The sequence below is a fragment of the Thermoactinomyces sp. CICC 10521 genome, from assembly GCF_016055135.1.
GTDB classification, from domain to species: domain Bacteria; phylum Bacillota; class Bacilli; order Thermoactinomycetales; family Thermoactinomycetaceae; genus Thermoactinomyces_A; species Thermoactinomyces_A daqus.
The window spans coordinates 1-57671 of record NZ_JAECVZ010000011.1 but is presented as its reverse complement, the minus strand read 5'-3'; the positions used below and the strand labels follow the sequence as shown (position 1 = coordinate 57671).

At 50.2% G+C, this 57671-nt stretch carries 61 protein-coding genes, 1 tRNA gene, 1 pseudogene and 1 other annotated feature (1 of these 64 running past the window's edge); of the genes and pseudogenes, 10 read left to right on the top strand and 53 right to left on the bottom strand.

The window, feature by feature from the left end; genetic code table 11:
- Positions 1-489, bottom strand: the 5' portion of a protein-coding gene (gene dapB, locus I8U17_RS09660) for a 4-hydroxy-tetrahydrodipicolinate reductase (protein ID WP_033101406.1). The gene continues 309 nt to the left of window position 1, outside the view; the window shows 489 of its 798 coding nt (coding positions 1-489); its start codon is at positions 487-489; its stop codon lies off the left edge, out of view.
- 25 nt (positions 490-514) lie between these two features.
- Positions 515-844 carry a nucleotide pyrophosphohydrolase gene (locus I8U17_RS09655; RefSeq protein ID WP_033101407.1) on the bottom strand — a complete coding sequence of 110 codons (330 nt, stop codon included), beginning with the start codon at positions 842-844 and terminating at the stop codon, positions 515-517.
- A gap of 153 nt (positions 845-997) precedes the next feature.
- Between I8U17_RS09655 and I8U17_RS09650 the strand changes: the two genes are divergently transcribed.
- On the top strand, positions 998-1879 hold the full coding sequence (locus I8U17_RS09650) for a YitT family protein (RefSeq protein ID WP_198054927.1): 882 nt from the start codon (positions 998-1000) through the stop codon (positions 1877-1879).
- A gap of 46 nt (positions 1880-1925) precedes the next feature.
- Here the strand turns inward: I8U17_RS09650 and I8U17_RS09645 are convergent, their stop codons facing one another.
- Entirely contained in the window at positions 1926-4619 is a 2694-nt protein-coding gene (locus tag I8U17_RS09645; protein WP_198059333.1) for a phosphoenolpyruvate synthase, read from the bottom strand.
- A 203-nt stretch (positions 4620-4822) separates the two neighbouring features.
- On the opposite strand from I8U17_RS09645, the gene rpiA reads away from it, so the two are divergent.
- Complete coding sequence (gene rpiA, locus I8U17_RS09640; protein WP_198054929.1) at positions 4823-5515, top strand: ribose-5-phosphate isomerase RpiA; 693 nt, start codon at positions 4823-4825, stop codon at positions 5513-5515.
- A 24-nt stretch (positions 5516-5539) separates the two neighbouring features.
- On the opposite strand, the gene I8U17_RS09635 is transcribed toward rpiA, so the two are convergent.
- The 35 genes from I8U17_RS09635 to I8U17_RS09465 all read right to left on the bottom strand — a co-directional run bounded on the left by I8U17_RS09635 (position 5540) and on the right by I8U17_RS09465 (position 34294).
- Positions 5540-6334 (bottom strand): sporulation protein YpjB, encoded by a 795-nt coding sequence (locus tag I8U17_RS09635; protein WP_198059332.1) that lies wholly within the window; start codon positions 6332-6334, stop codon positions 5540-5542.
- 90 nt (positions 6335-6424) lie between these two features.
- Entirely contained in the window at positions 6425-7066 is a 642-nt protein-coding gene (locus tag I8U17_RS09630; RefSeq protein WP_033101412.1) for a DUF1405 domain-containing protein, read from the bottom strand.
- 91 nt (positions 7067-7157) lie between these two features.
- Positions 7158-7946 carry a menaquinol-cytochrome c reductase cytochrome b/c subunit gene (locus I8U17_RS09625; RefSeq protein WP_198059331.1) on the bottom strand — a complete coding sequence of 263 codons (789 nt, stop codon included), beginning with the start codon at positions 7944-7946 and terminating at the stop codon, positions 7158-7160.
- Between the two features lie 25 nt (positions 7947-7971).
- Positions 7972-8643 (bottom strand): menaquinol-cytochrome c reductase cytochrome b subunit, encoded by a 672-nt coding sequence (gene qcrB / locus I8U17_RS09620; RefSeq protein WP_033101414.1) that lies wholly within the window; start codon positions 8641-8643, stop codon positions 7972-7974.
- A gap of 27 nt (positions 8644-8670) precedes the next feature.
- Positions 8671-9168, bottom strand: a complete 498-nt coding sequence (locus I8U17_RS09615) for a Rieske (2Fe-2S) protein (protein ID WP_033101415.1) — start codon at positions 9166-9168, stop codon at positions 8671-8673.
- A 173-nt stretch (positions 9169-9341) separates the two neighbouring features.
- Positions 9342-9809: a DUF2487 family protein gene (locus tag I8U17_RS09610; protein ID WP_198054930.1), complete on the bottom strand. Its 468-nt coding sequence runs from the start codon at positions 9807-9809 to the stop codon at positions 9342-9344.
- 70 nt (positions 9810-9879) lie between these two features.
- Positions 9880-10425, bottom strand: coding sequence for a ReoY family proteolytic degradation factor (locus I8U17_RS09605; protein WP_033101417.1), 546 nt, complete (start codon positions 10423-10425; stop codon positions 9880-9882).
- A gap of 102 nt (positions 10426-10527) precedes the next feature.
- Entirely contained in the window at positions 10528-11664 is a 1137-nt protein-coding gene (locus I8U17_RS09600) for a hypothetical protein (protein ID WP_033101418.1), read from the bottom strand.
- A 74-nt stretch (positions 11665-11738) separates the two neighbouring features.
- The gene (locus I8U17_RS09595) at positions 11739-12227 is read right to left on the bottom strand and encodes a hypothetical protein (RefSeq protein WP_033101419.1); all 489 of its coding nucleotides are present in this window, start codon (positions 12225-12227) and stop codon (positions 11739-11741) included.
- A 153-nt stretch (positions 12228-12380) separates the two neighbouring features.
- Positions 12381-13694 carry a 3-phosphoshikimate 1-carboxyvinyltransferase gene (gene aroA / locus I8U17_RS09590; protein ID WP_198059330.1) on the bottom strand — a complete coding sequence of 438 codons (1314 nt, stop codon included), beginning with the start codon at positions 13692-13694 and terminating at the stop codon, positions 12381-12383.
- Positions 13691-14818 carry a prephenate dehydrogenase gene (locus I8U17_RS09585; protein WP_198059329.1) on the bottom strand — a complete coding sequence of 376 codons (1128 nt, stop codon included), beginning with the start codon at positions 14816-14818 and terminating at the stop codon, positions 13691-13693. The genes aroA and I8U17_RS09585 overlap by 4 nt, the downstream gene beginning before the upstream one ends.
- The gene (gene hisC / locus I8U17_RS09580) at positions 14811-15920 is read right to left on the bottom strand and encodes a histidinol-phosphate transaminase (protein ID WP_198054933.1); all 1110 of its coding nucleotides are present in this window, start codon (positions 15918-15920) and stop codon (positions 14811-14813) included. Before hisC ends, I8U17_RS09585 begins: the two co-directional genes overlap by 8 nt.
- A 31-nt stretch (positions 15921-15951) precedes the next feature.
- Positions 15952-16749: a tryptophan synthase subunit alpha gene (gene trpA, locus I8U17_RS09575; protein WP_033101421.1), complete on the bottom strand. Its 798-nt coding sequence runs from the start codon at positions 16747-16749 to the stop codon at positions 15952-15954.
- Positions 16746-17963: a tryptophan synthase subunit beta gene (gene trpB / locus I8U17_RS09570; RefSeq protein ID WP_198059328.1), complete on the bottom strand. Its 1218-nt coding sequence runs from the start codon at positions 17961-17963 to the stop codon at positions 16746-16748. Before trpB ends, trpA begins: the two co-directional genes overlap by 4 nt.
- Entirely contained in the window at positions 17950-18603 is a 654-nt protein-coding gene (locus tag I8U17_RS09565; RefSeq protein ID WP_033101422.1) for a phosphoribosylanthranilate isomerase, read from the bottom strand. The genes trpB and I8U17_RS09565 overlap by 14 nt, the downstream gene beginning before the upstream one ends.
- Positions 18596-19381 carry an indole-3-glycerol phosphate synthase TrpC gene (gene trpC / locus I8U17_RS09560; protein ID WP_198054935.1) on the bottom strand — a complete coding sequence of 262 codons (786 nt, stop codon included), beginning with the start codon at positions 19379-19381 and terminating at the stop codon, positions 18596-18598. Before trpC ends, I8U17_RS09565 begins: the two co-directional genes overlap by 8 nt.
- Positions 19371-20396 carry an anthranilate phosphoribosyltransferase gene (gene trpD, locus I8U17_RS09555; protein WP_033101424.1) on the bottom strand — a complete coding sequence of 342 codons (1026 nt, stop codon included), beginning with the start codon at positions 20394-20396 and terminating at the stop codon, positions 19371-19373. The genes trpC and trpD overlap by 11 nt, the downstream gene beginning before the upstream one ends.
- Complete coding sequence (trpE, locus tag I8U17_RS09550) at positions 20390-21913, bottom strand: anthranilate synthase component I (protein ID WP_198059327.1); 1524 nt, start codon at positions 21911-21913, stop codon at positions 20390-20392. Before trpE ends, trpD begins: the two co-directional genes overlap by 7 nt.
- Before the next feature lie 313 nt (positions 21914-22226).
- Complete coding sequence (gene aroB, locus I8U17_RS09545) at positions 22227-23321, bottom strand: 3-dehydroquinate synthase (protein WP_198059326.1); 1095 nt, start codon at positions 23319-23321, stop codon at positions 22227-22229.
- The gene (aroC, locus tag I8U17_RS09540; protein WP_033101427.1) at positions 23321-24481 is read right to left on the bottom strand and encodes a chorismate synthase; all 1161 of its coding nucleotides are present in this window, start codon (positions 24479-24481) and stop codon (positions 23321-23323) included. Before aroC ends, aroB begins: the two co-directional genes overlap by 1 nt.
- A 152-nt stretch (positions 24482-24633) precedes the next feature.
- Positions 24634-24813, bottom strand: coding sequence for a hypothetical protein (locus tag I8U17_RS09535; protein ID WP_033101486.1), 180 nt, complete (start codon positions 24811-24813; stop codon positions 24634-24636).
- 184 nt (positions 24814-24997) lie between these two features.
- Positions 24998-25441, bottom strand: coding sequence for a nucleoside-diphosphate kinase (gene ndk / locus I8U17_RS09530; protein ID WP_198054937.1), 444 nt, complete (start codon positions 25439-25441; stop codon positions 24998-25000).
- Positions 25442-25682: 241 nt separating this feature from the next.
- The gene (locus I8U17_RS09525; RefSeq protein ID WP_198054938.1) at positions 25683-26654 is read right to left on the bottom strand and encodes a polyprenyl synthetase family protein; all 972 of its coding nucleotides are present in this window, start codon (positions 26652-26654) and stop codon (positions 25683-25685) included.
- 141 nt (positions 26655-26795) lie between these two features.
- On the bottom strand, positions 26796-27662 hold the full coding sequence (locus tag I8U17_RS09520) for a UbiA-like polyprenyltransferase (protein WP_198054939.1): 867 nt from the start codon (positions 27660-27662) through the stop codon (positions 26796-26798).
- A 21-nt stretch (positions 27663-27683) separates the two neighbouring features.
- Positions 27684-28409 carry a demethylmenaquinone methyltransferase gene (locus I8U17_RS09515; RefSeq protein ID WP_033101431.1) on the bottom strand — a complete coding sequence of 242 codons (726 nt, stop codon included), beginning with the start codon at positions 28407-28409 and terminating at the stop codon, positions 27684-27686.
- Entirely contained in the window at positions 28406-29161 is a 756-nt protein-coding gene (locus I8U17_RS09510; protein WP_052154284.1) for a heptaprenyl diphosphate synthase component 1, read from the bottom strand. The genes I8U17_RS09515 and I8U17_RS09510 overlap by 4 nt, the downstream gene beginning before the upstream one ends.
- A gap of 91 nt (positions 29162-29252) precedes the next feature.
- Positions 29253-29741 (bottom strand): hypothetical protein, encoded by a 489-nt coding sequence (locus I8U17_RS09505; protein ID WP_033101432.1) that lies wholly within the window; start codon positions 29739-29741, stop codon positions 29253-29255.
- A gap of 83 nt (positions 29742-29824) precedes the next feature.
- Positions 29825-30046, bottom strand: coding sequence for a trp RNA-binding attenuation protein MtrB (mtrB, locus tag I8U17_RS09500; protein ID WP_033101433.1), 222 nt, complete (start codon positions 30044-30046; stop codon positions 29825-29827).
- Positions 30047-30143: 97 nt separating this feature from the next.
- Positions 30144-30220, bottom strand: a tRNA-Pro gene (locus I8U17_RS09495).
- Positions 30221-30306: 86 nt separating this feature from the next.
- Entirely contained in the window at positions 30307-30873 is a 567-nt protein-coding gene (folE, locus tag I8U17_RS09490) for a GTP cyclohydrolase I FolE (protein WP_033101434.1), read from the bottom strand.
- Between the two features lie 163 nt (positions 30874-31036).
- Complete coding sequence (locus tag I8U17_RS09485) at positions 31037-31312, bottom strand: HU family DNA-binding protein (RefSeq protein WP_033101435.1); 276 nt, start codon at positions 31310-31312, stop codon at positions 31037-31039.
- Positions 31313-31489: 177 nt separating this feature from the next.
- A complete protein-coding gene (gene spoIVA, locus I8U17_RS09480; protein ID WP_198059325.1) occupies positions 31490-32968 on the bottom strand; it encodes a stage IV sporulation protein A in 1479 nt (492 codons plus the stop codon).
- Positions 32969-33119: 151 nt separating this feature from the next.
- Positions 33120-33272, bottom strand: coding sequence for a hypothetical protein (locus I8U17_RS09475; protein ID WP_160173867.1), 153 nt, complete (start codon positions 33270-33272; stop codon positions 33120-33122).
- Positions 33273-33388: 116 nt separating this feature from the next.
- The gene (locus I8U17_RS09470) at positions 33389-34111 is read right to left on the bottom strand and encodes a hypothetical protein (protein ID WP_033101437.1); all 723 of its coding nucleotides are present in this window, start codon (positions 34109-34111) and stop codon (positions 33389-33391) included.
- A 24-nt stretch (positions 34112-34135) separates the two neighbouring features.
- Positions 34136-34294, bottom strand: a complete 159-nt coding sequence (locus tag I8U17_RS09465) for a hypothetical protein (RefSeq protein ID WP_160173868.1) — start codon at positions 34292-34294, stop codon at positions 34136-34138.
- Positions 34295-34409: 115 nt separating this feature from the next.
- Between I8U17_RS09465 and I8U17_RS09460 the strand changes: the two genes are divergently transcribed.
- Positions 34410-34823 (top strand): hypothetical protein, encoded by a 414-nt coding sequence (locus I8U17_RS09460; RefSeq protein WP_198059324.1) that lies wholly within the window; start codon positions 34410-34412, stop codon positions 34821-34823.
- A 511-nt stretch (positions 34824-35334) separates the two neighbouring features.
- Here the strand turns inward: I8U17_RS09460 and I8U17_RS09455 are convergent.
- The 10 genes and pseudogenes from I8U17_RS09455 to I8U17_RS09410 all read right to left on the bottom strand — a co-directional run bounded on the left by I8U17_RS09455 (position 35335) and on the right by I8U17_RS09410 (position 44227).
- Positions 35335-36360: an NAD(P)H-dependent glycerol-3-phosphate dehydrogenase gene (locus tag I8U17_RS09455; RefSeq protein WP_033101488.1), complete on the bottom strand. Its 1026-nt coding sequence runs from the start codon at positions 36358-36360 to the stop codon at positions 35335-35337.
- A 16-nt stretch (positions 36361-36376) separates the two neighbouring features.
- Positions 36377-36967 carry a glycerol-3-phosphate 1-O-acyltransferase PlsY gene (gene plsY / locus I8U17_RS09450; protein WP_081943908.1) on the bottom strand — a complete coding sequence of 197 codons (591 nt, stop codon included), beginning with the start codon at positions 36965-36967 and terminating at the stop codon, positions 36377-36379.
- 34 nt (positions 36968-37001) lie between these two features.
- Positions 37002-38321, bottom strand: a complete 1320-nt coding sequence (der, locus tag I8U17_RS09445) for a ribosome biogenesis GTPase Der (protein WP_033101440.1) — start codon at positions 38319-38321, stop codon at positions 37002-37004.
- Between the two features lie 87 nt (positions 38322-38408).
- Entirely contained in the window at positions 38409-39032 is a 624-nt protein-coding gene (locus tag I8U17_RS09440) for a hypothetical protein (protein ID WP_198059323.1), read from the bottom strand.
- A 268-nt stretch (positions 39033-39300) separates the two neighbouring features.
- The gene (gene rpsA / locus I8U17_RS09435) at positions 39301-40449 is read right to left on the bottom strand and encodes a 30S ribosomal protein S1 (protein ID WP_033101442.1); all 1149 of its coding nucleotides are present in this window, start codon (positions 40447-40449) and stop codon (positions 39301-39303) included.
- A 99-nt stretch (positions 40450-40548) separates the two neighbouring features.
- Entirely contained in the window at positions 40549-41136 is a 588-nt protein-coding gene (locus I8U17_RS09430; protein ID WP_052154285.1) for a lysophospholipid acyltransferase family protein, read from the bottom strand.
- A 4-nt stretch (positions 41137-41140) separates the two neighbouring features.
- Positions 41141-41809, bottom strand: coding sequence for a (d)CMP kinase (gene cmk / locus I8U17_RS09425; RefSeq protein ID WP_033101443.1), 669 nt, complete (start codon positions 41807-41809; stop codon positions 41141-41143).
- 303 nt (positions 41810-42112) lie between these two features.
- The gene (ypeB, locus tag I8U17_RS09420) at positions 42113-43459 is read right to left on the bottom strand and encodes a germination protein YpeB (protein WP_198059322.1); all 1347 of its coding nucleotides are present in this window, start codon (positions 43457-43459) and stop codon (positions 42113-42115) included.
- Between the two features lie 14 nt (positions 43460-43473).
- Positions 43474-43878: pseudogene (locus I8U17_RS09415) on the bottom strand (cell wall hydrolase); the annotation flags it as partial.
- A gap of 181 nt (positions 43879-44059) precedes the next feature.
- Positions 44060-44227 (bottom strand): hypothetical protein, encoded by a 168-nt coding sequence (locus I8U17_RS09410; RefSeq protein WP_181735418.1) that lies wholly within the window; start codon positions 44225-44227, stop codon positions 44060-44062.
- A gap of 76 nt (positions 44228-44303) precedes the next feature.
- Here I8U17_RS09410 and I8U17_RS09405 point away from each other — a divergent pair, with 76 nt between their 5' ends.
- Positions 44304-45299, top strand: coding sequence for an asparaginase (locus I8U17_RS09405; protein ID WP_304650700.1), 996 nt, complete (start codon positions 44304-44306; stop codon positions 45297-45299).
- Positions 45300-45455: 156 nt separating this feature from the next.
- Here the strand turns inward: I8U17_RS09405 and I8U17_RS09400 are convergent, their stop codons facing one another.
- Together I8U17_RS09400 and I8U17_RS09395 are read right to left on the bottom strand one after the other, a co-directional pair.
- On the bottom strand, positions 45456-46415 hold the full coding sequence (locus I8U17_RS09400; protein ID WP_309485173.1) for a YpdA family putative bacillithiol disulfide reductase: 960 nt from the start codon (positions 46413-46415) through the stop codon (positions 45456-45458).
- Between the two features lie 86 nt (positions 46416-46501).
- A complete protein-coding gene (locus tag I8U17_RS09395; protein ID WP_198059321.1) occupies positions 46502-47785 on the bottom strand; it encodes a Glu/Leu/Phe/Val family dehydrogenase in 1284 nt (427 codons plus the stop codon).
- A 308-nt stretch (positions 47786-48093) separates the two neighbouring features.
- Between I8U17_RS09395 and I8U17_RS09390 the strand changes: the two genes are divergently transcribed.
- Positions 48094-48771, top strand: a complete 678-nt coding sequence (locus I8U17_RS09390) for a PIG-L deacetylase family protein (protein WP_198054944.1) — start codon at positions 48094-48096, stop codon at positions 48769-48771.
- A gap of 71 nt (positions 48772-48842) precedes the next feature.
- Here the strand turns inward: I8U17_RS09390 and I8U17_RS09385 are convergent, their stop codons facing one another.
- Positions 48843-49433 carry a genetic competence negative regulator gene (locus I8U17_RS09385; protein ID WP_198054945.1) on the bottom strand — a complete coding sequence of 197 codons (591 nt, stop codon included), beginning with the start codon at positions 49431-49433 and terminating at the stop codon, positions 48843-48845.
- Between the two features lie 513 nt (positions 49434-49946).
- Here I8U17_RS09385 and I8U17_RS09380 point away from each other — a divergent pair.
- Complete coding sequence (locus tag I8U17_RS09380) at positions 49947-50156, top strand: ferredoxin (protein WP_033101450.1); 210 nt, start codon at positions 49947-49949, stop codon at positions 50154-50156.
- 130 nt (positions 50157-50286) lie between these two features.
- Here I8U17_RS09380 and I8U17_RS09375 read toward each other — a convergent pair whose 3' ends face one another.
- Positions 50287-50628: a rhodanese-like domain-containing protein gene (locus tag I8U17_RS09375; protein ID WP_052154286.1), complete on the bottom strand. Its 342-nt coding sequence runs from the start codon at positions 50626-50628 to the stop codon at positions 50287-50289.
- A 154-nt stretch (positions 50629-50782) separates the two neighbouring features.
- Here I8U17_RS09375 and I8U17_RS09370 point away from each other — a divergent pair, with 154 nt between their 5' ends.
- Positions 50783-51277 (top strand): inorganic diphosphatase, encoded by a 495-nt coding sequence (locus I8U17_RS09370; protein WP_033101451.1) that lies wholly within the window; start codon positions 50783-50785, stop codon positions 51275-51277.
- Between the two features lie 36 nt (positions 51278-51313).
- Here the strand turns inward: I8U17_RS09370 and I8U17_RS09365 are convergent, their stop codons facing one another.
- Complete coding sequence (locus I8U17_RS09365) at positions 51314-53467, bottom strand: ATP-dependent helicase (RefSeq protein WP_198059320.1); 2154 nt, start codon at positions 53465-53467, stop codon at positions 51314-51316.
- 187 nt (positions 53468-53654) lie between these two features.
- Positions 53655-53882: a binding site (T-box leader), on the top strand.
- Positions 53883-53948: 66 nt separating this feature from the next.
- On the opposite strand from I8U17_RS09365, the gene I8U17_RS09360 reads away from it, so the two are divergent.
- From I8U17_RS09360 to I8U17_RS09350, 3 genes are all read left to right on the top strand, one after another.
- Positions 53949-55103, top strand: a complete 1155-nt coding sequence (locus tag I8U17_RS09360) for a pyridoxal-phosphate-dependent aminotransferase family protein (protein WP_033101453.1) — start codon at positions 53949-53951, stop codon at positions 55101-55103.
- The gene (gene serA, locus I8U17_RS09355; RefSeq protein WP_033101454.1) at positions 55096-56676 is read left to right on the top strand and encodes a phosphoglycerate dehydrogenase; all 1581 of its coding nucleotides are present in this window, start codon (positions 55096-55098) and stop codon (positions 56674-56676) included. Before I8U17_RS09360 ends, serA begins: the two co-directional genes overlap by 8 nt.
- A 176-nt stretch (positions 56677-56852) precedes the next feature.
- On the top strand, positions 56853-57551 hold the full coding sequence (locus I8U17_RS09350) for an SDR family oxidoreductase (RefSeq protein ID WP_033101455.1): 699 nt from the start codon (positions 56853-56855) through the stop codon (positions 57549-57551).
- The last annotated feature ends 120 nt before the right edge of the window (positions 57552-57671 follow it).

Here is a 57671-nt window from a genome sequence, read left to right as displayed (position 1 = left end):
CGACGGGGCATCCAGTTTGCGGTCATGGTGCGATTCGATAATCTCCACATGCGGCATGTATTTGGCCGCCTGCTTGGCGAAAATCATCATCAAAACTGCACCAATCGCAAAGTTGGGAGCAATAATCGCACCGATCCCCTTGTTTTGGCACAGGGACGACAGGCGCTCTATTTCTTTTTCCGGCAGGCCGCTAGTGCCCACGACAGGACGGACACCCGCCTGAATGGCCAGCTCCATATTCTCCGCCACCACATGGGGAGTGGTGAAATCAACGAGCACATCCGCTTTCGTCTGATTCAGCACCTCAGCAACAGAAGAGGTAAACGAAAGGCCATAGCGGCCCAGCCCCAATGTTTCCCCCACATCTTTTCCCGCTTCGGAACGGGATACGGCACCAACCAGTTGCAAATGCTCATGCTGGGACAGCATTTTTACGACTTCCCGGCCCATCCGGCCATTTGCGCCCGCAACGATGACTCGAATTCCCATGATGTCTGAACCTCTCTTCATGCTGTTATTCTTCGATCCGCGTCCACCGATTGGCATCGCGAACCCGATATTTTTCCATCACTTCATTAAAAGCCTGTTCCAGATCAATTCCAAGCGAATTGGCAAAACAGGTCACAATAAAGATGATATCTCCCAATTCATTGGCAATCGTATTTTCCTCTTCCCCCGGTTTTTTTGGCTTTTCCCCGTAAAGGTGGTTTACCTCCCGGGCCAATTCCCCCACTTCTTCGGTCATACGTGCCAACATCGACAGAGGTTTGAAATATCCCTCTTTAAACTGACTGATATATTCATGTACTTCTTGCTGAACTTCTTTCAGCGTTTTACTCTCCATCGGCCATCACCCTCCCGATTCTATCATGTTACCGAAGTCCTCGGATAAACTCAATGCTTTCACCCGGGATCATGCCAAATCGTGCATTGATGAAGCATTTTTGGAAATGTATAATATAGCAGAATCATGATTCCAGTTAAGGGCGGGTCAACCATGAAACACAAGCTGACTTACCATTTCAGAAACGTTTTGCTCATTTTTCTCGGTTCGCTCATCTTTTCATTCGCCATCAATTACTTTACCATTCCCAGCCATTTATCCGAAGGTGGTTTTACGGGAATCGGCCTGCTCACCTATTATTTGTTCCGTTGGTCACCCGGAATCGTCATTTTCGTCCTCAATATTCCCCTCTTGCTCATCGGTTATAAAGTGTTTGGCAAACAGACCTTTATCTATACGATCATCGGCATTGCGGCTGTCTCCTTGATGTTGGAAGTGACGACGGATCTCCCGAAAATCTGGGGTCCCCCGCCGCATGATACACTTCTGTGCGCCCTTTATACCGGAGTTTTGTCGGGAATCGGGCTGGGGCTGATCTTCCGGATTGGCGGTACCACCGGCGGGGCGGATATCATCGCCCGGCTCGGCAACAAGTATCTGGGATGGAGTGTCGGCCGCACCATGTTCCTGTTTGACTTTACCGTCATTTTTATCTCCATCTTCATCATCGGTCGGGAAAAAGCGATGTACACCCTGGTCGCGGTGTTTATCAGCGCCCGTGTGATCGACTTTGTCATCGAAGGCTTGAGCGCCTCAAAAGCGGCCACCATCATCTCCAACAAACCCCAGGAATTGGCCGGGTTTATCACCAAAAAAATGAACCGCGGAGTTACGATCCTCGAAGGCCGCGGCGGTTATACCGGCAAAACCCGGGAGGTTTTGTATGTCGTCGTCGCCCCGAATGAACTTCCCAAATTAAAGCAGATTGTCGACAAAATCGATCCGCAAGCCTTTGTGGTTGTCCATGATGCCCGGGATGTTCTGGGGGAAGGATTTACCTTTGGCAACGGCGGCATAAAAAACAACAACGGTTAAGAAAAAACCCGATCCTTCTGTCCAGGAACGGGTTTTTTCAGCTGGATTATATTTTTGCCGGCTGCTCCAATATCTCCACTACCCCCTGTGTACCATCCACACGAACAAACTGGCCGTCTTTCAATCGCTCCGTCGCACGATCAATACCGACAACAGCCGGAATCCCGTACTCCCTGGCCACGACGGAACCATGAGTCATCAATCCCCCGGCCTCCATGATCAGCGCTCTGGCGGAGTGGAACAAAGGGGTCCAGCCCGGATCGGTATAGGGAGCAACGAGAATATCCCCTTTTTCCAGATTCCCTTCTTCCAGGTTACGCACCACCTTGACATAGCCTTCAGCAAGGCCGGGGGATACCGGAATTCCGGACAAAGCGCCGGGAGGAACCTGCACACCGCTTCTCCTGCCGGTGATCACTTCGCCTTCGCTGGTCATCACCCGCGGCGGTGTCATTTTTTCATATCGGGCAAACTCCTGTTTGCGCATGGCGATCAACCGGGCGACATCCTCCAACCGGTTTTCCAGCAGAGCGATGATTTCATCCAAGGTCAGATAAAAAAGATCTTCTTCATGCTCGATTGTTCCCCTTTCACGCAAAAACCGCCCCTCTTCCAGAATCGCTTGCCGGTAATGATCAAAACATCGGATGATCATATACTTGGGAAGTTCACGAAGCCCCATCAGATTGCGATAGACCGCGATCAGGCGGGAAATCCACTTCCGTTTCAAATATCCGCCCCGTTTTTTCCTTAAGCAGGCCAGAATCTCCTGTGCCGCCTCCTCCGCTTCCTTTTTGCCACGGTTGAATTTCTTTCGATGTTCCCCCGGTTCATTGCTGCGCATATGGCTTAAAATAGAGGGAACGAGCATCGTCGGCGATTCGCGCCACCTCTTCCTCGTCAGATCGATTTCCCCCGGACAGCGCATACCGTACCGTTCCATAAACCGGTGCAACTCTTTCTTAAATTCGGAACCTCCCGGAAACAGATCCAGCCCTTCATAAAACGTGCGATCCTCCGCTCTGTCAAGATAAGCGGCCAGCTGGGGATACGGCCGCAGGAGATCAGCCAGATCACCGATCATCAATCCCATTTCGCTCGTCACATTGCCAGGCAGCGATTTGTTCAAAGCGGCGATCTTTTCTGCTTGATCCTCTCCCAGCCACTTTTTGCCGAGATGCAAAAGCATTCTTTGCGCAACGAACGCCGCCAGCAGTCCGGGAGCCAATTCACGTCCATAAAACGATATCCAGTTTGCGATCCTGGCTCGAATCCGCTTGATCCGTTCCGGTCCGTTGACGGAAAAAATCTCGTTTTGGCACCGGGCGACGGCTTTCTCGACTGCTGCTTCCGCCCTCCGTGCCACATCCTGCAGATTTTTGCTGAACATCGTTTTTATCAGCCTCGGATATCCTTTAAGCATGCTGAAATAAAAAATCCCGATCAGGGGAATCATCTTGCATTTGGAAGCACGGTACAATGCGGCCTCCTTTAAAAAATCTTCACGGGCAAGGAAACGGGAGAGCGCATCGCTCATCAATTCATCATTGCTCTTGAGCGACCGGGGCAAACCTTTCCGAAATACTTTCCAGTACATCAGTTCCGTTGGATCAAAATAAAGCCTGCCTCCTGCTTCCACCAACATCCTGCCACGCGAATCCCCGGATCTCCTGCCTAATGGCATCAACGTCCGCCAAACCGAAAGCGCCAGCGGTTTCATCGCGTCCGTCATCATCTGGGTGTGGCCAAACGAGCAAAACACACGCAAGCGCCCGTCAAGATGGGGAGGAAGAGGAAAAAGAGTGGTGATCGGCCGGCTTTGCAGGACAAAAAAGCGGTCACCGGACAATCCCCATTCGATATCCTGGGCTGCCCCGCAGTGACATTCAATCTTTTTGCCCAGCTCGGCCAGTTTCAAAATTTGCTCATCGGAAAGAGCCTGTTTCCTGCCCAGCTCGGGAGAGAGTTCGACGACCTCCATCCCTCCATTTCGCGCGGGAAGAATCACCTTGTTCTTTTCACTGATTTGCTTTTTCACAATTTCTCCGTTTCGGACCTGATAAAGATCGGCTGAGACAATACCGGAGACCAACGCTTCACCGAGTCCAAAACCGGCATCGATGGAGATCGTCCCACGATGACCGGAAACCGGATCAGCAGTAAATAAAATGCCGGAGACCTCAGACATGACCATCTTTTGCACCATTACAGACAAAAAGACAGTGCGGTGAGCAAAACCGTTCTTAATCCGATAGAGGATGGCCCTGTCTGTAAACAGCGATGCCCAGCACCTTTTTACAGCTTCGAGCAGTCGGGCAGCGCCTTGCACATTTAATATCGTATCCTGTTGTCCGGCAAATGAGGCTGTCGGAAGATCTTCAGCCGTAGCACTGGAGCGAACCGCATAAGCATGCTCCTGTCCCGATTGTTCCCATGCCCCGATGATTTCTGCCTCAAGATCGGCAGGGATGGGAAGCGATTGCAAGTGATCACGAATCTGCCGGCCCATAATCCGCACATCTTCAAGCTGACCGGGCCGAAGTCGATCAAGCGAATCAAAAAACCGCTTCATATCCTCGCTAGTTTCAATAAAGCGGCGGTATGCTTCAGTCGTAATGCAAAATCCCTCAGGCACCGGAAACCCCGCTCTGAGCAACTCACCCAAGTTGGCAGCTTTGCCTCCGACTTCAGGGAGATTTCTACGATCAATCTCATGCAAGTGCATCACAACTCCGGCCATCTTGGATCACTCCTCCTCCATCCAAAGAAAATTAAGACTATTCCATCCGCCCGTCTTTTGTTTTTACCACTGCATCATCACTTCAAATCCGCTCCGACCAAAATCCTGCACCTTGTCTGTCCTGAAACAATACACTAAATAAATCCATCTCCCCCGCCACATAATAAGATCATCATATTTTTCAGGGATTGGAGGGAAGGAGAATGAAGCACAGCAAATCGGAAAAACAGATTGCCGGGGAAAAAGCGACGGATTACATAAAAGACGGAATGGTGGTCGGGCTCGGAACCGGCTCCACTGTGTATTACACCATTAAACGGCTGGGTACCCTGGTGAAGAAAGGACTGAAGATTGAAGCGGTCTCCACTTCTTCCGCCACAACAAAACTGGCCAAATCTCTGGGCATTCCCCTGGTTTCGGCCAATGATGTCTCCCGGATCGATGTCACGATAGACGGAGCCGACGAAATCGATCCCCGTTTTTACGCCATTAAAGGGGGTGGCGGAGCCCTTCTGTATGAAAAAATTGTCGCATCGATCTCCCGGAAAGTAATTTGCGTCGTCGATTCAACCAAGCTGACAAACCAGATCGGCCGCTTTCCCCTCCCGGTGGAAGTAGTACCTTTTGCCTATAAACACGTTCTTAAAAAATTGGCAAAGAATGGACTCGAAGCAACCCTCCGTCTGAACGAAGATAAAAAGCCGTATCTCACGGATGAAAAAAACATGATTCTCGACCTCCGTCTCGGGCGGATTGAGTCTCCGACGGAATTGGCGGATTGGCTAAACGGAATCCCCGGGATTGTCGAACACGGACTGTTTATCGATTTAATCAACGAAGTCATGGTGGGAGAAAAAAATCTGTGCAAAATACTCAAACGAAAACAAGACCGTTAAGAGAAGCGCAGTTCCATGCTCTTCTCACGCATACGGAGAAGCCTCCCTGTTTTCCCTGTTCTTTCGCCAACTGACAAATCCGAGCACACTGGCGATCAACCCGCTCACCCACAAAATCACTTTGAAAAAATCACCTTCATTCCAGCGATATACGGTCGCCATCACATCCCGTTCCGATCCGAAAAAAAGGGGATTGAGCAAACTCTTAAGCTGTGTCACCCCGATTTTCAGTTTGTCCATTTCCGTTTGATTGCGCAAAAAAGTGACCAATGAATCGACTTTGCTGATCGTAAAAGGGCTTTTGGCCACGATCAACGCCGGCCGGATGATCTGATAATGTTCATAAAACTGGTCGACCCCCTCTTGCACGGCATGACGATCGTTCATCCTGATCGCTTCGTCAATCATATCCAGATCTTTTTTCAATGGCTGATAATATTGCTGCCACATCGGTTGATTGGGATGGGTGAGTGCATCAAAAGCCAGCTGTAGGCGGGCAGCCGCATCCGCGATTTCCTTGCTGTTTGGCTGTACCCGGTTTAACGCCCCCTCCATCTCCATGATCACTTCCGCCAAAGCATGAATTGACTCAATCCGCAAATTCAGTTTGGTAAAATCCGCTTTGGAAAAACGGCCCGACAACTTCAACAGTTGGTCTCTCGCCTTTATGTATTCACCGGCACCGGCCCATTTGGCCACTTGATTAGCAAGGCGCGACCACTCCTCAGTCTCCAAAGAACGCATGCCGGTTGCATGAACGGCAGGGACCATCATTTGAAACAGACAGGCAAAGATCACTGTCAGCCAAAATGTTCGCAAAGGTCCCACTCCTTTCTGAATCACCGATCACCTTACCTCATCCTATTCAGCTTGTTCATTCCGTTATGCCCGCAAAAATAAAAAAGCCGGTTATTTCCCGGCTGAAGACAAAAGGGATTCGTTTTTACGGCGCCGGCTGCTTTCCAGCATCGACAACGCGGAAAACAGCAATATCGAGGTGAAACTGAGAAGTACGGTAAACAGACCGACCCAGTCATCATATACTTCGAGGGCTGCGGTCAACCACGGATGAAGATCCAAACCATAATCCATCAGGTCGTTGAGCAATGTCCAGGCTGCCACAATTTGAATTTCCCGCCTCCTATAGGTATAAAACGGAACAAACAGCAACCCTTCCATCGCCATTCCGAAGTGGGAGAACATCAACATCCAATGCTGCCAGGACAGCGCCTCTGTAAACGGCAGCGGATCGAGCCATCCTTCCCAGATGATCATCACAACCGCCCAAATTCCGTATTTAAACAACGTAATTGAAGCGAATGCCTCCAGCAGGGGACTTCGCCGCGAACATAAATATCCCAACAGCACCAGGGTAAAAAAACCGCTCGCTGTCGGACTGTCCGGCACAAATATATCCAAAATCCGGGGACTCGTATCCATCAGTTGATTTTTGTACCAATAAAAACCGTAAATCGTCCCCAGAAAGTTGACAATGAATAAACTCCACAACACCCATCTCTGTTCCAAAAGACGTATGATCCAGTTTTTCATCCTGCTGCCACCTTTCTGCTTCCGACCCATGTTGCAAGCTGAGAAGAAAAAACCTGGCCACAGGAAAGGAATAGGCCAGGTTTGCTCTCCACTATTTCTGTTTTTGCTGCAACAGCCAGTTGATCAATACTTGTTTTTCTGCCGGAGATCCTTGGAACATCCCAGCAGGCATGGCACCGCGGCCATGATCGATAATGTGGTTAATCTGATCATGGGTAAGCCGATTGCCCACTCCGAGCAAGCTGGGACCGTTTAACCCCTGCAGATGATCCCCGTGACATTTGATACAAGCGTTTTTCTGGTAAATCCTGTATCCCTGTTCATTTAAACCTATAACCGTGGTATCATTTGGTTTGCGACCCGGTACGGATTCCGACTGCAGTTCGTGCTGGTATTCGGCCGCCCAGGTAAGAGCACAAATAGCGATCAGGGTGACGATCATGATCCCTGTAGCCATTGGCCGTTTGAGTGGTCGCCGCTCTTTGCTGCGGTCAAGCCACGGTACCAGCATCAATGCCAAAAAAGCAATGCCAGGCAAGAGCACGGTACCGATGACGACAAACGGACCCGATGCCCATTTATACTTGAGCAACTGGTATAAAAACAAGAAGTACCAGTCAGGCACCGGCAAAAAGCTGGTATTGGTGGGATCGGCCAGTTCTCCGAGCGGAGGTTCTTCCGACATGACCAACGTCATAAACCCGACGAGGAAAACAGCCGCCACCATCCACTCTTTCAGAAGGAAGTCAGGAAAGAAGGCTTCCGTTTTACCTGGAAACTCAGCATAATCCTTTGGATACAATTTCTTGCGGTCTGCACGAACGCGCGAGTCTCCCACATAGTGGACTTGTTTATCATTTCCATCGGAATGGTGTGCCAAGTGGATCCCTCCTCACGCGTAGACCTTATAGTGGTCCGGATATGCCCTGACGACGAATCAGGATAAAGTGAACGCCCAACAGTGCGAGCAATGCGGCCGGCAGGAAAAACACGTGCAATGCGAAGAAACGTGCCAGCGTTTGCGCACCAACGATATCGCCCCCTTGCAGAAAAGAAGCGATATAGGGACCAAGCACCGGAACGGATGCGGCGATCTGCACCCCTACCTTGGTCGCAAAATAAGCTTTATTGTCCCAAGGCAGCAGGTAACCGGTGAAACCAAGCCCCAACATCACGCCAAAAATCAACATGCCCACAAGCCAGTTGAATTCGCGGGGATGTTTGTACGATCCGGTAAAAAACACGCGCAGGGTATGTAAGAAAAGCATGACGATCGCCACACTCGCTCCCCAGTGGTGCATTCCCCTTACAATCGCCCCCATCGCCACTTCACTTTGCAAATAAGCGACACTGGCGTGAGCGTTTACAATGTCAGGTACATAGTACATGGCCAAGAACATACCGGAAAGGATCTGGATGACGACGACAAAAAAAGTCAAACCCCCGAAGCAGTAGATAAATGCTGAAAAATGATGGGCAGGGTTGACGTGTTCCGGTACTTCGTGGTCAGCGACATCGCGCCATAGCGGCGTAATATCCAATCGTTCATCCACCCAGTCGTAAATGGCGCGCAGCATTCGCTACACCTCCGTTTCACAGAGCGATTAAGTTTTTTGCAGTGGTCCAATCAACACTCTTCCATTTTCCACTTTTACTTCATAGCGGTCTAACGGCTTTGGCGGAGGAGTACCGGGTACGTTCGTCCCATCCTTGTAGTACCGGCCAAAGTGGCATGGACAGAAAAATTCATTTTTGTACATCGGGTTGCTGTTCCAGTTGACGGTACAGCCCAAATGTTTGCAAATCGGTGACAGGGCGATGATCTCACCCTTGACCCGAACCACCCATGCCGTCAACGTTTCCCCTTTTGGCGGATTATACCAGCCATCTTTCCGGTGCTCCGTAAACTTGACTTGTTTGGGTATGTCAGTCACTTCTGACTCTTTCAGGTTCACGTCATGAAAATTGCCTTTTTCCCCTTTTCTAAGAATTGGGTCAATGGCGAAGCGAACCATCGGAAAGAGCATTCCCGAAGCCAGAAACCCGGCTGTCCCACCCAGCGTGTAGGTCAAAAACTGACGGCGGGAAACTTTTTTGCTCACGTGTCCGACCTCCTTCTATACGGCTTTCGAACCGTCCACTCGGACCGGAATCTTATTATGCTAGAACACCTATCTTTTACTAGGACATATACCATGATAGCGAATTAATTCCTTAAAAGTCAAGAAACTGTCATGACTTTAAGCCGACAATATTAATACTTTTTTTTGAAAATTTATGAATGATTTTGCCACATATTTAGTACTTTTTCAAAGAGTTCCCCGTGTTCCGACTCCAATGCCTCTTCAGCGGGCTGTCCTTCGGAACGGTTTACGACATGACAGACGGTGGAAATGAAGCCGCCCGGCGGTTCATCTTCCAGCCAGTCGGTCAAAAAACCCTGATTCGGGCCGGCGATCAGCACCAGATAATAGAATCCTGATTGATTCATCTCTCTTATTATTTCACTGATGTAGGCTTTAAATACATCAGGATTTTGACCAATATATGAAATTGAAGGGAGCAGCAGAATCCGCCCCGTCAAACTTTTTTCCAGCTCTTCCGCCACCGCTTCGACCAGACGGCTGTCCCCCGCTTCGACCGCCTTCTCCCTCAGGGTCAGGGAATGAACCGGGATCAGGAGCGTATCAACAAAAGCTGCAACTTCTTTCCACTCGTTCTCATTCATTCGTTTCCATCTCATATTTTGCCCTCTTTTCCGGAAAAATAAAAATGCCCAGCAACTTCTGCTGAGCATTATATCGAATCTGACATCAGGACTCCAGTATTTTAATCCATTGTTCGCTGAGCTGTAAAAACGCTTGTTCGTCCCGTTCTTCAAGGGCATGATCAATCTTTTTATACAATTCACGCCGCTGGAAATCTTTTACCGCCTGGTCAAGAAGCATCTCCGCGAACAGACTTAGCAAGTGATCTTGCACCAAGTCATGTTTCTCCATGGGATTAACCTCCAATACCGCGGCATATTCGGGTGATTTCGCCCGATCTTTAAAATAGAGGCCGATATATAAATCTTCATGCGGATAGGTCCGAATATCGTAAAAGGCGGTTTCCACATCAGCGCCTACTCGCTTGTTCTTCGTAAACCGAAAAGAAACCATCTTGCTGCACTTGGTCGAAATCATCATCGATTTCGGCAGATGGCGAACATGGTCAACAAAATGAACGCGTTTGAGAAGTTCGTCGCTTGAGGACAGGTAGCTGAGAAGCCATGCTGCTTCTTTTTTTTGCAGTTCGTATTTCTGCAAAAACCAGTGGATGAATTCCTTTTTCTCAGCCACCGAGACCTTGCTCTTCATCCTTCCCAACCCCTTAAGACACAAGCAAAGTTGAAGTTGATTCACTGTATGTTCCCAGAAGGGTGAAGTTTCTGTTTCCGTAATAATTGATTCGACCCATTTTTACTGATTTCCTGCTTCGGAACCCTCTTTTATGAATCCGTCCTCGATCGCCTGTTCGCGAAACGCAACGATTCCCCTCAACCATTTGATTCCCGAAGCAGTCAAGGAAACATAGGAAGTTTCCTCATCCCATCCCAGCGCGAGAACACCGAGATGAACCAGCATCTGCACTATTTTCTGAAACAGGCTCTCTTTCGTCTCGTAGAAATAAGGGGATAACCAAGGCTCCACCGCCTGATAAACCGCTTCAGTGCGAATCCAGCCCGGGTAACCGAGCAGAGTGATCCAGCGGACCACCATGGGCAGATGCGGAATCGGTTTGCGATAGAGCCGAAGCCAAAAACGCAACATTTGTTTTCCTTGGTCTTCTTTGCTTCTTAATTTCCCGGAACCAGCATCTGTTAAACATAAATATCCTTCTTCACTTTCGATAAAATACCCCTGATAAAAGGCATAATCGTACAGAAAGGCGAAGCGATCAGGATAGAGGTGATAACATCTGCCGAAACCGAAGCGGGGGCCTTTATGTTCCAAAGGTTTTTCTTCAATATAAAAAGTTTTGAATAACTGTTTTTGCTGTTGTTTATACATTGAACCACTGGCAGTAACCCGCACGATCTCTTTCGCCAAAAAATCAAGAAAATGATACAGATCTGCAACGATTTGCCCGCTCTCGTCCCGGTAAAAGGAAGGAGGCGTTTTCCGCACATCCCTGCTGTTTCTGTAAGGTTCAGCCAAAATATCCAACACCCGGTCTCTCATGTCGGAAGGCACATGATAGAGATATTGCGTTTGGTGTGAATAACCGGGAAACAACCAACCTCGTTTCAATGCGCTTACGATGAGCTTCCGCGGTTCTCCCTCTTCTCCCCTCAGGGCCGCCCTCCCTTTGGCAAGCAATTCCTCCATTGTAAAACTGGGACTTTGATCCAGAACCACCTGTTCCAAAAAAAGCTTTTCCGCCGTCGTGAGCTTCAAAATCATTTCCTTTATGTAGTTCTTTTTTCCCATCATCTGCAGCAGCGAACAGATTAAATCCCGTTTGGAATGAGACCCACGGCTTTGGCAGCCGTAATAGCGGTTCATTTGTTTCAAATGTTCAATGTCGGTATATGTAAGCCAGTCCGCCATCCGCATAGTCTGATCTTCCCTTCTGTCGCTAGTTATCCTTATTGTGGACGAAACGAAAGGAAGATAGACTCAGGTGGAAGTCAAAAAGTCGATTGATGAAGCCGTTCCTCTTTCATTCCTGCTCTCTCCTCGTCCAAATCGGTAATTTTAATCACGCGGCCAAACAGAAAGAGGAGCAGGTAAACCATAAAAATCTCGAGAGAACTAAAAAAATGCCAAGGAAAAAATAATACGAGCAGGTCTCCGAGCAAATTTTTCCAATCGCGACAAAAGGATTGAACAAGCGGCGCATTTTCCAACAATAAGGGTAAATGGAAGATGACGAATCCCAAAATCGACTGTCGCATCGGCAAATGATGGACGTGTTTTGCGGAAGATCCAAGCCCCAGATAGATAAAAAAAGTAAACGCTCCGACGATCAGAACCGTCCATTCTGTGACCATATCAGCAATAAGGGAATCATGAAACCACAAGGATATCAGAAAAGGAAAAAACCATTGCTTTAAGCTGATCACCACCGCCACAGTCAAAAAAATTTCTGCCCCGATGCGCCGATAGCGCTTCATCATAGACAACCACCACCTCATCACACCATTATGACAAAACGCATAAAAAAAGAACCGCCCCTGATCAAGGGCGGTGTGCACAGGACGTACAATATTGGATAGGAGTGGAGAGAAACCATACTGTATTTCCCATTATACGAAGCAGGTCGGACAAGGTCAATATGTTTTTCCTAATTTTCTGATTTGATTTAATTCCATCTCATGGATTTTATTGACAAATCCGGGAAACGATACATCGATGGCCTCCGTATGCTCGACAATCACTTCCTGTTCTGCCGCCAGCCCGGCAATAGCCATCGCCATGCCAATCCGGTGGTCGCCGTGGCTGTCACATCTTCCCCCGGATAAAACGACCGGCCCTTCAATGATCATTCCGTCTTCTGTCTCCTCGATTTTGGCCCCCAATTTTCGGAGTTCGTTCACCGTCGTCGCAATCCGATTGGTTTCCTTCACTTTCAGTTCTTCAGCGTCCTTAATGACGGTGGTTCCCTTCGCCTGGGTGGCGACCACGGCCAAGATCGGGATTTCATCGATGAGCCGTGGAATCAGTTCGCCACCGATCGTCGCACCTTGTAACTCACCGGCGGTCACCGTCACGCGTCCCACCGGCTCATTGCACCAGCTGCCCGTTTCTTCAATTTGAATTTTAGCCCCCATCATGGCCAGGGCATCTAAAATTCCCGTCCGCGTCGGATTGAGTCCCACATCCTCAATCGTCACCTCCGCCCCGGGAACGACCAGCGCTGCAGCCAGCAGAAAAGCGGCTGAAGAAATATCACCGGGAACTTGTACCCTTGCTGCGGACAAATGCTGTCCGCCGGCGAGGGAGACTTCCCGGTCGCGCACCTCCACCTGGCAACCGAACGCCGGCAACATCCGTTCCGTATGGTCACGCGAACGGCTTGGCTCGATGACGGTTGTCATCCCTTCTGCTTTTAAACCGGCCAGCAACAGACACGATTTCACCTGTGCGCTGGCCACCGGACTTTCATAACGAATCCCCGTCAGTTTGCTTCCCCGGACTGCCAGCGGTGTATAGCTTCCATCTCTCCGTCCGTCAATCACGGCTCCCATCCGGCGCAATGGTTTTACCACTCGTCCCATCGGACGGCGGCCAATTGATTCGTCCCCGACCAGCGTGGCAAAAATCGAACTGCCGGCGAGAATGCCGAGCAGAAGCCGGATCGTGGTTCCTGAATTCCCGACATCCAGCGGCACACGAGGCTCGGCCAGACCTGCAAAACCTTTTCCTTTGACTCGTACGGAAGTGGGAGATGTCCGCTCAATCTCCACCCCCATCTGACGGAAACAGTGAATGGTACTCAAGCAATCCGCACCCAGTAAAAATCCTTCGATTTCCGTGACTCCTTCGGCGATCGAGCCAAACATGACGGAACGGTGGGAAATCGATTTATCGCCGGGAACCTTCGTCGTCAATCGAAACGGCCCAAGACGCGATGTACGAATCATACGCTGACTTCCTCCAATCGTTCTTCCTCTGCAAATACGACATAGTTTGCCTCGCGCAATGCCATGATCGCGTTTTGATAATGTTTTTCCTGTTTAAAGGTCAATTTCAGCACACCGGGGATCTCTTCGCGGTTTTCCATCACTTCCAGGTTGCTGATATTGATCTCTTTTTCACCGAGCAGGGTAGCCACCTTTCCGATGATCCCCGGCCGGTCGGGAACGTCGACATAGAGGGTGTAACGACGTTCCAGTATTCCTTTTTTCCGGTCGGGAAGCTTGCTGCGAATGGCCCGGGAACGGGTGAAAAAATGTTCGATGCACTCCGGATCCGTTTCCATGATCGCTGAACGCACCCTTGCCATTCTCTCGATCCAGTCATCCATCAATTTGATCAGTTCTTCACGGTTGGTGAGCAACACATCCCGCCACATGATCGGATGGCTGGCCCCAATCCGGGTCAAATCGCGAAACCCGCCCGCCGCCAGACGATGAAACCATTCGTTATCCTCATTGTAATCCCCCACCATATTGACCAGCCCGGCGGCGATAATATGAGGCAAATGGCTGATTGCACCGACAATGCGGTCATGGTGCACAGGATCCATAATCACCAGTTCCGCTTTCGTCGCAAGCGCGAGCAAACGGCTCAATTTCTGGACGGCGGCGAGGGATGTGTGCGGTTCCGGAGTCAAGACGTAATAGGCATTTTCAAACAATAAAGATCGGGCGGCCTTGATGCCCGATTGATGTGAACCCGCCATCGGATGGCCGCCGATAAAAGTGATTCCGCGGCCGCTCAGCTTCCGGCCGCTGCGCACTATTTCCGCTTTTGTACTGCCGACATCGGTCACGATGCAGTTTTCTTTCAAAGGCAACAAGTTCAGCTCTTCAATTGTCTGTTTGATTTTCCCGACAGGAAGGGCGATGATGACCACATCCGCATCCCGGACAGCTTTGTCCAACTTCGTGGTGCCTTCATCGATGGCCCCGATGGCTTTGGCAAACTGCAAATCCTGCTCGTTTCTGTCAAAGCCAATCACAGTGACATTTGTTCGCTCTTTCAGTCCCAACGCCAATGAACCGCCAATCAGCCCGATTCCGAGTACGGCTATTTTTTCAGGCATTGCTTGGAATCGTTCCTTTCTTTTTCAGAAATTCGGCCAAGCTGTGCAAAAAGCGTTCGTTCTCTTCCTGTGTTCCGATGCTTACCCGAATGTGTCTCGGGAAGTCAAGCGCTTCTCCCGACCGCACGATCACCCCTTGACGCAGGAGAGCCTCAAACACTTCGCCCGCCGGGAAACCGGTATCGATCAACAGGAAGTTCCCGTGTGCCGGGTAATAGCCCAGCCCCCATTCCTCCAGTTTCTCCGTTATTTTTTTCAGTCCGAGCCTGTTCTGGTTGCGGCAGTAAACGACAAACGACTGATCTTCCAGTGCGGCGATCGCTGCAGTTTGTGCCAGACGGCTGACATTAAACGGCTCGCGAACGCGGTTGAGCTCGGTAATCACATCGGGATGGCCCACACCGTAGCCGATGCGAAATGCCGCCAACCCATAAATTTTGGAGAACGTGCGCAAGACCACGATCTGCGGATTGTAATCAAGCAAGGATAAGGAATCAGGATAGGACGGATCAGTCACGTACTCATAATAAGCTTCATCAATGACAACCAGCACGTGCTCCGGGACCCGGTCTAGAAAATCGCTCAGATCATCACCGGAGACAATGGTCCCTGTCGGATTGTTGGGATTGCAAATCCAGACGACCCGCGTTTTCTCAGTGATCGCCTCCAACATTCCCTCCAGGTCATGCACCCCGTTTTTAAGCGGCACTTTCACCGGAGTCGCCCCTTCGATCCGCACCACCGTCTCATAGCGCGGGAATGTGCGGTCGGCCATCACCGACTCCGTTCCCGGTTCCAGATAAGCGCGGGCAATCATTTGCACTACTTCATCCGAACCATTCCCGAAGATAATCCTGCGGGGGTCCGTTTCCAGATGCTCGGCCAGCTTCTCCCGCAGTTCCGGAGCCAGGCCCTCGGGATAAAGGTGAAAGCGTCCTTGCTCCCCGGCCAGCGCAGGCCAAACTTTTGGTGAACAACCAAACGGGTTTTCATTGGAGGCCAGTTTGATCACTTCCTCCAATCCCAATTCTCTCTTTACTTCTTCCAGGGGCTTACCCGGTTGGTAAACAGGCAATCCCCGGACGGTCGCCTTCGGTTGCATCTCATGATCCCTCTCTTTTTTTCCCTCTATCTTACTCCGTTTTCAGCTGTCTGACAAATGCTTTCACTTCGCTTAGTGCCCGCTTTCGGCTGTTCTCGGAAACAAGTGACGATTGAAGCTCTCCAATCCGTTTAACCAAAGCGCTTCCCACGACAACGCCATCGGTCCGTTTCCGGAAATGAGCCACGTGCTTCGATTCCGAAATCCCAAACCCAATCGCGATCGGAACCGGGCTCAATGAGCGCACCGTCTGCAAAAATTCATCGACTTCCCCGGAAAATCCGTGTCGCATCCCGGTTGTGCCGAGCGACGACACACAATAAACAAACCCTTGTGCCGAAGCGACAATATCGGCAATCCGCTGTCTGGAAGTCGGAGCGACCAACGGGATGACAGCCAGTCCCGCTTTTTGCCCGTACTGCCTTAATTCCTCACTTTCCTCAAACGGAAGATCAGGTACGATGATCCCGTCAAATCCGGCAGCGACCGCATCGCGAACCAACGCTGCCAGCCCGTATTGAAAAACGGGATTTGCATAAGTAAAGAGAATAAGCGGAACTTCCACTCCGTCTTCTCTTACTTTTTTGCCCATTTCCAGGGCATCGACCAGCGTTACCCCATTTTCGAGCGCCCGTTCGGAAGCCGCTTGAATCACCGGGCCATCCGCTATCGGATCTGAGAAAGGAACCCCCAGTTCAATCGCCAGCACGCCTTCTTCAGCCAGGCAGTGAATCAGTTCACGGGTAACGTCCAAACTCGGATCCCCGCAAGAGATAAATGGAATGAGGACTTCTTCTTTGCGCTGAAATGCTTCTGTCAGGCGATTCATTCTCCGCTCCTCCTTCCTGCGCTGCTGATGGTTTCCACATCTTTATCGCCGCGGCCGGATAAACAGATGACCACTATTTCATTTTTGCTCCGCTTACGGGCGATTTTGACCGCTTCCGCCACGGCATGCGCCGATTCGAGCGCAGGCAGGATTCCTTCCGTCCGGCAGAGAAGCCCCACGGCATCAAGCGCCTCTTCATCGGTGGCATAGGTATAGCGAACGCGGCCCGTTTCCTTCAAAAAAGCATGTTCAGGACCCACACCGGGATAATCGAGACCGGCGGATATCGAGTGGGCTGGTGTCACTTGTCCGTGCTGATCCTGGAGGAAATAGCTGTACATCCCGTGCAAAACTCCGGGGCGGCCTTTACTTAAAGAAGCAGCATGGAAGGAAGTATCAACACCTTTTCCCGCCGCTTCGACTCCGTGCAGGCGAACCGTCTCGTCCTCCACAAATGCGGTAAACATCCCAATCGCATTGCTTCCACCCCCGACACAAGCGACTACATCATCGGGCAGCCTTCCTTCGGCAGCCAAAAGTTGCGCCCGCGTCTCATCCCCGATCACCCGCTGAAACATTTTGACCAGCAACGGATAAGGATGGGGTCCAACGGAAGAACCGATCAGATAGTAGGCGCGATCCACCTGGGCAACCCATTGCCTTAGCGCCTCATTGGTCGCATCCTTTAATGTCCGGGTACCGGAAGTTACCGGAACCACCCTGGCCCCCAGCAATTCCATGCGAAACACGTTTAACTGCTGCCTTTTCACATCTTCTTCGCCCATATAGATTTCGCAATCAAGTCCGAGCAGGGCAGCGACGGTCGCTGTAGCCACCCCGTGCTGCCCGGCACCGGTTTCCGCAATCAGTTTCTTTTTGCCCATCCGTTTGGCCAATAACGCCTGGCCCAGGGCATTATTAATCTTATGGGCGCCCGTATGGTTCAGGTCTTCGCGTTTCAGGTAGATGCGGGCTCCTCCGGCATAATCGGTCAGCCGCTCTGCAAATGTGAGCGGGGTGGGGCGGCCGGAATATTCCTCAAGCCTCTCTCTCCAATTGTTCATAAACTCGCGATCTGCCAAGGCTTCGCGAAATCCCTGCTCCAATTCGATCAGCGCATTCATCGTCGTTTCCGGCACAAAACGGCCGCCGAAAGGGCCAAATCTCCACGTCGTCGCCTTCCCCTGACCGCCCAGTTTTTCATCTGTCTTCATTCCGCTTCACCCTTTCCGCAAACTTTGCCATCAATTCGGCCTTTTTTCCTCCATCTGCTTCGATCCCGCTGGAAACATCAACGCCATCCAACGGATAACGCGTGATGAGCGACCTGACATTCCGAACATTCAAACCGCCTGCCACCCACAGCGGGACTCCCGCCCTCCGGCACTCCTCATAAAAAGGCGGAATCTGATTCCAGTCAAAAGCCTGACCGCTTCCTCCCGACGTTCCGGTATCAAGGAGCGCCGCATCAATCCACGGCGCATATTGGGCAATTCGCTCTTCGCCGGCAATGCGGCCGGTAACATGAAACGTTTTAATCACCCGCACGCCAAATGCTTTTTTCACCGTGCGGCAAAACTCCGGCGTTTCTTCACCGTGCAGTTGAATGGCGCTTAAGGGAGCCACGGAAAGCCATTCTTCCATCTCCCTGAGAGACGGGTTTTGCAGCACACCAACCGTCCAGATTCCGGCCGGAACCTTGCGCACCAGTTTCGGCAGCATTTCCCGTTCAACCGAACGCTTTCGGCCGCGGACAAGGATGAATCCGATCGCATCAATGTCAAATTGAACGGCCTTTTCCACATCCGGTTCAGCAAAAAAACCGCAAAATTTAAGAGAAATGTTTTTATTCATACCGTGTACCCTCGATCAATTCCTTAACTGCTGCCCCCGGATCAGTTTGCCGCATCAAATATTCACCGATGAGCAATCCGTCCACGCCGGCGGCCAGCATGCGCTTCGCGTCTCCGATGGAGAAAACGCCGCTTTCCCCGATCACCGGAACCGAAGCGGATATCAGCGGCCGCAAACGTTCAGTGGTGGCAAGGTCAGTGACAAACGTATGCAAATTGCGGTTATTAATGCCGATCACATCCGCCCCGCACCGGGTCGCAGCCGGGATCTCCTTTTCTGCGTGCACCTCGACCAGCACTTCCATCTCCAGACGGTGAGCAATCGAGCTTAATTCCTGCAACCGGTCTTCCTCCAGCAGAGCCACGATCAATAAAATCGCATCGGCTCCCAGCAATTTACTCTCCAGCACCTGAAGCGGATCGAGAATAAAATCTTTGCGAAGCACCGGAATTTGCACTGCTTCTTTTACCGCTCGGAGCGATTCCGGATTTCCGTAAAAAAAGGAAACGTCCGTCAACACGGAAACAGCGGCCGCTCCTCCATTTTCATACCCTTTGGCCACCTGAACCGGATTCACCTCCGACCGGATCACTCCTTTTGAAGGAGAAGCCGGTTTCACCTCGGCAATCAGGGAAAGTCCGGTTTGCTTGCTCAGGGCCGCCTGCAAAGAACGACCTGGCGGCATCCGCCGCGCACGATCCCAATCCTCTTTGCCGAATCGTTCCCGCAGTTTGGCGATTTCCGCCCTTTTACACTCTTCGATTTTTTCAAGAAACATAGCGTACCTCCCGTGACATCCGAATCACTTGTTGCAGTTTTTTTGCCGCCATACCTGAATCGATGGTTTCCCGGGCCATCTGAACCCCTTCTGTCAAAGTGGACACCTTGCCGCCCACGACCAGGGCCGCACCCGCATTCAAGAGGACGATATCGCGCGGAGCTCCCCGTCTCCCGCTGAAAATATCCGCAATCAGCGCCGCGTTCTGCTGTGCCGTCCCCCCCTTGACTGCGGTGATCGGCGACCTGGATATCCCGAAGTCTTCCGGAATTACTTCAAAAGTCACCACCTTGTCTCCGTCAAGAGCGCTGATTCGGGTGGGAGCCGAAACAGAAATTTCATCCAATCTGTCCAGTCCGGCCACGACAAGCGCCTTTTTCGTCCCCAGTTCCTGCAGGACACAGGCCACTTTCTCCGTTAATTCCGGATCGTACACACCGAGCAGCTGATATTGCACACCAGCCGGATTGGCAAGGGGACCGAGCAGATTAAAAATCGTGCGAAATCCCAGTTCCGTACGAGTGGGCATCACATTTTTCATCGCCTGATGGTACAGCGGGGCAAACAGGAAGCAAACTCCCGTTTCCTGCAACATCAACTCCGCTTCTTTAGCACTGTGATGAATCTCGATCCCCAGCGCTTCCAATACATCGGCACTTCCGCTCTTGCTGGAAACAGCGCGATTTCCGTGTTTCACGATCGGAACGCCGGCCGCAGCGGCAACAAAAGCGACTGCGGTGGAGATATTAAATGTCTGTCCTCCGTCCCCGCCGGTTCCGCACGTATCGACCGCATGGGAAATTTCCCCTTCAAATCCGGTCATCCGGGCCCTCAGTCCCTGGGCAAACCCGATGATTTCTTCTGCCGTTTCCCCTTTCATGCGCAGGGAGGTTAAAAAGCTGCCCATCTGAGCGGGAGTAGCCTCTCCGTTCATCATTTCCTCCATCGCCTGACGGGCTTCTTGTCTGCTTAAATGCTTTCCTTCCACCATCTTTCTGAGCAAATCCCTCAACACGACAGCCCCACCGTCCTTTTTGCGGCAAGTTCCAGTGCTTTGAGCATCCCCATCGCTTTATTTACCGATTCCTGCAATTCCAGCTCCGGATCGGAATCCGCCACGATGCCGCCTCCGGATTGCACCGTCGCCTGTCCCTTGTGAAAATAAATCGTACGAATGGCGATGCATGTATCCAAATTTCCGGTGAAACTGAGATAACCGATGGCTCCGCCGTAAACCCCCCGCAAATCGGGTTCCAACTCGCTGATTATCTCCATAGCCCGGATCTTGGGAGCCCCGGATAAGGTTCCGGCCGGAAAGCAGGCGCGAAACGCGTCGGCAGGGACTTTCCCTTCCTTCAGCTTTGCCTCCACATGGGAGACCAAGTGCATAATGTGAGAATACTTTTCGATTGTCATAAAATCCGTTACCGTCACACTGCCGATGTCAGCAACCCGGCCCAAATCATTCCGTCCCAGGTCGACCAGCATCACGTGTTCCGCCCGTTCCTTCTCATCGGCCAGCAAATTTTCCAACAATCGATTCTCTTCCTCCGCCGTTTTGCCCCGGGGCCTTGAGCCGGCGATCGGTCGGGTCTCTGCGCGCCCGCCGGTTACCCGCACCAGCAATTCCGGAGAGGTCCCGACAATCGTTTCCTCGCCAAGCCGCAAATAATACATGTACGGAGAAGGATTGAGCACCCGCAATACACGGTATACTTCAAACGGGTCGGGAGCCGGCGCCCACGTCAGTTTCCGCGATAAAACCACTTGAAACAAATCCCCGGCGCGAATATATTCCTTCGCTTTTTCCACCATCTTCACATACGCTTCTTTACTGAGATTGGCCGTGACGCTGCTTAAATCCACCGGTTCACGGTCGATGGTGACACCGCTGAAGGTGGCGGAAACGGGCTTACTGAGAAGCTCGTTTGCCCAGCGTTCCAAGTCTTTGACCGTCTCTTCGTATCGCTCCCTTAATTCGGCCTGCGAGCCGTTCTTTGGCACCTGCAAGTGCTGGATAAAAATCACTTCTTGTTTGAGATGATCAAACACCAGCAAGCGATCCATCACCATAAAATGAAGATCATAAGCGGAATTCTCCAGACCGGCCTGCTTTGCCACTGGACGGGCCGGTTCAAAAAAGCGGACGATTTCATAGCCGAAATATCCGACCGCCCCTCCCAAAAACGGCGGATACCCGTCATATACCGGGGAACGATACGCGGCCAGTTGTTCGTTCAAGTCGGAAAGCGGATCGGAAGTGACCGCTGTTCGTTCCCCTCTCTGGTCGCGAATCGCCATTCGCCCTTCCCGGCTCTTAATCACCCGGCACGGGGATGAGCCGACAAACGAATAGCGCGACCATCTTTCTCCACCTTCAACACTTTCAAGCAAAAAAGAGTACGGCTGATCTTTTACACGATCATATAATCGAATCGGGGTTTCCGTATCGGCAAGAACCGTTTTGCAAACAGGGATGACCGAAAAATCTCTGGCAAGTTTCACGGCCTCCTGCAAATCGGGGTAAATCAATGAACTCCCTCCTCTTCTGTCGGCAAGAAGAGAGAAAGGATATAGGGGAAGAATGGAGGAAAAATAAAAACCAAAGCAGAGCTGCTTTGGTTCTGGCGAAAATATATGTGAACAGCCTCCACTCAGCTCAAACTACGCTATATCCATTCTCTGCTCAGCTAAACTAAACCCTCTGAAATGTACAAAACAAGGTAAAATAAAAACACTCTCTCACAAACTGAATGATTTTCTTTTTCTCGTCTCATCTAAAACTGTATCGAACTTGTGTTTTTCTGTCAATAACCCAATTTCACTGCCGTCCGGATAATCATCCTTATGCCCGGCGAAGCTCCTTCAACACCTCGCGAATCGGTTCTTCGGCGACTCCGCGCACCAATTCGACACGTCCGATCTGCGGGGAAAGCACAAATGTATATTCTCCGCTCTGCACTTTTTTATCGCGTTTCATCGCTTCAAGCAAATCTTCTGCCGGCCAGGTGGTTTCCATGCGCACCGGCAGGGAAAATGCCTGGAGCAGCGCTTCCGTGCGTTCCACCAGCGCGGGAGAGGCTCCGACGACCTTTACACTCAGGCGCGCCGCACCGGCTATTCCGATGGCGACCGCTTCTCCGTGCGTGAAGGTGCGATAACCGGATACCGCTTCGAGTGCATGGCCGATTGTATGCCCGTAATTTAAAATCGCCCGGATTCCTGCCTCCCGCTCATCCTGGGACACAACCGCCGTTTTCACCTGACAGCCGCGGTAAATCGCTTCGATCAACGGTTCGGTTTCCAAGCCAAGCAGTTCCCCGGCACGATCTTCCAGCCAGGAAACAAAAGATTCATCCCAGATCAGGCCGTGTTTTAGCACCTCCGCGAAGCCGGAAACGACCTCTTTTTGGGGCAGGGTTTTTAATGTATCCACATCAAAGACGACCATGAGCGGCTGATGAAAAGCACCGATATAATTTTTTCCCAATGGATGGTTTACCGCCACTTTTCCTCCGACACTGCTGTCATGAGCCAACAGCGAAGTGGGGAGCTGAACGAAGGGAATCCCGCGCATATAGCTGGCCGCGACGAATCCCGCCAAATCGCCGACCACACCGCCGCCCAAAGCCAAGATCACGCTTCGCCGGGTCAACCCGAATCGAAGGCAATCTCCAATCACCCGTTCAAATTCTTTCAGGTTTTTGTTCTCTTCTCCCGCGGGAATCAGACTGAGACCGACCCGGTAACCAGCCTGCTGCAATATTTCCTGGATTTTCCCGGTATAAAGCGGACCAACATGGGTGTCGCTGACCAGCATGATGGTGCGATCCCGGCTCACGCCATGTTTCTTGAGCAAAGCAGGCAATTGCTGGTACGTGCCCGAGCCAATGTAGATGGGATAAGATGTCCGTTCCAAGGAAACCGTCAACGTTTTCATCAGAATTGGGCCGTCCTTTCCCGATAGCGCTTCACCTGTTCTGTCAATTCCATCATCGTGTCAGCCGGGAACTTTTCCAAAAGGGCATTGGCGATTTCCCATGCGACCACATTTTCCATCACGACACAGGCTGCGGGAACGGCGCAGCTGTCAGAGCGCTCAATGCTGGCCTCAAATGGTTCTTTGGAATCGATATCCACACTTTTCAGCGGTTTGTACAGGGTGGGAATCGGCTTCATCACCCCGCGCACGATAATCGGTTCGCCGGTCGTCATCCCGCCTTCAAATCCGCCGAGGCGATTCGTTGCGCGGTAAAAACCTTTCCCCTCCTCCCACATAATTTCGTCATGAACTTCTGATCCCGGAAGGGAAGCCATGGAGAATCCGAGCCCAAATTCGACGCCTTTAAACGCATTAATGCTGACAACCGCCTGAGCGATGCGGGCATCGAGCTTGCGATCCCAGTGGACATGACTGCCCAAACCGACCGGAGCCCCCTCGACCACCACTTCAACGATCCCTCCCAGGGAATCTCCTTCTTTTTTGGCACGGTCAATCGCTTCCATCATCGCCTGCTCCCCTTTTTTATCAAGGCAACGCACCGGCGAATCCTCAGCCACCCGTCTCATTTCCTCCAGCGGCAGATCGACCGGTTCCGCCGCAACATCCCCGATCCGCAGAACATGACCGGCAAGTTTGATGCCGCATTCCTCCAAAATCAGGCGGGCAACCGCACCGACAGCCACGCGCGCCGCCGTTTCCCTCGCGCTGGAACGCTCCAGAACATCCCGCAGATCGCGGTGGCCGTATTTGATCGCGCCATTGAGATCGGCATGCCCGGGACGAGGCCGCGAAATCCGCCTTTTTTCCGCTTCTTCCGGAATCGGATCAACCCCCATCACTTTTTGCCAATGCGTAAAATCGCGATTCTCAATCACCAGGGTAACCGGAGCGCCTGTCGTTTGCTGAAAACGCACGCCCGACATGATTTTCACCTGGTCTTTTTCAATCTGCATCCGCCGTCCCCGGCCATACCCCTTTTGTCTCCTGGCCAGTTCAAAATCGATTTTTTCCTTGGCAAAAGGCAAATGGCTCGGCAATCCCTCAATGATCACGGTCAGCTGTGGCCCGTGTGATTCTCCAGCGGTCAAATATCTCATCTCAAATCTTCCTCTCTGTCTCAACTCTTTTGACCTGAAATTTGATAGTTATCATAACACAGAAAAAAAGGGGATGGGAGATGAAATTGAAAAAAGTTCGCGGTCAATAATAAAAAACCGGCAAAAAAGCCGGCTGAAGGAGATTACAGGTCTTACTGTTTGATATTTAAACTGCTGGTGACGGCGTGGTCCCAGCTGGGATAATAATACAGGGCGCTTTGCATCAATTCCGGGTCCATTTGTTTTACTTTTTTCTTGCTGAGGGAAACTCCCTGCTGTTTTAAATGTTTGATTCGCTTGGTCACTTCGTCGGGGCTCATCGGAATATCCATATTGCCTTCCGCCTGCTTGAACCGAAAAATCACCCGCACACTTGCAGGTTGACAGCAGGCAGAGGATGTCCACCTCCTTCTTAAGCAACGATCCTTTTTTCTGTTACCAATATGGTCAAAGAAATCAAAAAATAATCCTGCCAACCAAAAAAAGCACGATTCGTGTGAACCGTGCTTTTTATTTTCAAATCCAGCGGTTAATCGTTTTTTCGTAGGACAGGAGTTCTGCTTCGTCAAACCAAAGGGCGATTTCCCTTTCTGCACTCGCCTGGGAATCCGACCCATGGATAATATTCATGCCCACATTGACCCCGAAGTCGCCGCGAATCGTCCCAGGCAGTGCCTCAGACGGATTGGTTTTGCCCATCATTTGACGGGCGGTGGCGATCACATTCGGTCCTTGCCACACCATGGCAAAGACAGGACCCGAGGTAATAAAATCAACCAATTCTCCAAAAAACGGCTTTTCTTTGTGTTCAGCATAATGCTGTTCCGCCAATTCGCTTGATACGGACATCAACTTTGCTGCCACCAGCTGGAATCCTTTTTTTTCAAAACGGGCAACCACTTCCCCGATCAGCCCGCGTTGAACTCCATCCGGTTTAACCATGATAAACGTTTTTTCCATAAATGAATCCCCCATACTGCTATGTATCGATGCATGCACCTGAATCCAGGTAACCACACCAAATTGTAACAGAGATCGAAATGAAAACGCAACCAATTCCCTTATTTTTGTGAAAATATGTTGCAGGTGGTGTCTGATGCCCCTAAACCTCCCTGCTATTTCAAACGGATGGTCAGCGGGGCATCACCCCTCCCGGTTCTGCCAAAACTTTCACCCTCGGGCAGCACCCGAATATCACTTTTCAGTATGAGCGGCTGACGATAAATTCCCCGATCAGTCGCAATGATTCACGCTCATGCGATTCGGGCAAAAGCGACAGACATTGCATCGCTTTCTTCATATACCGCCGGGACAAATCCAGCGTATACTCAATTCCGCCCAGCCGTTTGATCAGATCCAAAATCGCGGGCAAGTTGCCTTCTCCCCCGCCGGAACGGAGATAATCCGTGATTTTTTGCTTATCTGAAGTTCCTGCTTTGGCCAGCGCATAAATAACCGGGAGGGTCACATTGCCCTGGCGCAAATCGCTTCCGGCCGGTTTGCCCAGGACTTTTTCGTTTCCGACAAAATCGAGCACATCGTCGGTTAACTGAAACGCCATCCCCACGTAATAGCCATACGCCTGAAGGGAACGAATATAGCGCGGCTCCGCTCCGCTCACATACGCGCCCAAGTAACAGCTGGTGGCCATCAGGAGCGCCGTTTTTCTTTTGATCCGGCGCAGGTAACGCCTGAAAGAGAGCGACTCGCTGAACAAATCGGCCATTTGGTCAATCTCCCCCAGGCACATGCGGTTGATCGCCGTCGCCAAAATTGCCTGCACTTCATGCGGCCTGCACTCCGTAATTTTCTGCAAAGCGCGGGCGAAGATATAATCACCGGTATACATGGCGACGCGATTATCCCATTCCGCTTTGACCGTTCGTCTCCCCCTGCGGGTATCGGCATCATCGATCACATCATCATGTACCAGTGTGGCCATATGAATCAGTTCCAAGGCCACGGCCACTTTTGTCAATCTCTCAATGTCATATCGCCCGAAATGACCGGCCAGCAGAACAAAAACAGGGCGCATCCTCTTTCCGCCCGCTGTAAGCAAATGGCTTGACGAATCATATAACATTTGCTCGCTGGTCTGAATGGCCTCAGTCAGCGTTTTTTCGATCAGCTCTAAGTCATTCTTCAGATTGAGATAAATTTCTTGCAAGTTCATCCGTTTCACCCTGTTAACGCATGCTAAAGGACAATCACCATTCAAAAACTGACAAGACCAACCCCTGCATCCCTTAACATTACGGTAATCGCAATTGCTCAGCAACGTTCTTGAAATAACCGGCTCCAAACACCAGATGCCTTATCTGATTAACACATCGAGCATGGTAAAGACGAAAACAATCACGCTGAGAACCCCGTTCATCGTGAAAAAGGCAGTATTCAATCGGGACAAATCATCAGCGGAAACAATGGAATGCTCATAAAAGAGGATAATCAGGGCAATCACCACACCGATGCCATACCACAAGCCCAAATCACCCAGCAGCAAAAGGGCAATCAGTCCGGCAGCGGTACCGACATGCATCAATGCGGAAATAAAAAGCGACCGCTTGATTCCAAACCGGGCAGGAAGCGAGTAAAGCCGCTCCTGTCTGTCAAACTCCAAATCCTGGCAGGCATAGATCACATCAAAGCCACCGATCCATAATGCCACGGAGGCAAACAGAATGAGTGAGAGCATATCGATTTCTCCCGTGGTCGCCACCCATCCGCCGAGCGACCCCAACGCCGACGAAATTCCGCAGAAAAAATGGCATGTCCAGGTAAAACGCTTGGTGTAGGAGTAAAAAACCAGGAAAAAGACAGCAACCGGCAACAATTCCACCGCAAGCATATTCAACTGGAATGCAGCCAGAAACAAGAGTGCAAACGAAACGATGACAAACCCCCACACAAACGGAACCGAAACCAGTCCGGCCGGAATGGCCCGGTTTGCGGTGCGCGGATTTTTGGCATCAATATGGCGGTCGATCAAGCGGTTCAAAGCCATCGCCGCACTTCTTGCTCCTGCCATCGCCAATGTAACCCAGCCGATTTCCGCCCAGGTCGGAAGATGACCGCGCACTTCGAGACTGCCCAGAACCGCCCCCATGTAGGCAAACGGCAGTGCAAAAATGGTGTGTTCAAACTTAATCATTTCAAGTACGATCCTAATTTTTTTCAGCACCTTAACCACCTTGCTTTCCTTCTATTCCACCTCTGGTTTGCGCCCGATGTGAAGCGCCGCAATTCCGCCGGAGAGGGGATAGACCTGAACATCCTGCAATCCTACATCCTCAGCCATGATCCTGGCCAGCTCATGATATCCGGGAAATTGCATCAGCGATTCCGGCAGCCAGCGATACTGTTCATAGCTGCCCGCAAACCATTTTCCGAGCAGCGGCAAAATCCGCTCAAAATACAGGTAATATACGGCGCGAAAAGGAGGCCAGGACGGTTTGGAAAGCTCCAGGGAAACCACTTGCCCTCCCGGTTTTACCACCCGTTTCATCTCGTTCAATACCTGGACGATGTCGGGAACATTGCGAAGGGCAAACCCGATCGTGGCATGATCAAAGGTATGATCGGGAAAAGGAAGTTGCATCGCATCGCCCTGAATCAGTTCCACCTGTCCGTCCAATCCGGCCTTTTCCACTTTCCCTTTCCCGACCTTCAGCATGTTTGCGCTGAAGTCAAGGCCGACGATTCGTCCGGTTCCGGATGACTTCGCCAAGGAGATGGTCCAGTCGCAGGTGCCGCAACAAACATCCAATGCGGTATCCCCTGGCTTCACCGCCATTTTTTTCATCGCAAATCTTCGCCAAAGCTTATGCATGCGGAAGCTTAGCAATGTATTCATCCAGTCATAATTTTTGGCGATGCTTTCGAAAACCTCATGAACAAATTTCGTCTTTTCTTCCCCGCGAACATTCATGCTTGACCACTCTCTTTCAGACAGGCTCCCCTGTCGACGCTATCGTACACCTCTTTGGCCAGTTCTTCCAATTGGCCTTTGCTTTCCGAATCCGGCCAGCCGTTCAACAGGTTGGTCAAGGACGAACGGCTCTGTTCCAAGTAAAAAAGTTTTTCCGTTGAGCTGAGTCCGGGAAAGCGCAGGAGTTCTTCATACAGGAGCAGTTCTTCTGCAACCGGCCGCCATGAAAAGGCAAACCCTTTCCGAACATGAAAAAAATCGGCCAATGCCGCAATCAGTTCACTCGAAATCGATTTGATCCGCTTGACCATTTCCGCGGTAAGGGGAGCCCCTGCTTTTCGCATCTGATGCAATGACATTTTCCACTCATTGATGCGACAGATGGCCCCGGCCAAACAATGGATCACATCCGTTTCCTTCTCTTTGGCCAGCAAATAGTAAAACAAGCTGCTGTAATAATCCCCCGCCAATACCGTCACCTGCTGTTTTCGCTGTCCGGGCAGCGCTTCGGGAGCACTGGTCTCCACCGTTTCGTGCAAGTCGATTCCCATTTTAAGCAAAGTCGTCGCAATCGTGTACAGCGCAATTTTCTCTTTTTCCAGCTGGTACGCATGTAACATCAAATACAAAACGCGCACAAAAAAAACAGGGATATCTGGCCTCCCGATTTGTTGCCGAACATATGAATTTTCTGCATGTTTTTCAATTTGCTCTAATATTTCTCTCAGCTCTTTTTTATGTACGCATGCCATAAAAACGTTCCCCCATGAGGACTTAAGATCAAACACTGCGATTAGTATATCATACTTTTGGGGGAGATAGGCATTCTTCCGCTGTTTTCCATCACTCAGGGGATGTGATCACGTGAAACATCGATTTGAGATATTTCTCCGGCGGCTGTTTTTCAGCTCTTTTCTGTCCCGGATCTCTGTTAAATTCTTCCCTGGTGGCGGTTAGCAAAAAGTCCGCCCCGTCATTCCGATGCACGAACAAGCGGACTTGATCAATATTTTCTGTTTCTGTAAACGCCGCCTTCAGCAACGCCAAAATCTCCTGGTACATCAATGGTTCTTTCACTCTTTCCTGAGAAAGCTCCAAAAAGAGGAAATTCCTTTGCAAATCAACTTTCTTCACTGTTAATTGAAAATGCCTGTCCCTAATAAAATCAACCAGATTCTCGGCTCGCAGCTGCTTACTTGAGGATTTGAAAACAGGAATTTCCCTCTTTTTATTCTCTTTCTTCTGGTAGAAGAGCGGGAAAACGGACACGCTGGCGGCCAGAAAAGCGGCGGCAAAGACAGCCATCATCATCCGGATTGCGAACGTTTTCACGCATATCTCCCCTTACACCGATCTCTTGTCACCATTGTATCGGTGCGAGCCGGAAAACATGCACGACCGGCGGGGACATTTTTTCAGTTGTCTGTTTCCACTTGGCCAAAAGGAGTGATAATCACCGCTTTGCCCCGAATCTTGATGGCTGAGGTGTGCTCTGTAAACTGCGCGACCATGACCTCACCCTTGTCCAGTTTTTCGGAATGGTGGAAGCGCGTATCCTTCCCCCTGGTCAATCCGATTACATTGACGCCATTTTCCTTGGCTTTAATCACAATATAATCAGCATGAGATCCTTGCAAAGAAATCCCTCCCAAATTCAATTCAGACATAGTTTAACATAGAATAAATACACAGATGCATAGAAAAAGACCCTTCCATGAGGAAGAGTCTTTCCTTTGGTCGGGCTAGCCAGATTTGAACTGACGACCTCTTGCGCCCCATGCAAGCGCGCTACCAAGCTGCGCCATAGCCCGTCAAGTATCAACTTTTTGCCATCGCCTGATGACAATTATGAGTATATAACGGGTAAGGGAAAGTGTCAAGAGGTTTATTAAAAATTTTATTTTAATCCGATAAGGCTAAGCGCTTCCGCCCGAGCAGCCGCGTCTTCGGCAAATACACCTCTGACAGCGGAGGTGATTGTTTTGGAGCCCGGTTTTTTCACCCCGCGCATCGTCATGCACATATGTTCAGCTTCCACCACGACAATTACACCATGCGGATCCAACTTCTCCACGATGCAGTCAGCCACAGTCGAGGTGATGCGTTCTTGAAGTTGCGGACGCCTGGTGACGGTTTCAACGGCACGGGCCAGTTTGCTCAATCCGGTTACACGGCCTCCACGGGGAATGTATCCAACATGCGCCTTGCCAAAGAAAGGAACCAAATGGTGTTCGCAGGTGGAGAAGAACGGGATATCCTTCACCAGGACAAGCTCTTCATGATCTTCACTGAAAATGACAGAAAAATGTTTCTTCGGGTCCTCTTTCAGTCCGGAAAAAATTTCTTCATACATACGGGCTACACGTGCCGGTGTATCGATTAGACCTTCGCGGTTCGGATCTTCGCCAATCGCTTCCAAAATCATGCGCACTGCTTCTTCAATTTTTCGATGATCAACCATCATTGTTCCTCCATCCTCATCTGCAGTAAAGCAAGAAATCAATTTTTATCTCGAATCATTATACCACAAATAATCACGGCTCAATCGCAAAAACGAAAAAGACCCCTTCGTAAAGAGGCCTTTTTCTGCAGGTATTTATGTAGTCCCGAGATCCATTCAATCCTGCTTACTTGTTTACTTCTTCTTTAAGTTGTTTACCGGCTTTGAAAGAAGGTACTTTGGATGCAGGAATCGTGATTTCTTCACCCGTTTGCGGATTGCGGCCTTTACGCTCGGCACGCTCTTTCACTTCAAAATTGCCAAAGCCGATGAGTTGGACTTTGTCACCCTCACGAAGAGCTGCGGTAATCGCATCTAAAACTGCTTCAACGGATTTTGCAGCGTCTTTTTTGGTCATTTGAGTAGCTTCCGCTACTTTATTGATCAGTTCCGTTTTGTTCATCATCACACCTCCGTAAACAAATCCACGGCTCTTTCCCTATTATAAAAGGGGAGAAAGCAGGTTTCAATGCGTGGGACACTCCTATACTAATATAGACTTATGGGAAGTTCAAGTGAATCTTTGCGATTTTCCGCATTTCAAATAAAAAAAGCGCCGGGGACGCGCTTTTGCAAATCTTTACAATATAATCGCGATTAATCCTCCAGACCCCTCATTGATGATTCTCTCCAATGTTTCTTGCAGCTTATATCGCGCATTTTCCGGCATCATCGACAATTTGGCCTGAATTCCCTCACGCACGATTTGATTCAACGAACGGCCAAAAATATCGGATTCCCAAATTTTCAGCGGATTCACTTCAAAGTCACGCATCAGATAATTAACGAGTTCTTCGCTCTGTTTTTCAGAACCGATGATCGGTGCAAATTCGGAGGTCACATTTACTTTGATCATGTGAATGGAAGGGGCCGTCGCCTTCAAACGCACACCAAACCGGCTTCCCTGTTTGATCAATTCCGGTTCGTCCAACGACATTTCCTCCAATGCCGGAGCAGCAACACCGTAGCCGGTCGTACGCACCATTTTCAGCGCTTCGGACACTTTGTCATATTCCCGCTTCGCAATGCTGAACTCCTGCATCAACTCGAGCAAGTGATCTTTTCCCCGAATTTCGACCCCGACGACTTCTGTCAGCACCTGATCATACAGTTCATCCGGCGCATACAGGTCGATCTCCGCAATTCCCTGCCCCATATCCATCCCGGCCAAAGCTGCTTTTTCAATAAAATCATATTGATAAAATTGCCCGACAACCCGGTCAACATCGCGCAATCGCTTGATGTCTTTCACCGTTTCCCGGACGGAATTTTCAAATTCCTGACGCAGCCAGTGATCTTCGTTCAGCACCATTACCCAGCTCGGCAGATTCACATTCACCTCGTGAACCGGGAATTCATACAGGACTTCTTTCATAATGCCCAGGATTTCTTCTTCGGTCATGCTGGCGACGCTGACCGGAAGAACCGGGATATCGTATTTCTCGATCAGCTCACTTTGCAATTCCCGTACGGAATCACTGTAGGGCTGGGTAGTATTGAGCAGCAGAATAAACGGTTTACCCACTTCTTTCAGCTCATTGACAACCCGCTCTTCAATCTCCTCATAAGATGCCCGCGAGATGTCGGTAATGCTTCCATCAGTGGTGATCACAATTCCGACGGTGGAATGCTCCTGAATCACTTTTCTCGTTCCCACTTCAGCCGCTTCCTGAAACGGGATCGGTTCTTCAAACCAGGGTGTGGTGATCATGCGCGGGCCGTTTTCATCTTCATATCCCTTTGCCCCCTCAATCGCGTAACCGACACAATCAACGAGGCGGATATTTACCTCCAGCCCTTCGTCCACATGGATTTTCACTGCCTGGTTGGGGACGAATTTCGGTTCGATGGTGGTAATCGTCTTCCCGGCACCACTGTGCGGAAGTTCATCGACAGCCCGGGTCCGATCCGCTTCATTTTCGATATTGGGTATCACAACCTGTTCCATGAAGCGCTTGATAAATGTTGATTTACCGGTGCGCACCGCACCGACCACACCCAGATAGATGTCTCCTCCTGTTCGCTCTGCAATATCTCGCAAGATATCTACTTTCTCCACGAAATTCCCTCCTTCAAGATCTCCCTCAGCTGGATCTGTCGCCGGTGCGAAGGCTACCCCTCCCTCCCGGACCTTACCTTGGACACTACTAATATATGAATGCACCTTCCCAATATGAGTCTTTATGAAAAAAAACAGGGTGAAAACCACCCTACACAGTCTCTTTTTCGTTAGTTGTCACGTTTTTCATGCGGGAGGGCACCTTTTTCGCACGAAACCCGGCGATTTTCACAGTGGCAGACAATCTGCCCAGCAAAAAAATCCCGGGGATTACCACGAGATGAAACCAAATACTTTGCAGCATCGATTTCACCCCTTTTCCAGTTCGGGAGAGAGCAAACCGGGCTTCTTCTCCACGTGACCTGGATCATGAAGCCCGTTCCCGTCTCTTCATTTTATGTAAGTACTTTTCCTTGTATGCTAGGAGGATTGCCGAACAAATACCGGTTCATTATTTCTCATCTTCATCACTGGTGAAAAAGCAGGAACATAGAATGAATCCTCCGCGATCCACAGGCGCAGATCCTGGTTTGCATCCGGTTTATTTTTCGACATTTGCCATTTTTGCATCACATCTGTCCGGTAATCGACATAAACTTTGCCCTGATCATCCATGATGAGCGGCAGTGTCGTGCTGGAATAGGGACTGGGAACCATCACCGGGCTGATGCCCAACTTTTCATAATCAATCGTAAAAAAGTGAGGAGAAATCTTTTGTCCCAGCGGCCACTTTTTGTACTTGGAATGATAGCCGGTCACATAGGGCTGAACTTTTTCCACTTCATCATTGACGCGCAGATCAAACAGCCGAACCGTCGGTTTCTTTTCCACATCGATCAGTACATAGATAAAAGGTCCTCCCTCTTCAAATGCCGACGGGGGGATCGCCGCCAAATACCCGCCCTGCAACTCCTGAAAATTCACTTTATATTTTGTTGTCAGTTTGTATTCATCCTCTGTATAACGATAAGGCAACCAGCGATGCTCCCGTTGATACGCCAATACTGCCGACTGGACAGTGGCAATCTGCTCCCCCAGTTTATCGAGCTGCTGTTGGCGCTCTTGCGGATACATACACCCGGAAAGCAAAAAAGTCATCATCAGCAGACTGATCCATTTTAGCCTGCGCAACAAAACGTCCACATCCATCTCCTCCTGCTTCTTGGATCACAAAAACATGCGAAGAACAAACAAGAGAGATACAAACAGCAATACAAAGGACACGGAATTCAAACTGACCCTGAGCCATTTTTTTGACGATGTCCTGGCGATGGCAATCAACAGATTGATCAGGACGAGCAGAAACAAAATGATCATCAGATCCAACGGGCATCCCTCCTTCTCATCTCCACCAGTATAGCAAATCCACAATCGCCTACCCAAGAGCCGGGACACCTGACTCAGTTCGGGGGCGTTATTCATGCATAGGATAAATGGACTAATGCCTGAATGGAGGAAGCCAAGTGAGCACGAAAATACCAAAAACCGCTTCCCGGAAAAAACCGAGCAGCATAAAGAAAGGAACCGGCTCAAAATTACCGGCGAAATCCCCGGGCACTCCGGGCAAAACAAAATCCTCTGCCACAACATCACCCTCTCTTTTATCCCAGCTTTCGTCCATCAACATCGCCAAAATATTGAACGGGTTTATGACCTTTCGCTCCACCATCAAGGAGTTGAATACATCGTTACAAAAGATGGAGAATATGATGGATTCAGCTTATCAGATCTTAGCGATGACTTCCCGGATGATGGCCCCCGGAAGAAGGGGAGGAGGCCGCTTCTCCCTGTTGCCGCCCTTCGGCAGGAATCCGGGCGCACCGACCGGCCGGCGGGGAATGTTACCACCGTTTAGAAGAAATCCCGATCCCCCTCCTGGGTGGCAGACAAATCAAAGCAGTCCTTTCCCGGCCGACCCTGATGAAAACATTCCCGTCATCCAGCCGCCATTTGATGAGAACCGGCGGTCACAGGAAGCGCCGGGAATCCCGTTTGCCCCTTTATTGCAAAACATGAGTATCGGGCAGATCATGAATATCATTCGTTCGCCCCTTTTCCAAAAAATGATGTCCAACTTGTTTCGGTCAAAAAAATAAAGGTAATGCCTCGTTTTGGGCATTACCTTTATTTTTGGCAAATGGGAACCGCCGGAACGTTTGCTCAGGGACGTCCTGGCTGCTCCCGAAAATCCGTTAAGAAACCCCCGCCCTTTCAGGCGGAGGAAAGGCTGGGTCATTATCCTTTACTTAAGCCACAACTGATTCCCCTGTCCTTGTTTTCAGTGCTCAAGTTTATGGATAATGATTGAAGCTATTATAGAGTATGAAGCTGACAAACGGCTTGCAACAGGCAAAAAAGCCCAAACGCTACCAACCTTGCACGATCTCTTCCAACTCTTTTGTCCGTCCCCGCCCCATCAGCTCTTTCACCGCCAATGCTGGTTCCTTTCCGGCAAACAGAACCTCATATAACTGTGCCGCGATCGGCATCTCCACATCATAGCGCCGGGCCAGAGCATGAGCAGCCTTGGTGGTTTTGATGCCCTCAACGACCATCCCCATCTCGGCCAAAACTTCCGGCAATTTTTTTCCCTGGCTGATTTTATGGCCGGCCCGCCAGTTACGGCTGTGCCTGCTTGTACAAGTCACAACCAAATCGCCGACGCCTGCCAATCCGACAAACGTGATCGGCTTCGCTCCCATCGCGGACCCCAGGCGGGCGATTTCCGCCAATCCCCGGGTCATCAGCGCTGCTTTGGCATTATCCCCAAAACCCAAACCATCCACCAGACCCGAAGCCAGAGCAATAATATTTTTGAGCGCCCCGCCAACCTCAACCCCGATCACATCGGGATTGGTGTAGACGCGAAAATACCGGTTCATAAACATCATCTGCACTTGCTCCGCCGTTTCTTGGCCGGGAGAGGCGACCACAACGGTCGTCGGGCACTTTTTGATCACTTCCTCCGCATGACTGGGCCCGGACAAAACCGTGATCCGCTCCGCAAATGATTCCCCCAGCTCTTCCAGCAAAACCTCCGACATCCGTTTCCAAGTATCGATCTCAAATCCTTTGACGGCATGAACAACCAAGGCGCCGGGAGCGATCAATCCGCCAACCTCGCGGGCAATCTCCCTCATGGAATGGGAAGGAACAACAAAAACGACCACTTCTTTGCCGGAAAGCGCTTCTGCGAGCGAAGAAGTAGCCGTAAGCTCAGCAGGCAGCTTGATTCCGGGCAGATATTTTTCATTGGTATGCTTCAGGGTGATCTCCGCCGCCAGCTCTTCCCGCCGGGCCCACAGCTCCACCTGATGGCCGTTATCCGCCAACACTTTTGCCAAAACGGTTCCCCAACTGCCAGCTCCAAGTACCGCGATTTTCCGTTTCATTTGTTTCTCCCTCATTTTAAATCTTCCGTTCCTGCCCTTTGATCAAGTTGACAATATTTTGCCGGTGCCGCCAGACGGCCATGGCGGTAATCAGCAACGTGAGCAGCGTCAATGAATAAGGAAAGTGAAGCACAAGCATCACAAGCGGGATCATCACGGTAAAAATGAGCGATCCCAAAGATACATAACGGGTAATGACAATGAACAAAATGGCGAGAACACCTGCGATCAAAGCAGCATAGAAAACGAGCAATACGGTGACCCCCACCGTAGTGGCAATCCCTTTCCCGCCGCGAAACCGCAAGAACACGGGCCAGTTGTGTCCGATAATCGCGGCGATCCCGCATACCATCATCAAGATCTGATTCTGGTGGTCAGCCAAATAGCCCGTCCCAACCGCAGCCATTCCTTTTAAGGCATCGAGCAGAAACACCGCTGCTGCGGGCCCTTTCCCCAAAACCCTGAGCGTGTTGGTCGCCCCGGCGTTTCCGCTGCCGTACTCGCGAATATCGACTCCCTTCAACAATTTCGTCAGAATAAAGCTAAAGCTGATTGAACCGAGTAAGTAAGAGATAAGAACGGGAATCAACCATGACAATGAAAACACGAAAAACCTCTCCCCATTTCATTTTGCTTTCTGCTTACGATTTGTTTTTCTTTCTCATGATGATTCGAAGCGGTGTTCCCTGAAACGGAAATGCCTGGCGCAATTGGTTTTCCAAAAAACGCAAATAACTGAAATGCGACAGCTCCGGATCATTGACGAACAACACAAACGCCGGGGGTTTTACCGCCACTTGCGTCACATATTGCACACGAAAACGGCGCCCTTTTTCCGAAGGGGGCGGCGTGGTGACCATCGCATCCTGAATAACCTGATTCAAAACCGATGTCGGCACACGCATCGCATGCTGTTCCGCCACTTCGGAAACCATCGGCAAAATCTGATGTACCCGTTTTTTGGTCTTGGCGGAAACAAAGAGAATCGGGGCATAGTGCATAAACTGAAATTCATCGCGAATCTTGCGCTTAAAGCGATCCATTGTTTTTTCGTCCTTTTCCACCGCGTCCCATTTGTTTATCACAAAAACCGACGCTTTTCCCGCTTCATGCGCATAGCCGGCGATCCGTTTATCCTGTTCGGCAATCCCCCGCTCCCCGTCGATGACAATCAGGCAAACATCTGAGCGCTCAATCGCTTTCATCGCTCTTAAGACACTGTATTTTTCGACCGATTCATACACCTTTCCGCGTTTGCGGATGCCCGCCGTGTCAATCAAAACATAGGATTGGCCCTCAAATTCAAACGGTGTGTCCACCGCATCGCGCGTGGTGCCGGCAACCGGGCTGACGATCACCCGTTCTTCCCCGAGCAGGGCGTTGACCAAAGAAGATTTCCCGGCATTGGGCCGCCCGATCAGACAGACACGGATGGTATCCTCATCATACTCTTCTTCACTTGGTTCCGGAAAATGCCGGACGACTTCATCCAACAGATCCCCGGTCCCCGTCCCGTGAATGGACGATACGGCAATCACATGCTCAAAGCCCAATTGGTAAAATTCATATACATTGTCGGCGTATTTGATGTCATCGATCTTGTTGGCCATCACGATTACCGGTTTGTTGGTGCGATGCAACATGCGGGCGACTTCTTCATCCGTCCCTGTAATCCCCTGCCGGCCGTCGACGACAAACACAATCACATCGGCTTCTTCAATTGCCAATTCCGCCTGGTTGCGAATGTGATCCATCATTTCATCCTGTTCGCCGAATTCCAATCCACCGGTATCAATCAGGTGAAACTCCCGGCCGTTCCATTCGCTCCGCGAATAAATGCGATCTCTGGTGATCCCCGGCTGATCCTCTACAATCGCGATCCGTTCACCTGCCAATCGATTGAAGATGGTTGATTTCCCCACATTGGGTCTTCCGACAATCGCTACAACTGGTAGACTCATACATAATCCTCGCTTTTTAACCAATATTTCAAGTAATAGAGTAAAGTCATACCTAATCTTATCCATAAATGTTCGCTGAGGCAACCGTCAACGCTTTCTGATCCCCGGAAAACCTCCTTCCCTGATCCACCGCACAAGGGAAGGAATTGGCTCGAGCAGCAGAACAAAGATCGTCAAAGCCAACCAAAACGCGTCCAAAAAAGCCTCTTCCCCGATGACAACGGGACTTAACGCTTCCCTGTGAAAATAGAGCACAATCAAATGCAAGGAAAGGAAGGTGAACGCCAGATAAAACATTTTCTCTCCCAGAACATTGGAAACGGCCAAGGCCCCCAATGGAATCACCGTTGATGTGACAGTGCGAAAGAGAGAATCAGACCAATCCCCGCTCATTCTGAACATTTCATGCCAAATAAACAGAATCGAGCTCGTGCAGATGGAGAAACTGACCAAGCTCAGCAGACGATTCGGGGAAATTTGTTTTAACAATATAAAAAAGAGAAGAAATAAAGAAAAGATTCCCGGATGAATAAAAAGGTCCGGATCCATGCTCAGGGGAAGTCGGATGGCAAACCAGAAAGAAAGCGCCAAAAAAATGAAAAGATCGCGCTTGCCGAGGGATAATTCCTGTTCCAAACCCGGCAACCAACCTGTACAAACGAGAATCGACAAGACGGCCAGGCATAAAAGTGCCAATATCCCGGCTTCCACTTTCTTCCCCCTTTCTGTCCGAATGATTTTTTATAGTTTCCCCTTGCCTTCAGCCGTTTTTGCAAATGGTGGAGGAGTAAAATATTGGGACAGAAACTTTCATGTTCCGTTCTCCCGATCTGGAGCGATGGATGTGAAGTCGTGCAGTCTACTGAAAATTGCGAAAGTCCTGGCGCCACACCCGAACAGCAACCAACTTCACTGCAAAAAAGGACAGAGAAAAGGCTCTTCTCCGCCTTATCCTCTGTCCGTTGCAAAGAATTTCCGATTATTTCAATTTGCGAAGCTCGGGATAAACATCGCCCAAGGTTACATTGAGACCGGAGGATTGAAGATTCTCGAATTGCTCAGCCTCTTCGCGTAACTCTTCCGGTTCAACTTCCTTCATGCTCAGGCTGATCCGTTTTTGTTCGGGCTGCATGTCGAGCACTTTCACTTGCACTTCTTGACCTTCTTCCAGCACTTCAGCCGGAGTGGCCACATGGCGCCGGGAGATTTGCGATACGTGAACCAGACCTTCCACACCCGGATATACCTCAACAAATGCGCCGAAAGATGCGAGGCGTTTCACTTTCCCGGTTACGACATCGCCGATTTGAATATGTTTTTGCACCTGCTCCCACGGACCTTCCTGCGTTTCTTTGATGCTCAGGCTGATCCGTTCCTGCTCGCGGTTTACTTTCAGTACTTTCACTTTTACCCGGTCGCCTTCTTTGAGCACATCCGCCGGATGTTCCACTCGATGCCAAGCCAGTTCGGAAACGTGAACCAGTCCGTCAACGCCGCCAATATCCACAAATGCACCAAAATCGGTCAAGCGCTGAACCGTTCCCTCCAGCACTTGCCCTTCTTCCAGCGAGGCAAGCGTTTCCTCTTTTTTACGGTTCAACTCATCTTCCAAAACCGCTTTGTGGGAGAGGATCAGCTTATTTTTCTCCGGATCGATTTCAATCACTTTCAGAGTGAGTTCCCTGCCTTTGTAATCCGTAAAATCTTCGACGAAATGGCGTTCAACATGGGAAGCCGGGATAAATCCGCGCACACCCACATCGACGACCAGACCGCCTTTGACGATGTCCGCCACGGTTGCTGTCAGTGTTTCGCCTGTTTCATATTTGCGTTGCAGTTCGCTCCAGGCAGCCTCAGCGTCGACCGCTTTTTTGGAGACGATCAGTTTGTCTTCGTCTTCGCGGATGCGCAGCACTTTCACTTCCACTTCGTCACCGACGCTTAAAACGTCAGACACCTGATCAACATGCAAGCTGGACAGTTCGGAAATGGGCAATACAGCTTCAAACTTGTATCCCACATCAACCAGAGCCTGATTGTTTTCCACTTGGACGACTTTCCCTTTCAATACATCGCCCACTTGCAAAGTGGTAACTTCCGTTAATTCAGATTTCATTTCTTCGGTCATAAACGAGCCCCTCCTCAATCTCCAAACAATCTAAAATCCTTTATGATATAAGATCAGAGTGAAAAAGGTTCATGATTGTTCCTTTTTCTGATGATCTAATTACCGATGTTGATCAATCATTTGTTTAATCTCATTCATGATGCGATCAGTAAGTGCAGCAGCTTCTTTCATCCCGATTTTCTCCCGGGCCGGGGAAGTCACTTCAATTGGCTGTCCAAATATGATCCTCACGGGTCGAAATAAGCGATAAGGCCCGATAATCGCTGCCGGAACGACAGGTGCTCCTGCTCTGAGGGCAATCAGGGCCGCACCGGTATGCGCTCTACCAAGCTTTCCGTCCCTTGATCTGGTTCCTTCAGGAAAAATCCCCAGCACCTTCTCTTCCTGCAAGAGACGAAGCGCCTGTTTAAGAGCTTGCAGGTCCCCGCTGCCCCGCTTGACCGGAAATGCGCCCAGCACTCGGATCAACATAGAGAAGAGGGGAATGCGAAACAATTCCTGTTTGGCCATGAAATGGATTCTCCGATCCATGGCAGCTCCCAACAGCGGTGGATCAAGATTGCTTATGTGGTTGGCACAAATAACCACAGGCCCTTCTTTGGGAATATGATGAACTCCTTCCACTTTCCAACGATAGAAAAAGGAAAAGAAGCTGCGAACCGCTATACGCAATGAAGCATATAACATTATCTTACTCCCTGTTGCTCAATTTGTTACGACAAAGTTGCAGAATGTTTTCAACAATTTCCGCAATACTGCGATGGGTCGTATCGAGGAGCAGCGCATCATCCGCCTGTTTCAAGGGGGCATGCTCCCGTGTACGGTCTTGGTCATCGCGCTCGCGTATCTCTTTTTTCAACTGCTCAAGATCTGCAGGCAATCCTTTGGCTTTCATCTCGTTATAGCGTCTCTTTGCCCGCTCTTCGATGGAAGCCGTAAGGAAAATTTTCAAGTCGGCGTGCGGCAACACGTTTGTGCCGATGTCACGTCCGTCCATCACTACATTTTGTTTTTCGGCAATCTCCCTCTGTTTATTCACCAGCACCCTTCGTACCCCTAACATGCGGGCAATGGTGGAGGCCGCAGCCGAAATTTCCGGTGTCCGGATTTCATGGGAAAGATACTGCCCATTTATGGAAATTCCTTTTGGATGAAGGGTAAACGTGAGCGATTCCGCCAACCGGGTGACGGATTCTTCATCCTGCAACGGGATATTATCCCGAAGCGCTTTCCATGCCAGTGCCCGGTACATCGCTCCAGTATCGATGTAGACGAGCCCCAAACGTTTGGCTACCTGACGAGCCACTGTGCTTTTTCCGGCGCCAGCCGGTCCGTCGATTGCTACCAAAAAACGTTTCATAAAGCCCGTAAGTCCTTCCTAAAACGGGATAAAAAATGGCGAGAGCAGGCCGTGCCTGCTCGATTGGGTTTACTTTATTCGATTCCATCGATCTCAAGTACAATCCCTATCGAAAAACTCGACCCTGTTTTTCAGCCAATCTCGCGCTATGTATTCCTTTTTTACACGGAGATATAGGAAATTAGAACTAGCCCTGTATCTCAAGAGCAAGGAAAACCTGTTTAAAGAATAACATAATTTTGTCACAGTTGCAATGAAAACAATTAAATGAGCCGATTTTATTATATCGGCCCACTTAAAAGTTTAAATTTGATCCGCGTCGGCCTTTTCAATGCGATCGACCATCTCTTCGCTTCCGTCCAACGCATTGATGAAGATGCGGTATTGAATTTGATCAATTTGCCCCAAAAATTCGTAGCACAAAACCTCTTGTCCCTTGTCATTGTAAATAAGAGCGAGATTGCTTTTTCTCACTTTCAAATGGGAGTTTAATTTTTTCTTCGCCTCCGCTTTGGTCAGTTTCGGCTTTATTTCAGGACGTTTGATCTTGTTGAAAACATATTGTTCAGCTTGCAATCCCATGATTTCCCCATTGTCCAACGCCACTTTTACCACCAGGGTTTCCGGATAAATGTAAACCCCGTTTTCCCGGTGAACAAAATTGAAGGACACAATATTCCCCGTTTCATCATGAGAAATCGGAACCATATGAACATAACCGATGCGGTTCAGGAAGTTTTGGGCATGGCGAAGTGCCTGCTCCATGCTTAGATTCTGCCGTTTTACCGGGCGGTCGTAGATCATCCAGACCATGTGGCCGCCTTTGGCTGTCAGTTCGGTATGAACATCTGTATTTTTTGCACCTCTGTAGAAAACGCTGTAACTCTCATAATCCCCGTTCTTGTTCAGGGTAACGGAAATCCCTTTGGTTGAGTGTTTTCCAAAGGCTCTGGCCACGATCTGTTTCGCCTGTTGCGGGGTAATTTTGGCACCGGAAATATTTTTGGCCCGTTGCCGCTCATGCGCCTCCATGTTGCTGACGCTCGGTCCCCAGTCGACCTCCGGAAATTCTTTCACTTTCTGGTTTACCAATTTAAAACCGTCGATAATGGTGTTATCCATTTTTTTGTCTTCTGTGGCAACCGCCAATTCGACATCCATCCAGCGCAGGTTTTTGTCAAGAACCTTTTCTTGAACCGTTGCCAAATCGTCCCGCACCTGTTTGGACTGATTATACAAGGTATGCAATGTTTTCCACTCTTTGTTGTTTAAGGGGTGTTTGTTCAGATCACGAATCCCGACACTGTACGCAAACCGGCCGACGCGGGACAAGAACTTTTCCGCCTGATCAAACGGCATCAGAGTAAGCGGCAATTGACCGATATCGCTCTGTGCGTCATATGCCAGACGCCAGACGTTGGTCATCGAATTGGAAACCTGTTTTTGGGTGTTGAGCGCCAATGATTTGCCCAACTCCCCCTGCAACTTGTCCATATGGTTGTTCAGGTCATGAAACGCTCTTTGATACGTATTTTCCGCTTTGATGAGGATGGAGTTTTTATCCTGATGTTCCTGATACCCCCATGCCGCTACGGCTACGAAGGCAATTAATGTAATAGGGAAAAGAATGGCCGCCACCCTGCGGTACATGGCAACACGCCTCCTTATTCACAAAAAATGTGTTTTCCAATCTTCAGTTTCTGCGGTCTGGACCAAATCCATTTCGATGTGGCCGTGGCCGGATTAAAATAGTAAATGCAACCACCGGTCGGATCCCATCCATTGATCGCGTCCATCACCGCTTTTCGTGCCGTTTCATTCGGCTCCAGCCAAACTTGCCCGTCGCTTACAGCGGTAAATGCCCCCGGTTGGTATACAACCCCCGCTACCGTATGGGGAAATTTTTCACTTTCCATCCGATTTAAAATAACAGCTGCGATTGCGACTTGACCGATATAAGGCTCTCCGCGCGCCTCACCGTAAACCGCGCGCGACAGCAAGTCAATTTCATTTTTGGAAAAGCCGCCGCTGCTATTTCCCGCATTTGCCGCTTTCACAAAATCGCCCCCGCTTCCGCTGACGAAAACAACCACCAGGAAAAGGGCCGTCATAACTCCTCTCTTTATCCAATTTCTCACTGTCATTTCCTCCGTCTTTCGTATTCTTTTGCTAGTTTGAGCGGGGAAAACACAGATTATGCAAAAAGAAAAGCCCGGGTCGGTTGACCCCGGCAGCCGAGACTGACTTTCCTCAAGGGAGATAAGGTTCTTTATGGATTTCAAAATCCCCGGTATTGTCGCACAGGCAACGCTTAAATCCCGTCTCAAGTTTTCCTTTGCGCATCCGTCCTTTTAAGATAAAATGCTCTCCACACTGGTTACAATGAATATTGACAACGTATTTTTCATTGTCATTCATCCGCTTTTCCCCCTTTCCCTCTTTTCGTATTATTGACAGCGAATGCCCTGTCCCATACGATAGAGGCGGGTTTACTATGAAGCAAGAAAGGTTGGCGCAACAGATGAAGAAAATCATCGTTCTCACAACGGGAGGAACGATTGCAATGTCGCAAAGTGACGAATCCGAAGGTGTCAAACCGCAGGATCCGAAAGCGCTGCAAAAAACGCTTCCCTTCCTTAACCAATTTGCCGATGTGGAAATGGAACACCTGTTCAACCTGCCCAGTCCGCATATCACCCCGCACGAAATGTATGTCCTCGCCAAACGGGTTCAATCGCTGCTCCAACACGATGCTGACGGAGTGGTCGTCACTCACGGCACCGATACCCTTGAAGAGACGGCATACTTTTTGAACCTGGTCATCTCAAACGATAAGCCTGTCGTCATTACGGGAGCCATGCGCAGCCAAAATGAACTGGGGGCCGACGGTCCCTATAACCTGGTAAATTCAGTCCGCGTCGCCGCAGAGGAAGAGGCGAAAGGCTTTGGCACCCTTGTCGTCTTCAATGATGAGATCCATTCGGCCAAGACGGTGACCAAAACTCATACTAGCAATGTCGCCACATTTCAATCTCCCGGGCTGGGGCCGGCAGGATTGATTACAAAAAGGAACATCCTCTTTCATCGCGAACTGACGCGCGAAAAAATCTTGCCCCTCTGCTCCCCAAAAGCGAAAGTGGCATTGATCAAGGCCGCAGCCGGAATGGATGACACCATGATCCGTTGGGCCGTGGACAGCGGCTATCAGGGGATCGTCATTGAAGCGCTTGGCCAAGGAAACCTGCCGCCCGCCATGCTTCCGGGAATAGAGCAGGCCTTGGAGAAACAGATTCCGATCGTCCTCGTCTCCCGCTGCTATCATGGCTATGTACAGGATACGTATGATTACATTGGCGGCGGCCGGCAATTAAAGCAGATGGGCCTGATCTTCGCCAACGGGCTGAACGGCCCGAAAGCCCGCATAAAACTGATGCTGGCACTTGAAGTAACCAATGATCGCACCGAATTGGAAACTTACTTCAAAATATGATTTATCCCTACAAAAAGAGAAACTGCACCTACCCGCGGCAGATGCAGTTTCTCCCGAGCCTTGATTCCGTGAAAATATGTTGGTGGTCGGTCATCAGCGTTTTCCGGCTTTTCTTGCAAGGTGCTTAAAGACACATCCCCGGATTGTCCCGGCCATTCAGGAACGCTTTCTGCGCAAGTCCCTAGCAATCATTCGCCCATGGTGGCGGCCGTTTTCGATAAAGATTTTGGTCGAGTCATGGCCGGTTGCCACCACGCCAGCCAGATACAGACCGGGAATCGTGGTCTCCATCGCTTCCGTTAAATAAGGAACACCGGTATCCTCATCAATTTTTCCGCCCAGGCGCCGAACCGGTTCAAGGTTGGGGCGATAACCGGTCATGGCAAACACGGTATCCGCGGGGATCTCAATTTGCTTTTCGTTCTGCTCGATGACCACGCTGTTCGGTTTGATCTCTTTCACTTCAGAACCCCAGTACATCTTGACCCTTCCTTTTTCAATCGCTGCTTCAATCACGGGTTTTACCCATGCTTTGACACTTGGGCTGAATTGTTCTCTTCGGTAAACCATGGTCACGTTTGCCCCGACATGATGAAGATCAAGCGCCACATCGATGGCCGAGTTGCGCCCGCCGATGACGACAACGTTCTGATCGGCATAGGGATGGGCATCATGGAAATAATGATGGACATGGTCTGATTCTTCCCCGGGTATATTCATAAGATGGGGATTGTCATAATATCCTGTTGCCAACACAACCGCCGGCACTTCATAAACCCGCTTTTCATCCCTTTTTGCCGTAACCACCCGGAAACCGGAGTCCGTCCGGTCCATTTGCACCACTTTTTCATAAGTATGGACGTTCAGCTCATGCACCCGGCAAACGGTGCGAAAATAGGCGAGCGCTTCCTGCCGGGTCGGTTTTTCATTGATCGTAATAAAAGGAATGCCACCGATCTCCAATTTATCAGCCGAACTGAAAAAAGTCATGGATAAAGGATAATGATAAATGGAATTCACCAAACAACCTTTTTCAATAATCAGTGGCTCGAAACCCTCTTTTTTTAGCTCAATCGCAGCAGAAATGCCACATGGCCCTGCTCCTACAATAATCACATCTGTCAATCCAGCCACCTCCTGCGATACAAAAGAAGAACACCCGGAAAAAACAGGGTGTCCTTCTCACACTGCTTCTTATTATACTATACCCAGCCACGAAAGCGAGATGCTTCTGCCATTTTTCGCACGCCGACCATATACGCGGCCAGACGCATATCCACTTTCCGGTTGTTGGCTGTATTGTAGACGTTTTCGAAAGCCCTTACCATAATGTCTTCCAATTTTTGTTCAACTTCTTCTTCAGACCAATAATAACCCTGGTTGTTTTGTACCCACTCAAAGTAAGATACAGTCACACCGCCGGCACTTGCCAATACATCCGGAACAAGCAAAATGCCCCGTTCGTGCAAAATTTTGGTGGCTTCGAGAGTCGTCGGACCGTTGGCGGCTTCCACGACAATGTCCGCTTTGATACGATGGGCGTTTTTGGCTGTAATCTGGTTTTCCACAGCAGCAGGCACCAGAATATCACAGTCAAGTTCCAACAGCTCTTGGTTTGAAATCGTATCCTTAAACAATTTGGTTACCGTACCGAATGAATCGCGACGATCCAATAAATAATCGATATCAAGTCCGTCGGGATCGTGAAGGGCACCGTATGCATCGGAAATGCCGATCACCTTCGCCCCCGCATCATGCATAAATTTGGCCAGGAAACTTCCGGCATTGCCAAAACCCTGAATCACGACGCGGGCTCCTTTGATGTTTAAACCACGTTTTTTCGCAGCTTCGCGGATCATGAGCGTCACGCCCTTGGCAGTCGCCGTTTCACGCCCGCGGGATCCGCCCAGCACAAGCGGTTTGCCCGTAATAAACCCCGGAGAATCAAACTCGCGGATACGGCTGTATTCGTCCATCATCCACGCCATGATTTGCGAATTGGTAAAGACATCGGGTGCCGGGATATCTTTGGTCGGCCCTACGAGCTGGCTGATTGCACGGACATACCCGCGTGAAAGGCGCTCCAGTTCGCGAAAGGACATTTTGCGCGGGTCACAGATAATGCCTCCTTTTCCGCCGCCATAAGGCAGATCGACAATCCCCGCTTTTAAACTCATCCAGATTGATAACGCTTTCACTTCGGATTCTGTTACATCCGGGTGGAAACGCACTCCTCCCTTGGTCGGGCCAACAGCGTCATTGTGTTGAGCGCGATAACCTGTAAATACGGTAACCGTTCCATCATCCATCCGGACGGGAATTCGTACCGTTAACACACGCAATGGCTCTTTCAAAAGTTCGTAAACCGATTCAGGATATCCTAATTTTTCCAACGCCTCTTTAATCACCGTTTGAGTTGAAACAAGGACATCCAGATTTTCCTGTTCATCCGGTTGATGACCTGTTGCAACTGACTGTTGTTCCATCCTGACCACCTCAGAAAAATTACTACTAAGCCTGTTAAACATTTATCAGTATACAATAATCCTCAAAATATCTAAACTCTTTTCTGTAAAAGTTTGCTGGTCGGATCGTGTATTCCACTTCCCTTCCCACGTTCCCCGTGGTCGGTCAGACGGACACCACTCCCCTCCCGATTTTGCTTAAGTCCACACCGAAATTTCGCCGGACTAGTCACGAATGATACCTGCTACTTTCTCCACAGCGAGAAATATGAGAAAATAAGTCCGGGTTCCCAAACCGCTCGATCGTTTCCCAAGGAGGAAGTATGGAAATGTCAGAAAAAAACATTCTTTATTGTTTTGCTCACCCCGATGATGAAACCTTTACCTGCGGAGGAACGATTGCTCGTTTCCACTCCCTGGGGGCAAAGCAAACACTGTACTGCGCAACCCACGGCGACGCCGGAAAAACGGGAAATCCTCCTGTTTGCAGCAAAGAAGAACTGGGTCACGTGCGAACTCAGGAACTGCAAGAAGCGGCGCAAATCTTAGGAATCGACAACCTGATCCTGCGTGATTTCGGAGACGGTCGGCTGAAAGATCAGCCCTTTTCACGGTTGGTTGAGGATATACGATCGGTACTCGAACAGATTCGACCGGAACTCGTGATTACCTTTCCACCGTCCGGCATCTCCGGCCATCAAGATCACAAAGTGATTCAAAAAGCCACACTCGCCGCTGTTGAGCAAATATCATTCCCTACCAAACTTTACTATATTGTCATTCCGGAATCAATTGCTAAGTTGCATGCAAGAGCGGTTCATACAGTTCCGGATGCATATGTATCCAGGAAAATTGACGTTACTGCTTATCGCGACAAAATCGCCCAGGCGCTCAAAGCCCATAAAACACAACATCTTTCCGTCGAGCGCGCCTTTCCCGGCGTCCTGGAAGGTGACTGGACCCGGTTGCGCTCCGAAGAATATTATCAATTAGTTATACAAAAATAAATTTTTTTATTCACCTGCAAGCATGATGAATGAATAGGAAAACGCACCCTGTTTTGGGTGCGTTTTTTATCTCATCCAAAATATCGAATGATTTGGTTAATCGCATCTTGATCGCACACGGTTTTACCATACTCGATCAGCAGGGGTTCTGTTACGGTAGAAGGCTCGCCAAATTCGGAAAGGATCGCCACCAGGGTTTGGAGATCATCGATTTCCAAATCACGGCCAAACACCAAATAGTATCTGTTCTGATATGCGTACAGACGTCCGCCCTGCTTCACGAGAGAACTCATGCGCATCGCAGCCTGAATGACGTCTTCGAAGTCGGCAAAACGGAAGATGATATCTTCTGTCTCTTCCATGGTTACTTCGAGTTCATACAGTTCTTCATCATGTTCAAAATCATCCTCCGCTTTCGATGTACGCCCACGGGTGACTACCACTACCATTCCCTGTGCGGGTAAGGCAAATACTTCCACCGCGACCGGACCGGCCACTTCAAAGCCCAATTCCTGATAGGCATGTTCCATCATGTCATTGAACAACTCGTGAACTTTGGGGATATCACGCCACATATCTTCCCTCTCAATCCCACGGTCAGCGAGATCATCCAAGGTCAAGAAGAAGCGAATTTTATCTCCCCCAAGACGCTCGACACGCATGGCCTACCCTCCCTCGCTGGAGACCTCCCAATACTAAGATATGTGAAAAATAAACGCTCTGTTACGAGGTCAAGTCTCCTATTTTTCTTTATGAATATCATACACAAAGAAGCGGGTACTTGCATAGTCCAAGCATGGCAAACAGCATATCATGATGCCGGGGCCACGCACAAGATCCGTTTTCATTCAATTCATTTGCTTGAATGAAAATCTCCCCGCATTCCATGTCAATATTTTACTGATGCTTGGCCACTCCCGCAAGAGGCATCAACTTTCCGGGAAAGTCAAGCAGCACTCTGCTCCCGTGATCGCCGCAATGATCCTGATTTGCCTGGAAGAAAACGAAGGAAAAAATGATCATGCGTTCATGTCCTCAGGGTATGCATCCATTCTCTTGACTTTCGGTTCTGTGGATGGTTTGCTCCTTGCAATTCTAACCAAATCATTCTAAAATGGGGATGTTGGAAGTGGACTTAGCTCATTCGGAATATTCATGGGAGGAGAATTATTCTTATGCGCACTTGGGTAGACAAAGATACTTGCATTGCATGTGGAGCTTGCGGTGCAACTGCTCCGGATGTCTATGATTATGATGAAGATGGAATCGCATATGTAATTCTTGATGATAACACAGGAACGGCCGATGTCCCTGAAGACCTGTGGGACGATGTCCGCGATGCGCAAGAAGGTTGCCCGACTGACTCCATTAAAGTTGAAGAGTAAAAAGCACGGAAGAGTAACCATGGCCTAAAAGCTGCTCAGTTCCCTGAGTGGCTTTTTCGCTTTTGTCGCAAAAGAAAGCGAGCTTCCTCCCTCCCCGAGCCCGCCCTCCTTTGTCACAAAAGAAACCGCACTATCCTTGACGCAGATCCCCTTCTTCCAAATACAAACTCACTTCCGCCAATCCGCCATCCACATTGACGACATCGGCAAAGCCATGATCTGACAAAAAACGGACGACATGCAGGCTGCGAATCCCATGTGCGCACATCACGTATATTTTTTGCTCCGGATCCAGTTCATGAATGCGCTCGGAAATGGATCCCATTGGGATAAACTTGCAGTTCTCCAACCGGGCCATCCTCCATTCTTCCGGCTCGCGGACATCAATCACTTCATTGGGATGAAGGGCTCCGCTTTTGTACTTTCGGGCAAATTCTTCCGCAGAAATATGGGATGGATTTTGGTTAGCCATTGCTCATTCTCACCTTTTTTTCCTTCATTTTAACACAATCCGTCCCCCCGGCACTTTCCGGAGTCATTTTATTTGCGTCTTCGCCTAAAACCGACTACAATGGGGGTTAGGTAATTTTTATCCCTTAAAGGATACATAGTTAGGAGGATGTGGAATGGCAAACAACCTCGTAGTTGATGCATTCATCGAAATTCCCACAGGAAGCCAAAACAAATATGAATTTGACAAGGAAAAAGGGGTATTCCGCCTCGATCGCGTTCTTTATTCCCCGATGCATTATCCGACCGAATACGGTTATCTGGAAAACACCCTTGCCGAAGACGGAGATCCGTTGGACATTCTGGTACTCACCACGTTCCCCACTTTCCCGGGCTGCGTGATCTCCAGCCGTGTCATCGGGGTATTGCTCATGTCCGATGACAAAGGTCCGGACGAGAAATTGCTGGCCGTTCCGGAGGATGATCCACGCTTTAACGGAGTGAACAGCCTCGATGACGTGCCGCCCCACATTCTGAGCGAAATCGAGCATTTCTTTAAAGTGTACAAAGACCTGGAAAAAAAAGAAACCAACATCGTTGGTTGGAGAGATGCCGATTTTGCGGCCAAACTGTATGCCGAGTGCCAAAACCGCTATCAGCAAAACAAATAAAAAAACAAGAAAACCCTGGCTTCGCCTCCACGGAAGTCAGGGTTTTTTTGCATGCAGTTCAATGAGTCCCAGCTGTCTTGACAATTCATAATGAAGACTCTGCAATCCATCCGCAAACCGGACCATGATTTTTCGTCCGGGAGCAACTCCTTCCAATCTCGCCACCTCGGTGACGACTCCTTCACCGAATTTGATATGATTCACCCTCATTCCCTGTGCGACCTCTTCATGGCTGAAGCGAAGTTGCGGCTGCTCCCTGCTCCTTTGCCGCCATGCCGCCGCTTCCGGCAGCCGTTTGGGTTGCAGCACCGGATCGCGATCTGATTCCTCCCCGCCGGCAAAGCCCATTTCCTTTAGAAAAGGGGAGATTCCACTCCGTTTTCCCTGCCTCGTCTTGCTGGCGGACAGATACAATTCTTTCCGGGCCCTGGTGATGCCGACGTAAAAAAGGCGGCGTTCCTCCTCCCAGGCTGCGTTTTTCCGCTGTTCCGGAACCTGGAGACTCCGGTAATGAGGAAGAACCATGGCGTGCAAACCGATCAGAAAGACCCGGTCAAATTCCAACCCCTTGGAACGGTGAAACGTCATCAGCTTCACTTTGGCCTGCTCATCCGGTATTTTCAGGCGGGCTTCCACTTTTTTTGCATGCTCCATCAATGCTTGTCCGTCGGAAAACGGCTCGGCGGCGAGCAAGAGCTCATCTGCCGGCTCCATCAAACTGGTGAGATCCGAACCGGTCTCCTGCGCAAAAGCTTTTAAGTATCGATCATATCCGATCGTTTCGCGGATGGCGCGAATCGCTGCCGCAGCGGACATGTTTTTCAGCGAAAACACATGTTCACGCATCTCCTTGAAATAACGGATCTGGTACGGCTCCAAACCCGGCAGATGCGGCAACGCCTCCAGCAACGACAAATTCCGCTTGCGCGCCAAATTCCACAGAGCATCCAGCCATTCTTCGCCGAACAGGTATCGCTTCGGTTTGTTGATGATTCGCGCCAATGCATCGAGATCATTCGGGTCGGAAGCCAATTTCAAATAGGCAAACATATCCTGCACCTGAAAGCGGCGGTAAAAAGAGTATGAACCATCATTCACAAAAAAAGGGATATTCCGGCGAACCAACTCATCGATAATCGCTCTTGCCTGTGTCAGGGTGCGGAACAGGATGGCCGATTCCTTTCCATCGCGCAAACAGAGAAGAATGCGCCGGGCTTCATCGTTTTCATCCTCCGGCTCCCACCAGTTGATGCGGGTTCCCGTTTTTCCCGTCCCGATTCGCGTTTTGGGTTGCCGCAAACGGTTTTTCCTGATCAGTCGCTCGCTGAGCCCAATAATCTCCTCTGTTGAACGATAATTGACCGTAAGGATAATTCGCCTCGCTTCCGGAAAATCCTCACTGATCTTCAACATAAACCGGGGATCGCTTCCCCGAAATCCGTAAATGGCCTGGTCATCATCCCCGACGGCAAAAAGGCAGCGGTGCCCGGCAGCCAGCTGGATGAGAACGTCGTATTGCACACGATTGATGTCTTGAAATTCATCCACCAGAAGATGGCGAAAGCGATTTTGCCAGTAGTCCCTGAAACCGGGGCGCTTCAACCGGCTGTAAACGGCGAGCAGAATATCGTCGTAATCCCATACCCCCTCTGCTTTCTTCCTCTCTTCATAAGCGGAAAAAACATCGCGAAATAAAACATTTTTCTGCTTTTGCACCTTTAATTGCCCCGGCAATATCGCGTTCCCTTTGCAAAGGCCGATCTGATTGAGATATGTACCAATGGTCTCTTCATCCGCAGGCTGCTCCTTCTGCCCCAAAATCTCCCGAATCCATCCCGCTTGTTCCTTCGCGCCAAGCAATGGCGGCGGAAACTCCCCGCTCTCCCGCAACATACGGAAAAAAAGCGAGTGAAAAGTCCCGATGTACATCTCTTTACTCTGTCCGGGCGCAATCTGCTCCAATCTCGCTTTCATCTCCTGCGCGGCTGCACGGGTAAATGTGACCACCATCAATTGGTTTGCTGAATTCCCCTGTTCCAGCAAATACAAAATCCTGCGCGTCAATACCGTGGTTTTTCCGCTCCCGGGCCCGGCAAAAACGGCAACCGGCCCTTCCGGCGCCGTAACCGCCCGGCATTGCTCTTCGTTAAGCCCGCTTAAAATCATCTCTTTCACTGTCGCATTCATCATTGCAACAAATCCCTCCTTTCCCTCAGGTGTTCCGTTCCGTTTTTTCAATTGAAGGCAACCTATATCTTAACACAAAATTTTCAACCGGTGGCCCCTCTGCAAGGAAGCGAATCTTGCCCTTCTTTTTCAAAATTTCAGGTTGACACAAATACATTACCGTGCTAAATTAATTATCAAATTTCAGAGTAGAAAAACGATGATGGAGCCAAACATCACGGAAAACTTCCCAGAGAGCCGATGGTTGCTGCGAATCGGCAAGTTTTCGGATGTGGAGCACTCCGGAGCGGCTGGTTGAATTTGAAGTAGGCTGGCACGGCAGACCCGTTATCCATGAGTCCTGATCCTGGACTTGCCAAGGTTGTCGGTGTGAACCGGCAACAAATGAGGGTGGCACCACGAACCTCTCGTCCCTCCGATCCATTGGGATTGGTATGGGCGTGAGGTTCTTTTTATTTTGATCTCATTGAAGGTGGTAAGAATCATGTCCTTTTCCGACAAATTCCATTTGCGCATTCCCGGCCCGACACCGGTTCCGGCGCGTGTGATGCAGGCGATGCAAAAACCGATGATCGGTCATCGAAGCGGTGAAGCTTCTTCACTCTATTTGGAATGCTCTGCCAAATTAAAACTGGTTTTCGGCACCAAGACTGATCCTCTTCTCCTCAGCAGCAGCGGAACCGGCGCTTTGGAAGCCGCCGTCGTGAATACCGTCTCACCGGGAGAAGAAGCGGTTGTCGTGGTGACCGGCGCTTTCGGAGACCGGTTTGCCAAAATCGTGCAAAAGTATGGAATTACCTTGCACCGCTTGGATCTGCCTTGGGGGAAAGCCTGCGATCCGGATCTGTTGGCCTCGTTCCTCCGGCAACATCCTGCGGCCAAAGCTGTCTTTTTCACCTATTGCGAAACATCTACCGGCGTCTTAAATCCGGTCCGGGAGTTGGCCCAATCCGTTCGTGAACACTCTGATGCGCTGGTGATTGCCGACGGTGTCAGCTGCCTCGGCGCCGTTCCCTGCAAGATGGACGAATGGGGCATCGATATCATGGTCACCGGTTCGCAAAAAGCACTGATGCTCCCGCCCGGCCTCGCCTTTGCGGCAGTCAGCCAACGCGCATGGAAACAGATTGAACAAAATCCGACCCCGCGCTTTTATTTGGATCTGCTCGCCTACCGTAAGAATTTGGAAAAAGAAACTACTCCCTATACGCCGGCGCTTTCCCTTCTCTACGGTTTGGCAGAGGCTCTTGCCATGCTGGAAGAAGAGGGATTGCCCCGGGTCTTTGCCCGCCACGAGCGATTGAAAACCATGACCCGGGCGGGAATCAAAGCCCTCGGTCTTGAACTGATGACCTCCGATGCCGACGCTTCTCCCACCGTCACATCCGTTTACGGCGGCCGTGAGAAGTGGGAAGCAGAAACGCTCCGAAAAGAATTGCGGGCACTCGGGGTCGGCGTCGCCGGCGGACAACAGCATCTTAAGGGAAAAATCTTTCGCATCGGCCACATGGGATATTGTGATGAACTGGATATCTTGACCGTGCTGTCAGCTCTGGAGATCGCCCTCATCAAAACAGGCGTCCCGGTTGAGCTCGGCAGCGGTGTAAAAGCGGCACAAGAGGTGATGCTTCATGTATAAAGTTTTGATAACGGATCCGCTCAGCGAACAGGGAATTTATCAACTGCTGGAAGCAGAAGATGTGGAAGTGAAAAGAAAACCGGGTCTGACCGGTGAAGAACTGTTTTCTGCCATCGAAACCGCTGATGCCTTATTGGTGCGAAGCCAAACCAAAGTGACAGCAGAGCTGATCGAAAAAGCAAGCAGGTTGAAAGTGATCGCCCGTGCAGGGGTCGGTGTCGATAATATCGACGTTCCGGCTGCCACCAAAAAGGGGATTATCGTCGTCAATGCCCCCGACGGCAACACCATCTCCACAGCCGAACACACCTTTGCCATGCTGATTGCCTTGGCGCGCAATATCCCGCAGGCTTATCGCTCTGTGATCAGCGGAGAATGGAACCGGAAAAATTTTGTCGGCGTGGAACTGAACCAAAAAACGTTAAGCATCATCGGACTGGGCCGGATCGGCACAGAACTGGCCAAACGGGCCAAAGCGTTCCGCATGAATGTCGTCGCCTTCGATCCTTATCTGTCAGACGAGCGCGCCGCCAAAATCGGGGTAAAAAAAGCTACATTTGAAGAAGCGATTGCAGCGGGGGATTTCATTACGGTGCACACCCCTCTGACCAAGGAAACCCGGCATTTGATCAATAAAGAAACCTTCTCTCTGATGAAGGACGGCGTTCGCATCCTTAACTGTGCACGCGGAGGAATCATCGACGAAGAAGCGCTTTACGACGCCATTCAATCGGGGAAAGTGGCCGGAGCGGCGCTGGATGTATTTGAAAACGAACCACCGGGTGAGCACCCTCTCTTTTCCCTTCCGCAAGTGATTGCGACTCCCCACCTGGGAGCATCCACTCTGGAAGCACAAGAAAACGTGGCGGTAGACGTGTGCGAGGAAGTTTTGCATATCCTGCGCGGCGAACCGTTTAAAAATGCGGTGAATCTTCCTTCCATCCCGGCCGAACTGCAACAAAAGCTGGCGCCGTACCAGGAATTGGCCGAAAAACTCGGCAAATTTATTTCCCAAGTGGCCAGCGGGGCATTGACGAAAATTACGGTTACATATTCCGGAGAAGTGGCCGAATTGGAAGTGGCCCCCCTTACCCGTACCATTTTAAAAGGGGTTCTGTCACACCACTTAACCGATGTAAACTACGTCAATGCACCTCACCTGGCCAAACAGCGCGGCATTCAAGTCGTCGAGCAAAAAACGGCAAACACCCACGGCTTTACCCAATTGATCAAAGTGGAAGTAGTGACGGCAACGGATATTCGCAGCGTTGCGGGTACCCTGCTGAACGGCTTCGGGTCGCGAATCACCAAGATCGACGACTATCCGGTTGATGTGACACCACAGGGTCACCTGGTCTTTGTCCAGCATCGTGATCAGCCCGGGGCAATCGGCCGTGTCGGCACACTCCTCGGCAGCCATGATATCAACATTGCCACCATGCAGGTGGGACGTCAGGCGATCGGCGGCCAGGCAATCATGGTCTTGCGAATTGATAAACCACTGCCCCAATCGCTGATTGCATCTCTTCAGGAATTAAAAGAAATTCAGTCTCTGATCGAAATTGATCTATAATATAAGTGTAAAAGCAGGGGAACCCCGTTCCTCTGCTTCTTCCTGTGCGGAAAGCTTCCGTCTTTCCCGCACAACCTGTATGAAAAATCGAAAGCGCACCAGCAGGAACGCGAGAAAGCAGGGGGCATCACGCTCAACCTGCAAAGCACTTTCACAGATAAAAGGAGGGTATCCATTTGAGCAGTTTAAGTGGAAAAGTCGCAATTGTAACCGGAGCGAGCAAAGGGTTGGGCAGGGCGATTGCCACACGTCTGGCCCGAGGCGGAGCTCTGGTTGTCGCCGCTGCGCGCAGCAAGGAAAAACTGGAGCAACTTCAACAAGAAGAGTCGCAGAAAATCGTCTCCTTTCCATGTGACGTGACCCGGGCGACAGAGGTCAAAGCATTGATCGATTTTACCCGAGAACGCTTTGGACGCCTGGACATTTTGGTCAACAACGCCGGCATCGGCCGCTTCGGCAAAGTGGAAGATCTATCGGAAGACGATTGGGATCAAATGATGGCCGTCAATCTGAAGGGAGCCTTTCTGGCTTGTAAATATGCCATCCCCCATTTAAAGGAAACTGAAGGCCATATCGTTAATATTTCCAGTATTGCCGGAACGGAGAGCTTTGCGGGCGGGGCTGGATATTGCGCTTCCAAATTCGGGTTGATGGCCCTGTCCGATGCACTCACCTTGGAACTAAAGCCGCACCAGGTAAAGGTATCCACAGTATGTCCCGGATCCATCAAAACGGAGTTCGGCCGCCACAAAGATTATGCGCTTGAAGCCGAACAAGTGGCTGAAACGGTTTGGACGATCGTTTCCGCTCCAAAAGGGGTGATCATCAATCAGGTGAGAATGAGACCCCTTGTTCCACGCGAATACCAGAAATAAAAAAATGCCTGGCGCTATGCCAGGCTGAGATTGATGACAAACCCCCCCCTTTTCTTCGGAAAAGGAATGGGGTTTTGTATATTTCTAGGATATATACAGATAAAGTAAACCTGATGTGAC

Excerpts from the sequence above, each read along its gene's own strand:
- hisC (WP_198054933.1), bottom strand. The coding sequence starts at position 15,920 with ATGCAACCGAAGGCGACCGTCCGGGGATTGCCTGTTTACCAACCGGGT.
- I8U17_RS09645 (WP_198059333.1), bottom strand. The coding sequence starts at position 4,619 with ATGGCCGGAGTTGTGATGCACTTGCATGAGATTGATCGTAGAAATCTC.
- I8U17_RS09380 (WP_033101450.1), top strand. The coding sequence starts at position 49,947 with ATGCGCACTTGGGTAGACAAAGATACTTGCATTGCATGTGGAGCTTGC.
- I8U17_RS09655 (WP_033101407.1), bottom strand. The coding sequence starts at position 844 with ATGGAGAGTAAAACGCTGAAAGAAGTTCAGCAAGAAGTACATGAATAT.
- I8U17_RS09430 (WP_052154285.1), bottom strand. The coding sequence starts at position 41,136 with ATGTTATATGCTTCATTGCGTATAGCGGTTCGCAGCTTCTTTTCCTTT.
- rpsA (WP_033101442.1), bottom strand. The coding sequence starts at position 40,449 with ATGACCGAAGAAATGAAATCTGAATTAACGGAAGTTACCACTTTGCAA.
- I8U17_RS09610 (WP_198054930.1), bottom strand. The coding sequence starts at position 9,809 with ATGAGATGGAAACGAATGAATGAGAACGAGTGGAAAGAAGTTGCAGCT.
- I8U17_RS09395 (WP_198059321.1), bottom strand. The coding sequence starts at position 47,785 with ATGGAACAACAGTCAGTTGCAACAGGTCATCAACCGGATGAACAGGAA.
- I8U17_RS09410 (WP_181735418.1), bottom strand. The coding sequence starts at position 44,227 with ATGAATGACAATGAAAAATACGTTGTCAATATTCATTGTAACCAGTGT.
- I8U17_RS09650 (WP_198054927.1), top strand. The coding sequence starts at position 998 with ATGAAACACAAGCTGACTTACCATTTCAGAAACGTTTTGCTCATTTTT.
- I8U17_RS09475 (WP_160173867.1), bottom strand. The coding sequence starts at position 33,272 with ATGCTGCAAAGTATTTGGTTTCATCTCGTGGTAATCCCCGGGATTTTT.
- I8U17_RS09365 (WP_198059320.1), bottom strand. The coding sequence starts at position 53,467 with ATGATGAATGCGACAGTGAAAGAGATGATTTTAAGCGGGCTTAACGAA.
- aroB (WP_198059326.1), bottom strand. The coding sequence starts at position 23,321 with ATGAAAACGTTGACGGTTTCCTTGGAACGGACATCTTATCCCATCTAC.
- cmk (WP_033101443.1), bottom strand. The coding sequence starts at position 41,809 with ATGAAACGTTTTTTGGTAGCAATCGACGGACCGGCTGGCGCCGGAAAA.
- rpiA (WP_198054929.1), top strand. The coding sequence starts at position 4,823 with ATGAAGCACAGCAAATCGGAAAAACAGATTGCCGGGGAAAAAGCGACG.
- I8U17_RS09565 (WP_033101422.1), bottom strand. The coding sequence starts at position 18,603 with ATGAATAAAAACATTTCTCTTAAATTTTGCGGTTTTTTTGCTGAACCG.
- qcrB (WP_033101414.1), bottom strand. The coding sequence starts at position 8,643 with ATGCTGCGCGCCATTTACGACTGGGTGGATGAACGATTGGATATTACG.
- aroC (WP_033101427.1), bottom strand. The coding sequence starts at position 24,481 with ATGAGATATTTGACCGCTGGAGAATCACACGGGCCACAGCTGACCGTG.
- I8U17_RS09455 (WP_033101488.1), bottom strand. The coding sequence starts at position 36,360 with ATGAAACGGAAAATCGCGGTACTTGGAGCTGGCAGTTGGGGAACCGTT.
- I8U17_RS09595 (WP_033101419.1), bottom strand. The coding sequence starts at position 12,227 with ATGATGAAGCGCTATCGGCGCATCGGGGCAGAAATTTTTTTGACTGTG.
- trpA (WP_033101421.1), bottom strand. The coding sequence starts at position 16,749 with ATGAATCGCCTGACAGAAGCATTTCAGCGCAAAGAAGAAGTCCTCATT.
- I8U17_RS09405 (WP_304650700.1), top strand. The coding sequence starts at position 44,304 with ATGAAGCAAGAAAGGTTGGCGCAACAGATGAAGAAAATCATCGTTCTC.
- trpB (WP_198059328.1), bottom strand. The coding sequence starts at position 17,963 with ATGAAGACAGATGAAAAACTGGGCGGTCAGGGGAAGGCGACGACGTGG.
- I8U17_RS09460 (WP_198059324.1), top strand. The coding sequence starts at position 34,410 with ATGCCTGAATGGAGGAAGCCAAGTGAGCACGAAAATACCAAAAACCGC.
- folE (WP_033101434.1), bottom strand. The coding sequence starts at position 30,873 with ATGATGGTTGATCATCGAAAAATTGAAGAAGCAGTGCGCATGATTTTG.
- I8U17_RS09515 (WP_033101431.1), bottom strand. The coding sequence starts at position 28,409 with ATGAATGTTCGCGGGGAAGAAAAGACGAAATTTGTTCATGAGGTTTTC.
- I8U17_RS09385 (WP_198054945.1), bottom strand. The coding sequence starts at position 49,433 with ATGCGTGTCGAGCGTCTTGGGGGAGATAAAATTCGCTTCTTCTTGACC.
- der (WP_033101440.1), bottom strand. The coding sequence starts at position 38,321 with ATGAGTCTACCAGTTGTAGCGATTGTCGGAAGACCCAATGTGGGGAAA.
- I8U17_RS09370 (WP_033101451.1), top strand. The coding sequence starts at position 50,783 with ATGGCAAACAACCTCGTAGTTGATGCATTCATCGAAATTCCCACAGGA.
- serA (WP_033101454.1), top strand. The coding sequence starts at position 55,096 with ATGTATAAAGTTTTGATAACGGATCCGCTCAGCGAACAGGGAATTTAT.
- I8U17_RS09600 (WP_033101418.1), bottom strand. The coding sequence starts at position 11,664 with ATGCGGATGGCGGACTGGCTTACATATACCGACATTGAACATTTGAAA.
- I8U17_RS09525 (WP_198054938.1), bottom strand. The coding sequence starts at position 26,654 with ATGAACTTGCAAGAAATTTATCTCAATCTGAAGAATGACTTAGAGCTG.
- trpC (WP_198054935.1), bottom strand. The coding sequence starts at position 19,381 with ATGTTTCTTGAAAAAATCGAAGAGTGTAAAAGGGCGGAAATCGCCAAA.
- I8U17_RS09630 (WP_033101412.1), bottom strand. The coding sequence starts at position 7,066 with ATGAAAAACTGGATCATACGTCTTTTGGAACAGAGATGGGTGTTGTGG.
- ypeB (WP_198059322.1), bottom strand. The coding sequence starts at position 43,459 with ATGTACCGCAGGGTGGCGGCCATTCTTTTCCCTATTACATTAATTGCC.
- I8U17_RS09485 (WP_033101435.1), bottom strand. The coding sequence starts at position 31,312 with ATGAACAAAACGGAACTGATCAATAAAGTAGCGGAAGCTACTCAAATG.
- I8U17_RS09510 (WP_052154284.1), bottom strand. The coding sequence starts at position 29,161 with ATGGCATGCGTACATAAAAAAGAGCTGAGAGAAATATTAGAGCAAATT.
- I8U17_RS09360 (WP_033101453.1), top strand. The coding sequence starts at position 53,949 with ATGTCCTTTTCCGACAAATTCCATTTGCGCATTCCCGGCCCGACACCG.
- I8U17_RS09535 (WP_033101486.1), bottom strand. The coding sequence starts at position 24,813 with ATGGATATTCCGATGAGCCCCGACGAAGTGACCAAGCGAATCAAACAT.
- I8U17_RS09390 (WP_198054944.1), top strand. The coding sequence starts at position 48,094 with ATGTCAGAAAAAAACATTCTTTATTGTTTTGCTCACCCCGATGATGAA.
- I8U17_RS09375 (WP_052154286.1), bottom strand. The coding sequence starts at position 50,628 with ATGGCTAACCAAAATCCATCCCATATTTCTGCGGAAGAATTTGCCCGA.
- I8U17_RS09605 (WP_033101417.1), bottom strand. The coding sequence starts at position 10,425 with ATGAAGAGCAAGGTCTCGGTGGCTGAGAAAAAGGAATTCATCCACTGG.
- I8U17_RS09585 (WP_198059329.1), bottom strand. The coding sequence starts at position 14,818 with ATGCCTGAAAAAATAGCCGTACTCGGAATCGGGCTGATTGGCGGTTCA.
- aroA (WP_198059330.1), bottom strand. The coding sequence starts at position 13,694 with ATGATTCGTACATCGCGTCTTGGGCCGTTTCGATTGACGACGAAGGTT.
- ndk (WP_198054937.1), bottom strand. The coding sequence starts at position 25,441 with ATGGAAAAAACGTTTATCATGGTTAAACCGGATGGAGTTCAACGCGGG.